The sequence below is a fragment of the Deltaproteobacteria bacterium genome, assembly GCA_040223695.1.
Lineage (GTDB): Bacteria > Desulfobacterota_D > UBA1144 > Nemesobacterales > UBA2774 > JAVKFU01.
Genome location: JAVKFU010000019.1, coordinates 173,015 through 214,414 on the forward strand (window position 1 = coordinate 173,015; position 41,400 = coordinate 214,414).

Annotated in this window: 40 protein-coding genes and 1 tRNA gene (1 of these 41 running past the window's edge); 20 read left to right on the forward strand and 21 right to left on the reverse strand. The window is 46.0% G+C overall.

The window, feature by feature from the left end; all coding sequences use genetic code 11:
* From RIG61_12815 to pyk, 4 genes are all read right to left on the reverse strand, one after another.
* Positions 1-190: the 5' portion of a hypothetical protein gene (locus tag RIG61_12815; GenBank protein ID MEQ9620040.1), read on the reverse strand. Its footprint begins 791 nt before the window's first position; 190 of the gene's 981 nt are visible here — the first part of the coding sequence; the start codon lies at positions 188-190; its stop codon lies beyond the left edge, outside the window.
* Positions 187-681, reverse strand: a complete 495-nt coding sequence (locus RIG61_12820; GenBank protein MEQ9620041.1) for a hypothetical protein — start codon at positions 679-681, stop codon at positions 187-189. Before RIG61_12820 ends, RIG61_12815 begins: the two co-directional genes overlap by 4 nt.
* Entirely contained in the window at positions 678-1,559 is an 882-nt protein-coding gene (locus tag RIG61_12825) for a DMT family transporter (GenBank protein MEQ9620042.1), read from the reverse strand. Before RIG61_12825 ends, RIG61_12820 begins: the two co-directional genes overlap by 4 nt.
* 316 nt (positions 1,560-1,875) lie before the next feature.
* Positions 1,876-3,285, reverse strand: coding sequence for a pyruvate kinase (gene pyk / locus RIG61_12830; protein MEQ9620043.1), 1,410 nt, complete (start codon positions 3,283-3,285; stop codon positions 1,876-1,878).
* Positions 3,286-3,620: 335 nt separating this feature from the next.
* Here pyk and RIG61_12835 point away from each other — a divergent pair, with 335 nt between their 5' ends.
* Both RIG61_12835 and RIG61_12840 read left to right on the forward strand, forming a co-directional pair.
* Positions 3,621-5,405: a glycoside hydrolase family 15 protein gene (locus tag RIG61_12835; GenBank protein MEQ9620044.1), complete on the forward strand. Its 1,785-nt coding sequence runs from the start codon at positions 3,621-3,623 to the stop codon at positions 5,403-5,405.
* A gap of 455 nt (positions 5,406-5,860) precedes the next feature.
* A complete protein-coding gene (locus RIG61_12840; protein MEQ9620045.1) occupies positions 5,861-6,829 on the forward strand; it encodes a hypothetical protein in 969 nt (322 codons plus the stop codon).
* A gap of 205 nt (positions 6,830-7,034) precedes the next feature.
* Here the strand turns inward: RIG61_12840 and RIG61_12845 are convergent, their stop codons facing one another.
* Both RIG61_12845 and RIG61_12850 read right to left on the reverse strand, forming a co-directional pair.
* Positions 7,035-7,706 carry a cysteine hydrolase gene (locus tag RIG61_12845; protein ID MEQ9620046.1) on the reverse strand — a complete coding sequence of 224 codons (672 nt, stop codon included), beginning with the start codon at positions 7,704-7,706 and terminating at the stop codon, positions 7,035-7,037.
* Between the two features lie 189 nt (positions 7,707-7,895).
* Positions 7,896-8,789 carry a YifB family Mg chelatase-like AAA ATPase gene (locus RIG61_12850; GenBank protein ID MEQ9620047.1) on the reverse strand — a complete coding sequence of 298 codons (894 nt, stop codon included), beginning with the start codon at positions 8,787-8,789 and terminating at the stop codon, positions 7,896-7,898.
* Positions 8,790-9,183: 394 nt separating this feature from the next.
* Here RIG61_12850 and RIG61_12855 point away from each other — a divergent pair, with 394 nt between their 5' ends.
* On the forward strand, positions 9,184-10,551 hold the full coding sequence (locus RIG61_12855) for an FAD-binding oxidoreductase (protein MEQ9620048.1): 1,368 nt from the start codon (positions 9,184-9,186) through the stop codon (positions 10,549-10,551).
* A gap of 106 nt (positions 10,552-10,657) precedes the next feature.
* Entirely contained in the window at positions 10,658-11,599 is a 942-nt protein-coding gene (locus RIG61_12860) for a GNAT family N-acetyltransferase (GenBank protein ID MEQ9620049.1), read from the forward strand.
* Positions 11,600-11,642: 43 nt separating this feature from the next.
* Here the strand turns inward: RIG61_12860 and RIG61_12865 are convergent, their stop codons facing one another.
* Complete coding sequence (locus RIG61_12865; protein ID MEQ9620050.1) at positions 11,643-12,314, reverse strand: hypothetical protein; 672 nt, start codon at positions 12,312-12,314, stop codon at positions 11,643-11,645.
* Complete coding sequence (locus tag RIG61_12870) at positions 12,280-13,674, reverse strand: selenium-binding family protein (GenBank protein MEQ9620051.1); 1,395 nt, start codon at positions 13,672-13,674, stop codon at positions 12,280-12,282. The genes RIG61_12865 and RIG61_12870 overlap by 35 nt, the downstream gene beginning before the upstream one ends.
* A 690-nt stretch (positions 13,675-14,364) precedes the next feature.
* On the opposite strand from RIG61_12870, the gene RIG61_12875 reads away from it, so the two are divergent.
* Positions 14,365-14,694 (forward strand): FAD-dependent oxidoreductase, encoded by a 330-nt coding sequence (locus RIG61_12875; protein MEQ9620052.1) that lies wholly within the window; start codon positions 14,365-14,367, stop codon positions 14,692-14,694.
* Here RIG61_12875 and RIG61_12880 read toward each other — a convergent pair.
* From RIG61_12880 to RIG61_12890, 3 genes are all read right to left on the reverse strand, one after another.
* Positions 14,660-15,073 (reverse strand): hypothetical protein, encoded by a 414-nt coding sequence (locus RIG61_12880; protein MEQ9620053.1) that lies wholly within the window; start codon positions 15,071-15,073, stop codon positions 14,660-14,662. The two genes, RIG61_12875 and RIG61_12880, sit on opposite strands and share 35 nt — an antisense overlap.
* A gap of 72 nt (positions 15,074-15,145) precedes the next feature.
* The gene (locus RIG61_12885; GenBank protein ID MEQ9620054.1) at positions 15,146-16,267 is read right to left on the reverse strand and encodes an acyl-CoA desaturase; all 1,122 of its coding nucleotides are present in this window, start codon (positions 16,265-16,267) and stop codon (positions 15,146-15,148) included.
* Positions 16,268-16,946: 679 nt separating this feature from the next.
* On the reverse strand, positions 16,947-17,303 hold the full coding sequence (locus tag RIG61_12890; GenBank protein MEQ9620055.1) for an ArsC/Spx/MgsR family protein: 357 nt from the start codon (positions 17,301-17,303) through the stop codon (positions 16,947-16,949).
* Positions 17,304-17,566: 263 nt separating this feature from the next.
* Here RIG61_12890 and thiL point away from each other — a divergent pair, with 263 nt between their 5' ends.
* Genes thiL through RIG61_12905 form a run of 3 tightly spaced genes read left to right on the forward strand, consistent with a single transcriptional unit; the run spans position 17,567 to position 21,116 of the window.
* On the forward strand, positions 17,567-18,550 hold the full coding sequence (gene thiL, locus RIG61_12895; GenBank protein MEQ9620056.1) for a thiamine-phosphate kinase: 984 nt from the start codon (positions 17,567-17,569) through the stop codon (positions 18,548-18,550).
* Positions 18,551-19,894, forward strand: coding sequence for a hemolysin family protein (locus RIG61_12900; protein ID MEQ9620057.1), 1,344 nt, complete (start codon positions 18,551-18,553; stop codon positions 19,892-19,894).
* Complete coding sequence (locus RIG61_12905) at positions 19,884-21,116, forward strand: hemolysin family protein (protein ID MEQ9620058.1); 1,233 nt, start codon at positions 19,884-19,886, stop codon at positions 21,114-21,116. The genes RIG61_12900 and RIG61_12905 overlap by 11 nt, the downstream gene beginning before the upstream one ends.
* A gap of 13 nt (positions 21,117-21,129) precedes the next feature.
* On the opposite strand, the gene ybeY is transcribed toward RIG61_12905, so the two are convergent.
* Positions 21,130-21,561: an rRNA maturation RNase YbeY gene (gene ybeY / locus RIG61_12910; GenBank protein MEQ9620059.1), complete on the reverse strand. Its 432-nt coding sequence runs from the start codon at positions 21,559-21,561 to the stop codon at positions 21,130-21,132.
* Between the two features lie 111 nt (positions 21,562-21,672).
* Between ybeY and hisB the strand changes: the two genes are divergently transcribed.
* Positions 21,673-22,263, forward strand: coding sequence for an imidazoleglycerol-phosphate dehydratase HisB (gene hisB / locus RIG61_12915; protein MEQ9620060.1), 591 nt, complete (start codon positions 21,673-21,675; stop codon positions 22,261-22,263).
* A gap of 3 nt (positions 22,264-22,266) precedes the next feature.
* The gene (hisH, locus tag RIG61_12920; GenBank protein MEQ9620061.1) at positions 22,267-22,908 is read left to right on the forward strand and encodes an imidazole glycerol phosphate synthase subunit HisH; all 642 of its coding nucleotides are present in this window, start codon (positions 22,267-22,269) and stop codon (positions 22,906-22,908) included.
* On the opposite strand, the gene RIG61_12925 is transcribed toward hisH, so the two are convergent.
* The 4 genes from RIG61_12925 to RIG61_12940 all read right to left on the reverse strand — a co-directional run bounded on the left by RIG61_12925 (position 22,905) and on the right by RIG61_12940 (position 26,516).
* Positions 22,905-25,007 (reverse strand): transglycosylase SLT domain-containing protein, encoded by a 2,103-nt coding sequence (locus RIG61_12925; GenBank protein ID MEQ9620062.1) that lies wholly within the window; start codon positions 25,005-25,007, stop codon positions 22,905-22,907. The two genes, hisH and RIG61_12925, sit on opposite strands and share 4 nt — an antisense overlap.
* A 3-nt stretch (positions 25,008-25,010) precedes the next feature.
* Positions 25,011-25,823, reverse strand: coding sequence for an ABC transporter permease (locus tag RIG61_12930; protein MEQ9620063.1), 813 nt, complete (start codon positions 25,821-25,823; stop codon positions 25,011-25,013).
* 120 nt (positions 25,824-25,943) lie between these two features.
* Complete coding sequence (gene queF, locus RIG61_12935; protein ID MEQ9620064.1) at positions 25,944-26,327, reverse strand: preQ(1) synthase; 384 nt, start codon at positions 26,325-26,327, stop codon at positions 25,944-25,946.
* A 9-nt stretch (positions 26,328-26,336) separates the two neighbouring features.
* Positions 26,337-26,516 carry a hypothetical protein gene (locus tag RIG61_12940; protein MEQ9620065.1) on the reverse strand — a complete coding sequence of 60 codons (180 nt, stop codon included), beginning with the start codon at positions 26,514-26,516 and terminating at the stop codon, positions 26,337-26,339.
* Positions 26,517-26,630: 114 nt separating this feature from the next.
* On the opposite strand from RIG61_12940, the gene RIG61_12945 reads away from it, so the two are divergent.
* From RIG61_12945 to RIG61_12960, 4 genes are all read left to right on the forward strand, one after another.
* Positions 26,631-26,704, forward strand: a tRNA-Gln gene (locus RIG61_12945).
* Positions 26,705-26,991: 287 nt separating this feature from the next.
* Entirely contained in the window at positions 26,992-27,408 is a 417-nt protein-coding gene (locus RIG61_12950; protein ID MEQ9620066.1) for an ester cyclase, read from the forward strand.
* 304 nt (positions 27,409-27,712) lie between these two features.
* Positions 27,713-28,006, forward strand: a complete 294-nt coding sequence (locus RIG61_12955) for an antibiotic biosynthesis monooxygenase family protein (GenBank protein MEQ9620067.1) — start codon at positions 27,713-27,715, stop codon at positions 28,004-28,006.
* A 1,201-nt stretch (positions 28,007-29,207) separates the two neighbouring features.
* Positions 29,208-29,627, forward strand: a complete 420-nt coding sequence (locus RIG61_12960; protein MEQ9620068.1) for a cytidine deaminase — start codon at positions 29,208-29,210, stop codon at positions 29,625-29,627.
* Positions 29,628-29,696: 69 nt separating this feature from the next.
* On the opposite strand, the gene RIG61_12965 is transcribed toward RIG61_12960, so the two are convergent.
* On the reverse strand, positions 29,697-29,921 hold the full coding sequence (locus RIG61_12965; protein ID MEQ9620069.1) for a dodecin family protein: 225 nt from the start codon (positions 29,919-29,921) through the stop codon (positions 29,697-29,699).
* 309 nt (positions 29,922-30,230) lie between these two features.
* Here RIG61_12965 and RIG61_12970 point away from each other — a divergent pair, with 309 nt between their 5' ends.
* Positions 30,231-30,470, forward strand: coding sequence for a hypothetical protein (locus RIG61_12970; GenBank protein MEQ9620070.1), 240 nt, complete (start codon positions 30,231-30,233; stop codon positions 30,468-30,470).
* 92 nt (positions 30,471-30,562) lie between these two features.
* Here the strand turns inward: RIG61_12970 and RIG61_12975 are convergent, their stop codons facing one another.
* On the reverse strand, positions 30,563-30,970 hold the full coding sequence (locus RIG61_12975; GenBank protein MEQ9620071.1) for a hypothetical protein: 408 nt from the start codon (positions 30,968-30,970) through the stop codon (positions 30,563-30,565).
* Positions 30,971-31,305: 335 nt separating this feature from the next.
* Between RIG61_12975 and trkA the strand changes: the two genes are divergently transcribed.
* The 3 genes from trkA (at position 31,306) to RIG61_12990 (ending at position 35,796) form a co-directional block, all read left to right on the forward strand.
* Entirely contained in the window at positions 31,306-32,625 is a 1,320-nt protein-coding gene (trkA, locus tag RIG61_12980) for a Trk system potassium transporter TrkA (GenBank protein MEQ9620072.1), read from the forward strand.
* A 452-nt stretch (positions 32,626-33,077) separates the two neighbouring features.
* The gene (locus RIG61_12985; protein MEQ9620073.1) at positions 33,078-34,502 is read left to right on the forward strand and encodes an FAD-binding oxidoreductase; all 1,425 of its coding nucleotides are present in this window, start codon (positions 33,078-33,080) and stop codon (positions 34,500-34,502) included.
* Between the two features lie 109 nt (positions 34,503-34,611).
* Positions 34,612-35,796, forward strand: coding sequence for an MFS transporter (locus tag RIG61_12990; protein ID MEQ9620074.1), 1,185 nt, complete (start codon positions 34,612-34,614; stop codon positions 35,794-35,796).
* A 186-nt stretch (positions 35,797-35,982) separates the two neighbouring features.
* Here RIG61_12990 and RIG61_12995 read toward each other — a convergent pair whose 3' ends face one another.
* The 3 genes from RIG61_12995 to RIG61_13005 all read right to left on the reverse strand — a co-directional run bounded on the left by RIG61_12995 (position 35,983) and on the right by RIG61_13005 (position 38,149).
* A complete protein-coding gene (locus RIG61_12995) occupies positions 35,983-36,531 on the reverse strand; it encodes an OmpA family protein (protein MEQ9620075.1) in 549 nt (182 codons plus the stop codon).
* Positions 36,532-36,728: 197 nt separating this feature from the next.
* The gene (locus tag RIG61_13000) at positions 36,729-37,271 is read right to left on the reverse strand and encodes a tetratricopeptide repeat protein (GenBank protein MEQ9620076.1); all 543 of its coding nucleotides are present in this window, start codon (positions 37,269-37,271) and stop codon (positions 36,729-36,731) included.
* A 263-nt stretch (positions 37,272-37,534) separates the two neighbouring features.
* Positions 37,535-38,149 carry a LysM domain-containing protein gene (locus tag RIG61_13005; GenBank protein ID MEQ9620077.1) on the reverse strand — a complete coding sequence of 205 codons (615 nt, stop codon included), beginning with the start codon at positions 38,147-38,149 and terminating at the stop codon, positions 37,535-37,537.
* Positions 38,150-38,446: 297 nt separating this feature from the next.
* Here RIG61_13005 and RIG61_13010 point away from each other — a divergent pair, with 297 nt between their 5' ends.
* Positions 38,447-39,715 (forward strand): ATP-binding protein, encoded by a 1,269-nt coding sequence (locus RIG61_13010; protein MEQ9620078.1) that lies wholly within the window; start codon positions 38,447-38,449, stop codon positions 39,713-39,715.
* Positions 39,716-39,756: 41 nt separating this feature from the next.
* Positions 39,757-41,133: a sigma-54 dependent transcriptional regulator gene (locus RIG61_13015; protein ID MEQ9620079.1), complete on the forward strand. Its 1,377-nt coding sequence runs from the start codon at positions 39,757-39,759 to the stop codon at positions 41,131-41,133.
* Positions 41,134-41,400 lie beyond the last annotated feature (267 nt).

The window sequence follows — 41,400 nt, forward strand, 5'->3', positions numbered from 1 at the left end:
TATACTTGGCGTTTGACCATTGGCTCCATACATCAAGGCGACTGACCGGTAAATATAAAGCTATGGCGTAGAATACACGAACCAGGTTATACGATGAATAAAAGGCTTTGCGTTGAAATTGAAACAGGTTTATCGGAGTGCGTACATTACTGCCCCTGAGCCATTTAGACGCTAAACTTTTTGCTTTCACTTTGCTTCGCCTTCGTTATGAATGTAACTCACTACCCGGATATCTTTATACTCTTTAAATTTCAGCCTCTCCAATGGATTGTATTTTCTTGCTACTATCTCGAAATTCATATCTCCCATCAGTCCCGGATATAAAGTATTTAAAAGCAAAATCATATCCGCTGCTTTTTTCTTGTCTCCTTTTACAACTGCTTTTCCCAAAACCTGAACGATGCGATAAGCATTCCCGGCCCCTGTTTGAGGAAGTCGGCCGCCCGACTCTTCAAGAAAAAACGGCTCTTCCAGTTTTTGGCCTCTAAGTGAAATAACCCTTATGGAATAATCGTTTACTTCTGAAGGGGTTTTTGCAAAAAGAGACCAGGAATATATAGGAAATATTTCTTTTGAATAGGTTGATGAATACTTATAACCAAACTCCAGAGCCACACCGATGACGAAGTACGTGAGAGCTGCAATTAAGACGAAGCGTTTAGTGCGGTAATAGCTTTTCACAAATCAGCTCCCCTTTTCGTTTGGTTGATCAGGTAAACCCCGGCTAAGACGATTAATATCCCGAGGACCTGGGTCGGATTGATCTTTTCATTGAGGATAAGAAAACCGCCCACCGTGCCTACAACCGGAATGAGATAGAAGGTCAGTGATGAAAAAAACGGCCCCGCTCTATTGAGGAGCCAGTAATAAACTACGAATCCGCTCGCAAAGCTGAAGACCCCCATTATTACCTCAGCCAAGACATTGGATTCAGTTAAATGAGTCTTTAAAGGACTTTCAAATATAAAGGCAAAGACCCACAGGATTACAGACGCCATTCCCGTGTAATACGTGCTGGATGCAATAGGGTCGGTGCCGCTTGCAAGCCTTGGGGCCAGTATTCCGTTAACGGCGAACACAGAAAACCCCGATACTATCAACAGAACCCCGATCAATGTGGAATTAGGACCTGTAATATTATGGATTCCGGTCACCAGAACCAGACCCGAAACGCCGATTAGAAGCCCTAATAAACCTGCCAGGCTAAACTGCTCTGTCCTCAGTATAAAAACCGTAATGATAAAAGTAACGAGCGGCGCGACTGTAACCAGCACGGATGTAAGCCCGGCGGTAATGTACTCCTCACCGAGCGCGGTTACGATCCAGAGGAACGCTATACCTAAAATAGCGAATACAAGGAAGGCAAACCAGTGCCTGGCGTGTCCGATCAAATCCCTCCTCAGTACGAGTGACAATATGAGCAGGGCTATAAATCCTATAACGCACCGCCCGGCCTGTACCGTCAGCGGAGCGATTGTCTCCTCCGCAAGCTTTATCAATACGAAAGCGGAACCCCATGCCACGGAGACATAAATAAGAGCAAGAATATTAACGATCACTTTCTGTCTTCCTCTCAGACCCGGCTCTATTTACAAAGAGAGCGAATTGACCCACAACAATACACTATTACATTAAAAGTGAACAAGGGACCGGCTCCCTTTTCATATTTCATCGGGCCGGATGCCTTTCCGAGACGATTGAGACCTGTTTTTGAATCTCTCTTACACTGTTGACGCAGCTCTTGATGGGCGAGGAGTAATAGAGTTATTGCCCTTGGCTTGTATAAGTCTTCAGTATGCTGGAACGGAAGGGATGAAAAATTGCGTATTCGTGTCCAAGTTATTTTAGCTATATAGCGACGATAAAATGCGATGTCTAATCTATTGCCCTGATCTGTATCGCATCGATTCCTGAACCGGCAATTATGTCCGATATTACAACTACTCGGTCGCCCGATTGAAATCCCTCTCTTTTTTTTAAATTAACAAAAGCATTCTGAATTGTTTTTTCCGGGTCCTTGCTGAATTCTATGCGGTGGGCGACAACACCGCGGTTTAAAAAGAGTTGTCTTCGGGTTCTGGGATCGTTGGTGAACGCATAGATGTTTGTTTTAAAAGGTCTGCAATTGGTTAAAAATTGTGCCATTATGCCGCGACGTGTTATTACAACTATGCCTTTGGCACCAATAGCCTCGGCATGTCCTACCGCGGTGGCGGCCACGTGCTGCTTATCATCATTTTTTATTAAATTTTTGCTGAAATTCAATCCGGGCAGCTTTTCAGATGCCCTGGCGATTCTATCTATATGCTCGATACAGCGGATCGGATATTTACCGACCGCTGTTTCGCCGGACAGCATTACGGCATCGACTTCCTCGTATATGGCATTTGCAACATCCGTTACTTCGGCCCGGGTCGGAATTGGTTTCTCAATCATAGATTCGAGAAAGTGAGTAGCTACAATGACTCGTTTGCCTTTCTCGTGGCATTTTCGAACAATAGTGCGCTGCACATTGGGAAGTTCTTCGAGATTGATTTCAACACCTAAATCTCCGCGGGCGACCATCACTGCGTCCGAAACATCTATAATCTCGTCAAGATTATTGACCCCTTGCCGGTCTTCGATTTTAGAGACAATTTTTATTTTGTTTACCTTATTGCCGAGTAACTCTTTTAACTGCAGCACGTCGCTGGCTTCCCGAACGAATGACGGCGCTATAAAATCCACCTCTTGTTCTATCCCGAAAAATACATCCTTTTTATCCTTTTCAGTAATTGAGGGCAGGTTAACACGGATACCCGGCAGATTAACATGACGCTGACTTTTCAGCATTCCACCATGAATAACCCTGCACTTCATTGTGCCCTGGGATTTCTGGAGGATTTCAAGATTAATCAGACCGTTATCTACCGTTATCATATCACCTTCGTTTACGGTGTTAATAAGGTCTTCATAGTTGATGCTGAATGATGATCTTTCTACGTCTTCAGTACGAACCGACACGGTGATAATATCGCCTTCCTGTAATTGCAGATCGTTTTGCAAAGTACCCGTACGTATCTCGGGACCTTGAAGATCCAGGAGTATCGGAACCGCGTCTTTGATTTTTTGATTAATCGATTTAACAGCTTTGATGACTTTTTCGTGAGTATCGTGATTACCGTGCGACATATTCAAGCGCACGACATTCATCCCGGCCTTATACATGCCCATAAGCATTTCATGTGAACCGGTTGAGGGGCCGATGGTACAGATAATTTTAGTCTTTCTTAAGCTATTGTTCATTACGAGATATTTAAGTTAAATTATGACGGGTATTTGATTAATGTAAAATTTGCTTAACATAAGAGTAAAATTCCCTTGTCGGTCTGCTGAAAATCGAATCCCATTTGAGTTGGAATTTCTTTAGTATGTATATAGCTTCTCCATTGGTTGGGTGTATCTTGTATAAACGGGCCCCGGTGCCGTTTTCGTTAAAGTTCCCGGCTGAATTTTTTCTTTTTGAGCCCTTGCTGTAAATAAAAAGAGAAACTCTTGGCTATAAACATAAGGCACAGGAACGATATATTCACTATGACACAATGTTCTACCCCGGTTTCATGAAAGGAGGATAACAATAAATGGCTTACGAACCCATCGAGGATTACGGTATTATCGGCGATCTGAATACGGTTGCTCATGTGAGCCTGAGCGGCTCTATCGATTTTTTCTGCTATCCGGATTTTGACAGCCCGTCGATATTCGTCCGTATACTGGACGATGAAAAAGGCGGTCATTTCAGCATCGCACCGGAATTTGATGTGGGCCGCCGCAGCCAGCTTTATCTCCCCGATACAAATATCCTGCTTACCCGGTTCCTCTCCCGGGACGGTATTCTGGAGATTACAGATTTCATGCCGGTCGTCGCGAAGGACGACGCGTGCCGAATCATTCGCATTGTCCACGCCGTGAAGGGTGAAATCCCCGTGAAAATGGAGTGCAGACCCGCCTTCGATTATGCGCGGGGAAGTTCTGAAATAAAGCTTGAAAATGATGGCCGGGACGCATTGTTCATGGGACGTGACCTGAGGTTGCGCCTGCAAAGCAGGGAAAGAATGCGGCAGAGCGGTGGCGGAAAGACCGAGGCCCATTTCACCATGGCCGAAGGCGACTGCACGGCGTTCATGCTGACCTGCGGCGATTGTGAGGATATCCCGTTTACTGAAGAGTCCCTCACGAGTGTTCAGGAAGATACCGCCCGCTTCTGGAGGGACTGGATTTCGCAGGCCGATTATAGCGGGAGCTGGCTGGAGATGGTCCGCCGCTCGGCTCTGGTACTTAAGCTTCTGACTTCAAGGGAGCACGGCTCTATCGTCGCCGCGCCGACCTTCGGTCTGCCTGAAGCGATAGGCGGCTCCCGGAACTGGGATTATCGCTACTGCTGGATCAGGGATTCGGCGTTTACGGTTTACGCCTTCTTGAGGCTGGGTTTCACGGAAGAAGCCGCGGCCTATATGGAATGGATCGAGGAACGGTTCCGCGATTGCGGAAAGGACGGCGCGCTGCAGCTGATGTATGCGGTGGACGGCAGTACGGATCTGGAGGAAAAGGAGCTGGATCATCTGGAAGGCTATGAGCACAGCCGCCCGGTGCGCATCGGAAACGCCGCGAAGAATCAGTTCCAGCTCGATATTTACGGGGAGCTACTGGACTCCGTTTATCTTGCCGACAAGTACGTGCACAAGATTTCCTACGATGCCTGGATGAATGTGACCCGCACGGTCGAATATGTGTGCGAGAACTGGCGAAAGCCCGATGAGGGGATATGGGAGTTTCGCGGAGGACAGAAAGAATTTTTACATACGCGCCTTATGTGCTGGGTGGCTGTCGACCGCGCCGTGCGCATGGCGCAGAAGGAATCATTGCCAGCGCCGTTTTCACGCTGGTTCGATGTGCGCGGGGAAATATATAACGATATTTTTGACAATTTCTGGGACGAAGAACTGAGGGCTTTTGTACAATACAAAGGGGCGAAAACGCTCGACGCTTCCGCGTTACTCATGCCGTTGATGAAGTTCATCTCACCCACGGACCCGCGGTGGCTCTCTACGCTCGACGCGATAGGCGAGCGGCTTGTAAGCGATACTCTGGTCCATCGGTACGAGGAAAAGGAATTGGAGGCGCTCGATTCGAGCCAGGAAGGCAGCTTTACAATGTGCTCTTTCTGGTACATCGAATGCCTGGTCCGCGCCGGACGGACGAAGGAGGCGCGCCTGCTGTTCGACAAGATGATAGGTTACGCTAACCATCTCGGGCTATACGCCGAGGAGCTGGGCTATGATGGTCGCCATCTCGGGAACTTTCCGCAGGCTTATACCCATTTGGCCCTGATCAGCGCCGCGAGCGCGCTTGATAGGTTCGGGTAAAGAATACATTGCCTGAGAGAGGGTATAAATTTTCAGGCTGCCTCCATTAATCCCGCTTTTGGTCGGAAGAGGGAAGGCTTCATCATCAGCTTTTTCTTCTGCCGGCGAGGTATGGGAATTCCCGCAGTTTTTAGTCCCGGCCGGTGCATGATCTTTTCAGCTGAATATCAGCCGGGAGCATAAACTTACTGTTAAACCTGACCCAGGACTAATAGCAAACAGGGTATCAGAAAGACCGGAGCCGAAGCCTGACAGACCCAGGCAGTGGTGGGGAAGAGATATGACGAAGTGACTAAACAGAGAAGCCGGTTCAGGTGGAAGAGGAGTATCACAAGAATTGTACTTCACATAAAAACCCTGTTTGGTCGTTAGGAGGCAGCGTACAAATTAGTTGACTTTCCCAACGGAAAGCCCTAAGTTTTGTTAACTAAATTTTGTCTTAAGGGAAGGATAAAATGAAAAAAAGAATGATACTGTTGGCATTTGCCCTCACATGGTTTGCAATATTGCTAAATGGCAGCATATTAAGGGCTGCTGACTCCGAAACATGCGAGCCAAAGTCCGGTTTTTTGATTCTCAATGACCAGAGTTACGCTCTCTGTGCCACAGCGACTTGTTTCGGCTTTAATCAGCTCGCTTATTGCAAATGTAATCTCCTGAACGGCAATAGCATTAGCCTCCCTTTTGAATACGGCGATAATCAAAATATCTGTACTTTGAATGAGCAGGGCAAGACTAATGGCTTTAGGGCAAGTACTTTTAGTTTTCCCGAGGGCGCGGAGTACCCGGATGGCAAGCTGGCTCTTTACACCTGCCCCGGAGAGGTCAATAAAGGTGAAGGCGGATTTGCCGCACGTGGCTCGTACGCGCAATGTGATGGAGGTCTTTGCTTTACGAGTACTGAGGGCAACATGTTTCCGGGCTTTGCTGACGCGTTGCTCCAGAATGAAATTATTTGCTCCTGCCCGTTTGCGACCAGTTGCGAAATTTTATCAGAAAATCCGGCAGGTTATCAAATTTCCGGTCCATACGAGGGAGAATGCAATCCGGACGCCTGTGAAAGGTGTAATGCGGCTACTTTAACCGAAGACGAATGTAAACTTCCCAACCCTGTATCCCAAATAGGTGTTCAAGAAAATATACCTGTCGGAGCTCAAACCGGAGTCCCCGAAGCTTTAGCGTGTTTACTGCTGGATGGCAATGTTCCAGATGCGAATAGTTGTCTCTGTCAATGTGCCTCGGTTGACAGTGATGGGATTTGTACGGAATGGACTGTAGAGGACAAATCCCCATTGGAAGTTTCCTGCACGATGACCGGGAATGGCGATAGTTGTTCAATTGCTCCAATGGGCGCTTCACCGCCAATTCCACTTTATTTGTTTATTCCTCTATTCATTCTGATAAGGAAATTTTGGAGGGCGTAGCAACTATTTTCCAAACGGTATTTCTGACTGGCGTGGACATCATATCCAATCTTATAAGGGTCCATAGTATAAGTTAGATTTTGGAAAGTGAATCCTATAGAGTAGGTAATCAGAATCTCTACCGGGATTAACCTATTATAATTTCCAACTTAAATCGAGCTTGACGAAAGAGGGAGCAGTACAAAATAAACAATCTCGTATCGAATCAGCTGTTTTTTATATTTTCTATGGCTTCATCCGTGGTCCAAACGGTATTCGCCAGAAAACGAAAATTGATAAGAGCTGTTTGATATCCGTCTCCTTCCGGTACTTTAGCGGCGGCTGTGGCGTCTTTGACAACTGCGACTTCAAACCCTTGCTCCAGCAGTTCCCTCATATGAGATTCTACACACAGGTTAGCCGACATTCCCCCGAGAATTACTTTGTCAATACCGCGCTTTCTGAGCTGCAATACCAGGTCGTTGGATTCTGGTCCGTACACTTTGTGCGGGCTGACAACAACAGTTTTCCTGTCATTTATATATGGCTTGTACCGTTCAAGCCAGTCGGCGCCCGAACCTTCAAAATCATCTAAGTTGAGTGGGTCCTTCCGGTCAAACATATTAATTTCGTGCATTAATTTCTCTAAAGCACCTTCAAATTTCCAGCCGTGATCCGTCGGGTAATAATAATGAGGCGATATAAAGACGGGTAAATCACTGTCTTTGGCGGTTTTTAACAGCGACTCGATATTGTTAACAGTGTTATTCTCTTTTACGCTCTCTCCTACAACCTCCCATGTGGCGCCTTTGGGGCTCAAGAAATCATTTTGGGGATCAGTTAAGACCAAAGCGGTACGCTCTTTGTCGATGTCCATGCCCGGATTTGGTAATGCCATATCGATTCACCTCCTAACAGAATAATATAAGTAATTACGAACGGGATATAATAGGTGAGATGTTATAATGGAGAATTGGATTCAGTACGGTTGGTGTTAGCAAGCCTGAAAATGTACGCGACCCGGAATAATTCTCCCACTAATTTCCACCGTAACATAGGTACTCTCTTAAGGTTCGCAATTGACTAACTAAACGATGCTTCTATCTAAAGATCTGTACTGAATAGCCTCTGAAATATGGTGCGAAAGGACGGTTTCGGACTCGTCTAGGTCGGCTATGGTGCGGGCGACCTTCAATATTCTGTCATAGGCCCTTGCGCTGAGTCCCAGTTTATCAATCGCCGTCTCAAGCAGCCTGACCCCTTTTTCATCGGGGCGGGACGCCTTTCTGACCATAGAAGGGGACATCTGTGAATTCGAATGAATCTTCGATCTCTTGAATCTGGCTTTCTGTATTTCCCTCGCACTGTTGACGCGGCTCTTTATGGGTGAGGAGCTTTCCCCCCCGGCCTCATCGGCCAGTTCCTTGTATCTCACGGGCGGGACCTCGATGTGTATGTCTATCCTGTCGAGTAGAGGGCCCGACACCCTCGCCCTGTATTTCTGAATCTGCATGGGGGAGCATGTGCATTCCTTCTGCGGGTCGCCGTGATAGCCGCAGGGGCAGGGGTTCATCGCTGCCACCAACATGAAGTTCGCCGGATAGGTGATCGAGGTCGTGGCCCTCGAAATAGTCACCATGCCATCCTCAAGGGGCTGCCGCATCACCTCAAGCACGTTCTTGCGGAATTCGGGAAGCTCGTCGAGAAACAATACGCCGTTATGAGCGAGGCTTACCTCGCCCGGCTTGGGTATGGCGCCGCCCCCGATAAGCCCCGCGTCGCTTATGGTATGGTGAGGGGAGCGGAATGGCCTTGTCGCAAAGAGGGATGAGTGGTCGGGAAGGAGACCGGTTACGGAATAGATTTTAGTCGTCTCGAGCGCCTCATCGAAGCTCATATCGGGAAGAATTGAGGGGAGCCTTCTCACAAGCATTGCTTTTCCAGTTCCCTGACAGCCGGTTATTAAGTGTGATTGGATCATTTTTAACCTGCCGATATTATTATAAATTTATGGATTATTCTGTTTGAGTTGAGCTATTTTTGAGCTAGATTCTGTGTCTTACACTCTGCAACTATTATCTTTAGCGATACCGAAATGAATATTAAAATATGTATTGAATCTGTGGCAACCTGAGCTATAATTTGATTCGTAATTTAGATGAAATAATGAAAAAAATAGACTAACTTGTTGAAACATTGCGAATTTATACAGCCTGTATTTTGCCCATTCACAATAAATTCTGATAACTTTATCAATTCGACAAGCATCGGAAAATACCGCAGCACATCAATTCTTAGTATCTACCGTATTTATGACATAAAGTCCCAACTTCGTTAGAAAGGAGATCAGTACATTTACCTGAGTAGCAGGATGAATGGATACTAATATGACATTAAAGCAACAAATCTCAGGCCGTGTGGTGCATAGAAGCGATAAAGATTATGAGAGCATAAGAAGTGCTATGGTATGGAATGGTTTAAAGCCCGACCGGAAGCCTAAATTAATCGTACAGGCTGCCTCAGAGCAGGATGTGATCGAGAGTGTAAACTATGCTCGAGAGAATAAGATGAAGATCGCTGTCCGCGGCGGCGGTCACAGTTGGTGCGGGTCTTCTCTTCGCGATGGCGGTATTTTACTCGACTTGTCTCAACTTAAAGCGATAGAAGTCGATCCCGAAAAAAGAGTGGCTACCGTCCAACCGGTCGTAACGAATCGTGAGTTTGCACGGAAGCTGGCTGCATACGATTTGGCTTTTCCATTTGGTCATTGCCCAAGCGTCCCAATCAGCGGTTACATCCTAAGTGGTGGTTTAGGATGGAATAGCGGCTTCTGGGGAGTTGCCTGCTTCAGTCTCTTTGCTTTAGATGTTGTCACCGCTGACGGCAAGTTGGTCACAGCCACAGAGGATGAGAATTCGGACCTACTCTGGGCAGCCAGAGGCTCCGGGCCGGGGTTCTTTGGTGTGGCAACTAAATATTATTTACGAGTCTATACGCTGCCTAAAGCAATTATAACCAGCACGCTGATGTTTCCGCTAGATAGCTTTCCTGAGATAATAAAGTGGGCGGAGAACATAGCCGGTATACTGCCTCCTTATGTAGAGCTAACCTTGCTATTCACTAGCCCGCCACCTCCAATAGCCGATCGATGCGAGAGAGTAATTACGATTGTGGCGACCGCGTTTGCAGATACAACAGAGATTGCATCTGAAGCATTAGCGGTTTTGGCAAACTGTCCAATCGAAAATATATTGATTAAGGACCTGAACGCGAACACGCCTTTTGATGTCTTATTTGATCAGATGGAAAGTCTCTGGCCGAAAGGCAAACGTTATGCTGTTGATAATATTTGGACGAACGCTAAAACCCTTACAGTGCTATCAACTCTACGAGACCAGGTTGTTAAGGCCCCATCCCCCAAGTCCTTTGCATTCTCACTTATTCTTACGGCTTCTCGAAACTCGCCACCTATGCCTGACGCTGCATTTTCGATGATTGCCCCGATTTTTATTCATTGCAGTGCTATTTGGGACGATACCGACAAGGATGAATCCAACATAGATTGGCTTCGCTCGACTATGCGGGCTTTTGAACCTATGGGGGTCGGACATTATATCGGCGAAGCGGATCTGACTGCACACACTTCGCGCTCATCCAGATCATTCAAACAAAGAAACTGGGAACGCATAGAGGAATTACGTAAGAAATACGACCCGAGCGGGGTTTTCCACACTTACTTGTAATCCATTCGAATGAGAATATGAGCATAATGAATTGGTTAAACACAGAAGAAATACTCAGTTGAGTGAACACAACAATAAAAGTTGTTAAGGAGGTAAAGAAATGACTATGAAAATAAAGGAAGAAAATATAAAAACGCCCGAAATAAAAGTTAATTACCCGGAGCAGCCGTTAAAAATCGACCAAGGCGATGAGTTGCAGCTGGTTCCAGCTACGGAGGAATTTGTAGAGGAACTAGGAAGAATATGCTTTGAAGCTTTCAAAAGTATCCACGATAAGCACTCATTCCAGAGAGATTTTCCCGGCCCTGAGGTTGCTGTAGACGTAATTAGAATGTTTGTTGAACGCGACGATTTTTACGGTGTAGTAGCATTGATAAACGGTAAACCGGCCGGATCTAATTTTCTTTCGCTAAGCGACCCTACAGCCGGAGTGGGTCCCATTACGGTTGACCCTGAGTGTCATTCAAAGGGAATAGGCAGAGCGTTGATGAAAGATGTGCTTATTTACGCGGAGAAAAACCACATAGGGCAGATAAGATTACTCCAGGATTCGTTTAATGTGTCATCATTATCTCTCTATGCCTCCCTGGGTTTCGATGTAAAGGAGGCCGTAGCTCTAATGCAAGCCGTACCAACCGGTCATACTTCAAAAAGAGTACGTCCTGCCGTTGAGGATTATATTAATGATATGGATGAGTTATGTCGAAAGAATTACAAGATCAGCCGCCGTAATGAAATAGCCGCTGCTATTAAGTTCGGATTCTCACCGCTTATAATTGAACGAGATGATAGAATTACGGGATACCTGATCCCAGGATTTCTCGGGCACGGTGTTGCTGAAACTGAAGAGGATGCTTTGGAGCTTATAAGTGAAGCAGCTCGACTTCTTCCTCCTGAATACGCAAAATTTTTCTGTCCGCTCAGAGAACACAATCTATACCGCAAGTTACTTAAGAGTCGGCATCGGGCAATAAAAGTAATGAACCTCATGTCGTTCGGAACTTACGATGCTCCTGATGAAGTGTGGATGCCTTCAGTGCTATTGTAAAATAAAATTCCGTACTAATCGTGGATCTGTTTGAAGGATAGTATTAAAGTTCATTACGAATTGCCATAAAGAGCGCGATGGCGCCGACTAAAAGGAGAGCCGCGGCCCAAATCAAATCGAAGTTGATCCATTTCTGCCTTAGAACGGCGAGGGACAGCTTCTTGTAGACGATCCAGGCTACAGCGCCCATTACCGCGAACATGGCTATCGTGTGCAAACCCACTGCCAGTAATAATCCGGTTCCGGGGTGGGCGTCCACACCGGGCGCGCAGTATTCCTCGGCTATACCTAGCAATGACGGCGCGACCATCAACCCGGCCCCGTGCGCAGTTGCCATAAGGAACGACCATACAAAGAGGTCGCGAATACCCACCTTCATGCCCACCCACCTGGGGTGGCGGTAGTAGTTGAATAACTTATATATACCGAAGGTCAGCAGAACAACAGCCGTAAGAATTTGCAACGCGGTCGAGGAAACGAAACGAATCCCCGCGAGTACAATCAGAGCTACCAAAACCACTGAAGCGGCATGCCCCGCCGCGATCGGAAATAGGGAAATCCATACAACTCTGCCGTTCTGTTGCTGAAGGCCCAATGAAAGGGCGAATAACCATCCCATTGCCGGGTTGAGACCATGATAAGCGCCGAAACCGATCATCACCAGAAAGTTGCCGAGTGAATCAGGAAGGATAGCAGAATGAATCTGTGGAAGCATCGCCTCCCTCAAGTCGAATTTGATGCGAGCGAGTCTCTCCGAAGTCGATGAAGAAATCTTTGTCTAAAGATATACCGCCGTTGGGATCCGTATTGAGTTTGACCATCCATCCGCCGAGCTTGTCCGGATAAAATTGGTCGTCAATCGTGCTATAGAGCGAGTTTGTAAAATAGACCCGGCGCCCGTCCCTGCTGATTTCGACCATCTGGGGGCCGCCCAGTAAGGGCCCATTGCTCTTGGGGTGTTCCGTACGGCGGACAATACCTCCGACTTGAACCTTGCCGGTTAGCTTCGGGTTAAAGTGATCGGTGACGTCGTACTGATGCATTTCGCCGGTACCCCAGCAGGACACATACAAAAATTTGTCGTCCAGAGAAAGGTCTATGTCGGTTACCAGAGGGGGCACGGCCTTGAAATCTTTTAGCGCCGGGGGCAAGTCCTCCGGGTCAGCAGCCTCTGCCGGAATTTCAATAACTTTTTTAGCAGCCCATTTATCCCCGTCCTTGTACCAGACCCAGATTGAGCTCGAGAGGTCTTTAAGGCTGAGCACCACTCCGACGAAACCATGGGTTTTAGTGGGATCGTGCGCGGGTCGTAGCTCGAACACAAGCTGGTGTTCTTTACCGAGGTCTATCGTCTGTATTTTCTTACGTTTGCGCAAGTCCCAGAAATGCAGGTTGCGGCCGTACTTACTGTTGATGATATCTTCGGGCACCAGGCCGTTCTCGAACTGCGACGGTTTTCCCCACTCGCTGGTAATCATGGTGTCCTGACTTATGTGCCACCAGAAATCGTATGCGAGATCCTGCGAGCCACGATCGATTTCCCAAGGGCCCAGCACATTAAAGTTAAAATGATCGAGCATGAAGATACCGCCCGGGCCTTCATTGCCGTTAGCGGATGTAAGGGCATTTACATAGATAGCATCGGGACCACAGTGGACTGTATGCAATCGACTATAGCCGGACCTTGCGAAAACTTCCTCTGGCTCAATAATTTTTGAGATTTGAGGACGAATCGGATCCGGCTTAGTGTCGATTATGTATATACGTGAACTTCGAAGTCCCGGCGCGATTAAATACCTACGTTCCAAATGAGGGTGAGGAGCGTAAGGGCAAAGCGCCGAACTGCATGCGTTCCAGCCGAAATGATGGAGCTCATCACCTGCGTATGGCATCTCAAGAGTGTTTATAATCTGGCTATACGTGGAGGAATCTGGATTAAGATCCACTGTACAAAGTACATCCGGTTTATCATTTCGTCCATAGTTGAGAGCAACCACATAGCCGTGATGCTCTGGCGGGGCTTGCATCGCCATTTTGGGCGAAGGATAAAAGGAAGGATCGGGTTTCCACGTCATTGTATTTTACCTCCTTACTGGAATTTACTTATTTTTGAGTACATATAATTTTTCAATGTGAAGGAATGAATACAGAAAGGCGGTAGTTCTATAGAATAAAAATCGAACCGGGAAGAAAGCTGAATTTAGAAATTTATGACTGGTTACCCCATTACTGTTCCAACCCATTGTACTTGATAATGACTACGTCTAATCACAAAGGTAATAACGGACCGAATATCCGCAACACCGGCAGGTAGCCATACTTAATTTCTTACCTATTTTAATAATCCCCCCCGCGTTCACATTCTCTCAAAAAAATAACTCTATGTCAACAAGAACTCCCTTTTCGACGAGCCATTTCCCTATTGCCGGGAGCGCGAATTCAGGGCGGTTTCTAATAAACTTGCAGTATGAGTAACTGTGGCAGCTTCCGTTTTACCCGATTGAGCTTATATGATTTTTGACATAACTTTTGCTTCCCAGCCGGTTGCGAGTGCTGAGAGCGCTTTAGCGGGCTTCCGGTCAGCGATTATAAGAGCGAAAAAAATAAGCGGTATAGAAACAGAATTCGTTTATAGTTTCATATATTTTAGGGAGCATCAATTCAACATAGTGAATAGAACATAGTCGGTTTACATCTAAAGGAAAGTGAGCTCGGATTAACAGGAACAACATGACTTTACTATCTAATACTGATAGAGCGGTGAAATGAAAAATTACGGCGTTATTGTTATCGGCGGCGGCTCTGCGGGGCTTAATGTATCGGCGGTCTCGGCGAAATTCGGGCTTGATGTAGCTCTGATTGAAAAAGATAAACTCGGAGGCGATTGCCTTTACTACGGATGTTTGCCGGGTAAAACGCTTATCCGCTCAGCTAAAGTCACCTCGCTGATCAAACGGGCCCGGGATTCGAATATCACGCAATTACCGTCCACGGCCACGAAAATACACCTGAACTTAAAGAGCGAATTAAAGCAATGCTCGAGGACGAGGATTAACCAATCTATTTTTTTATACTACCCTCGTAGCTATATATAATCGGCTCCTGACCTTCCTTTGACCATATAAATGTCCCGGTAATTTCATCACCTTTAACTGCTCCTTCCCATTCTGCTTTTCCTTCTTTATCGCTCACGAGTGTGGATTCGAACAAAGTAGTGTCACCTTTTGACTTGGTTTCATACGAAGCGGGACTAAAGCCGTACTGTTCGCAATCAGCAGAGAAGAATGTTCCACCCTTAAAAATTAACTCATCGTCTGTAGCTTCTTCATCTTTACCGTGCTCATGCAGTTTGACTAAAAAAGATTTACCATCCAACGAATCATCTGCGAATGCAACATTCAGGTTAGCGCTAATTATTGATAGACACACAGCAAGAACTAAAAGCGATAATGTTGAAATTAAAATAAATCTCATATTTCTCCTCCTATTAATCAATATTTGGACTATTAAATAATTCTGTACGGCGTCCCTAATGTCAAGCCGGGCCTAAGGTGCGTGAGCCAGTTCACGGAGCCAGTTATAGTGCGAGCGGACGCCGTCCAGGAATCCGCCGTGAGAGGAATAAGGAACACCGTACTCTTTGCAGGTTTCCTCAACTATGCGTGACATTTCCCGGTAGTTTATGTGGCAAATCCTGGGGTACAGGTGATGCTCCACCTGATAGTTAAGCCCGCCGAGGTACCATGTGAGTAGCTTGTTGCCTCTGGCAAAATCCACCGTCGTGTATATCTGATGAACAATCCACGTCCTGTCCATTATCCCCGCTTCTTCGTCCTGCATCGGGAATTCGGCTTCCTCAACACAGTGCGCGAGCTGGAACACGAGGGACATTATCGCACCCTGTATCATCGCTATTAACACATAAAATCCAATCACGTAGGGAACGGGATAATATAATGACGGAACCACAAAAGCCATGAAGAAGAAGAATATTTTACCTCCAAAGAATATAACGGCATCCATTCCTTTGGGGCGTTTTATATCGTAACCGTTTAACTTTCCGGTGAAGTAAACGTGGAAATCATCTAACAAGTGCCATTTAATAGCGAGGAATCCATAGAGGAACCAAATATAGATGTGCTGGAATCGATGGAAAAAGTATTTCTTCTGATGCGGGGTGAACCGCGCGAATACGCCAACCTCGACATCATTGTCATGCCCTGTAATATTAGGATAGGAATGATGATAGTAGTTATGTTTACTGTGCCATAAGTATGAGCTCCCGCCGATCAGATCGAGCCAGTGACCCATAAGCTTATTGACAATTTTATGTTTTGAATACGCGCCGTGAATAGCGTCGTGCATCACATTAAACGAAAGGGCGTTAAGGGCTAAACTGAGTGATACCGAAGCCATGATAATGCCCCAAACGGGAAGACCCGCAAAAACTATAAGACTATAGGAAATAATAACCCACGAAATGGCCAGAAAGGACTTTACGTACATATTGAAGCAGTCCCTCTTTGTGCTGGATGTGTTCTTAAAATAGGCGTTTACCCTCTTATTGAGCTCTCTTTCGAACTCGGTGTTCGGAGCAAAACGTATTTTTACATTTGATTTCGGTTCAGCGATAGAACCCGCGGCTGTAGCAGCAGTTGTATTTGGCATGATTTTTTTGTTCAGATTATATAAAGTCCGTCGCCCGAAACCTGGGAGGGTTTTCCTCAAAAGCCTAAATAATTACTGATTTGCGTATATATTTTGAAACCGCGTAATTTGATTAGGGCCGGGAATATTCCTTTAACTATTTGTAAATATTTATATATTGCGTCCAGGAAGATGAGCCGGGTTTATATGCTGTCCTCTTTTGTGCGTCTTATCACCGCCCCGGAAACCTGAGACCGAGCTAACAACAGCACTGTGAATTTGGATAATATTATATCATTTCAGCCAATAAATACAATATAAATCTGCTATTACGGGTCGATTGCAACAGTGGGTACGCATTGCAGTCTGCCTAAGGGGTAATCCGTTTTAAGTAACAACTGCTGCAGTGGAGCTTAGCGCCACAAACTCGGGCCTTTAAGGCTCATATATACTGAGAGTGATTCGCGGCCTTCTAGCATACTGTCCCGGTCGGGCTTAACTGAGTTACACTCTATTCGGATTCTTGACGTGCCGTGCAAAGCCGGTCCTGAGCTTCCGGCGTTTAAAATTGTATCGCCTCCCTCCGGTTCAGAAGTAGAGCCGGTATGAAGAGGCGCAGGGGAATTGATGTCGCCGGGCTTGCTGCCGGGACACGCTCTTTGCGGCGGGTATCTCGATAGTCTGATAGAACGTGGCCGCATTAAATTAATTTCTCAATTTTCTCGGCTGGCCTCGCGAGTATTACCCTACCGCCCTTGCGCACTATGGGGCGCTGGAGTAAATCGGGATACCTGACGAGCAAATCTATGATTTCCTTCTCCGAGAGCTCCTTTTTCGACAGACCGAGCTCCTTATATATCTTTTCGTTTTTTCTCAAAAGCTCCCTTGCCGGGACGCCCAGTTTTTCGATGAGGCCGGTCAGCTCTTTTCTGGTAAGGGGTTCTTCGAAATAGTTTACGGCGCTGAACTCTGCTCCCTCCTCACGGAGGATTTTCAGCGCCTTTCTGCATGTGGTGCAGGTGGGTTTTATATAAATTTTCAGTTTTTCGTCGCTCATGGGAAAGAAATATACATAATGACATGCGTAACTACGAAACATAAAAGCGCGCGATCAGTGTTTTTGTTGACATATAAGGCCGAATACCCTAAACTTGAAGTAAAATATAAGTATTAAAAGACCGAACTAATCAAGCATATGAAAGAATCCGACCCTCATTTGCGATGCTGTAATTCAGGTTTCACAAAAATTCCCGCCATAAAAATATCTTTTTATATCAAAAAGATTCAACTAAACAAGATGGCAGCCGGGATTTAGCCAATATGATAAATGAATTGAGCGCTCTTCGTCTCATAGAGGAGCAGTTTCAGAACGCATCTAAGTGCGTTGAGGTCGGAATCGGTGACGACTCGGCGGGGGTCAGGATCGGCGCCGGTAAAATTTTGCTTGCCACGACTGATTGTCAGGTGGAAAATGTTCATTTTGTTAAATCCCTAATTTCCCCGGCTATGCTGGCAAGGAAGTCTGTCGCTGTGTCGGTGAGCGATATAGGAGCCATGGGCGGCGTGCCCAAATTTATCCTCGCGTCCCTCGGGTTTCCTAAAGATGAAAACGAGAGCCTGATCGATGAGCTGATAAGCGGTTTCAGGTCTTCCGAGGAAGAATTCGGCGTCAGGCTAATCGGAGGAAATCTGAGCTCGTCGGAGAAGCTCTTTTTGGACGTGACCGCGCTCGGAGAAGTCGATCCGGATAATCTGGTGAGGAGGAGCGGGGCGTCTGCCGGGGATTCTATATACGTAAGCGGGACACTCGGTGATTCTGCGCTCGGCATGAAGTTTCTCGGTAATGCTAAAGAGGTGAAAGAGGCCTCGTATTTAATCGCCAGGCATTTATCTCCCGAGCCCCGGCTTGCTCTCGGTAAAGAGCTGGCCGAGAGGGGTCTTGCGACTTCGATGATAGATGTGAGCGACGGCCTTCTCCTCGACCTCGAACGTATTACCGTCAATCAGGGACTCGGGGCCGAAGTAAGATTGACGGACGTGCCGGTTTCAGCGGATTATGATGAATTCGTATCCCGGTACTCCGGTGACCGCTACGAGCTTGCGCTAAGCGGCGGCGAAGACTATGAGCTCCTTTTTACTTCTCCGTCCGAAAACAGTGAGCAAATCGACAAGCTATCTCATAGCCTTGATCTGAGTATTACTGAAATAGGACGCGTGACGTCTGAAGATCTTGTCAGGGTAATAGATGCGAACGGAGACGAAATAAGTTTAAATCGGAGGGGTTTTGTTCACTCCAGTAATTAAATGGACGACGCACCTTTAACCTATAACCTTATATTAATAGTGCTCCTACTTTTTCTGTCGGGCTTCTTCTGCCTGTCCGAGGGCTCACTTTTTTCGTTAGGCAGACACCAGCGCGAAAGGCTCAAGAAAGAGGGAACAAAAAGCGCTGGCCTCATTGAGAAGCTTCTAAAAGAGCCGTACAAGCTTATAGTTACCATTCTATTCGCCGATGAAGTGGTGAATGTCGCGTACTCAAGCGTTGTCGGCTTGACGGTGAAAAGGCTTTTGGGGGGGGTTTCCGAGGGATATGTAACCATCATTTCGATAGCGATCGCTTCTCCGAGCCTCCTTCTTCTGGGTGAAATCGGACCCAAGACCCTGGGAGTAAAGTATCCGAGATTAATCGCCAAGGCTATTTCATATCCGCTTCATGTTTTCCACGTTTTGATTACTCCCGTCAGATGGATTCTTGTAGTACTTTCAATCGGATTCACCAGGATTCTGGGCGGGAAGATAGAGTACGAGCACACCAAAGGGTTCACCCCCGAAGAGGTAAAAACCCTCGTAGGCATGGGCAGCGAAGAGGGTGTGATAACCGAGATAGAGAAGAAGCTCGTCGGTAGCCTGTTCAAACTGGAAGACGTGCCGGCGTATAAAATTATGACGCCGAGCATAGACTGCGTTTTGCTCCCGGTTAACCTTTCACGAAAAGACGCTGTATATGAAATTAAAAAACGCGGGTTCTCAAGAACCCCGGTTTACAAAGGCGACAAGAACAATGTAGTCGGCGTACTGTACGCTAAAGATCTCCTCTCCTTTGAGCTGTCAGATGAGACGACTATAGAAAATTATTTAAAGCCCCCCTATTTTATACCGCGCACCAAAATGGCTTTTGACCTTCTTAAGGAGTTTCAGCAGGAGCGCAAACATATCGCTATTGTAGTTGATGAGTACGGGCGGCTGGACGGAATTGTAACTATGGAGGATATACTCGAGGAGCTGTTCGGCGAGATCGAGGATGAAAGAAGAGTGGTGAAGAAGGCGGAAGTCAGGTGGGACGGGGAGTCGCTGATAATACCGGGGAGCATGAAGATCGACGAGTTCAACGACACTTTTCTGTTTACTGTGCTCAGGTTCGGCGGGCTTGAAAATCTGGGGAATGACATCGAGCAGTCTGTCGTTCCCGTCGAAGAGGACCACGAAACGATTGCCGGATTCATTTTCGATATATTCGGCAAATTCCCGGAGGAAGGGGACAGTGTATCGCACGGGAGCCTTGTTTTTCTGGTCAACAGAGTCTCGGGGAAAAGGATAACCGAGATCAAGGTTCAAAGAATGCAGGAAGAGGTAGCCGATGTCGCTTGAGATCGTTATTGGAATAATTGTTTTTTCGTTGTTTCTTCAGGGTTTTTTTGCGGGCTCTGAAATAGCGCTCATATCCTGTGACAAGATAAAAATAAAGGCTCTTGCGGATCAGGGCTCAAAGAGCGCCCAGCTCGTTATGAGCGCGTTTTCCGAAGTTGAGCTGTTTTTGAGCACTACGCTCGTGGGAATAAATCTGTCTCTGATCACGAGCACGGTAATACTGACGTTCTACATACAAAACAAATACGGAAGCGGAGGAGAACTGTACGCGGTCCTCATCCTTTCCCCGCTCATAGTGATATTCGGGCAGGTTGTCCCCAAGGCGGTCTTTCAGAAGAAGAGAAACACGACGATACTCTGGGCGATATACCCTCTTTGGGCGGCGTCGAAGGTCTTTTATCCGATTCTCATTTTTGTAAATATATTTACCAAGAAGTTATTGAACCTGATCGGCAGCACTGAAAACACATTCATTACAAGGGAAGAACTGATCAATGTAATAGAAGGGGACGGATCAAGGCCTACAAAGGATTATAAGGAAAGGATAATAAAGAGAATATTCAGATTCTCGGAGACTACGGTGGATGAAATTATGATTCCCCTCATACAGGTGAGCGCTTTGAACGAGGAGGCAAAAGTCCTGGACGCGATAAAGATGATAAAGGAAACCGGCCACTCCAGGATACCGATATTCAGCGAGCGCGTGGATAATATAACAGGCATGCTGCACTCGTTTTATCTCCTGGGCGCGGACCCGAATGAAAAGATAAAAGGATTTGCGCGGCCGCCTTTTTATGTCCCCGAATCAAAGCTTGTCGATGAGCTTCTCGACGAGATGAAGGAGGGCAGAGCCGGTATGGCCGTCGTTGTGGACGAGTACGGCGGGGCCGTCGGAGTGATTGCGCTTGAGGACATACTCGAGGAAGTGGTGGGGGAGATTGAGGACGAGTACGATAAGGGCATAAAGCTCTGGAGAAAGATCCGCGAGGGGGAATATCTCATAAATCCAAAGATAGAGATAGACGTCATAAATGATGATCTGGGACTCGGTATTCCGGAAAGCGTCGATTATGAAACGCTGAGCGGATTCCTGCTTGCGGAGGTCGGATCAATTCCTAAGACGGGCGACAAGATCAAGCTTGAAAACTACGTTTTTACAATAGCCAAATCCACATCCCGCTCGATAGACGAAGTAAAGCTGGTAATTAAAAAGAAGAAGTGATTTTGCTCTCCCTTTACAGTTCTTTAAGGACTGCGAGGAGTTCATCCTCCTTCTGCCTCATAGTCTCTTTTTCTTTCTTCTTTTTGTGATCGTGGCCAAGCAGGTGAAGAATTCCGTGAACGATGAGCTTCTTTATCTCTTCCTCGGGCGTGTTACCGTAGGAAACGCTGTGCCTCCTTGCGGTGTCGAGAGAAATTACTATATCCCCTAAAAGTGTATGGCCGGGGCCTTCTCCCTGCGGGAAGGTAAGCACATCGGTGGTCCTGTCCATACTTCTGTAGGTGCGGTTAAGCTCTCTCATCCTTTTATCTGCTATGAAAGATACGCAGAGCTCGGCATCGTCGGGAACATCCATATTTTTTAATACGGTCCCGGCAATTTTCCTGAGACGCGATTTATATTTGCCGTCAAGCTCGCCCGTTTCGTCCACTACCGCGATATTCATGCCCGTTATTTTACTCAGGCTTACATCTTTATTAAAGATAATGGAATCCTGGTGAGAAGCCGGATTAATCTTGGACAGAGTCGTAATTTCTGATATGATTCTTAACCATCTATGAAACAGAGAAAAGCCAGGGTCGAAAGAACAACGTCTGAAGTAAAGGTTAAGGTCGAAATAAACCTCGACGGCGAGGGGAATTACGAAATAGATACCGGTATACCGTTTTTCAACCACATGCTGGCCCAGTTCGCAAGGCACGGCTATTTTGACCTGAAAGTATCCGCTATAGGGGATCTCGAAGTGGATTTTCACCACACGGTCGAGGACGTGGGGCTTGCGCTCGGAGATGCGTTCCTCAAGGCCCTGGGCGATAAAAAATCGATAAAGAGGTTCGGAGAGGCGTTCGTGCCTTTTGACGAAACCCTGGCGTTCGCGTCAGTGGACCTGAGCGGAAGGCCGTATCTCGTTTACAGGGTAAAGGTTCCCAAGAGCAAAGTCGGGGAATTCGATCTTGAGCTGGGGGATGAGTTTTTCAAGTCCTTCTCGAACACGCTCATGTGTAATCTTCATATCGAGCTTAAGTACGGCGATAACCTGCATCATAATATAGAAGCTATCTTTAAGGCCGTCGGGCGGGCGCTCGACAGCGCATCCGGAATAGACCCGAGATCAACCGACGTGCCGTCAACAAAGGGGAAGCTGTAAGACATGATTGCCGTAGTCGATTACGGAATGGGTAACTTAAGGAGCGTAAGCAAGGCTTTTGAGAGTCAGGGGTTCCCTGTAATTGTCACAAGGGATTCAAAGGATATAGAGGGTGCAAGCGGGCTCGTTCTTCCGGGTGTTGGGGCCTTCGGGGATTGCGTAAAACACCTTGATGAGTTCGGGCTTACAGGGCCGATAAAAGATTTCATCGATTCGGGGAAACCGTTTTTGGGTATCTGTCTCGGGCTTCAGGTCCTGTTCGAAGGGAGTGAGGAATCGCCCGGCGCCGGGGGCCTCGGAATTCTCAAGGGTAAAGTCGTCAGGTTTCCCGCTTTTAAAAAAGAGCGCCTGAAAGTCCCTCACATGGGATGGAACCAGATAGAGATAAAAAAGAACGCGCCTGTCCTTGACGGTATTCCGGAGGGGAGCTGGTTCTATTTCGTCCACTCCTATTACCCCGAGCCCGGGGATGAAAGCGCAGTCGCGATCAAGTCGAGCTACGGAATAGATTTTACCGCCGCAGTTCAAGTCGGGAATATGTTCGCCTGCCAGTTCCACCCTGAAAAGAGCAGCTCGTACGGGCTCAGGATTCTGAGCAACTTCGCCGCTATCTGCGGTGAAGAGAAAAGGGCGCGCTCGGCTTAATTAACCGGATATTTTGTCTCGCTTATCCCGGGCCCGGGAGTGGCCGCCGGAGCGGCGGAAGCGGTGTTGCCGTAGATCGCCTTATAAGCCCCGTAGCTTCTCAGTATCCTTCTTATATAATTCCTCGTCTCCCTAAACGGGATCTCTTCAATGAATTCGTCCTTTTCAAGACCGTAGAACCTTGTCTTCCAGTCAGCCGCCCTGTGGGGTCCCGCGTTGTAGCTCGCAAGCGCAAGCTCGACGTCCCCGTTGAATTCGTCCATCACCTGTTTTAAGTAAAATATTCCCATCTCGATATTGACTCGCGGGATTGTAAGCATTTCGATTGTGAATCCGTTAATGCCGATCTGTCTGGCCACTGTTCTTGCCGTGGGCGGAATAAGCTGCATAAGCCCGACTGCGTCAGCAGGCGAGACGACGGCCTTTTGGAATCTGCTTTCCTCCCTTATTACAGAGTAGACAAGCAGCTCGTCCACGCCGTATTTTTTAGCGTAAGGGCCGACGATGTCTTTGTATCCTCTGGGGAATGATAGGCTGTTTGCCTGAGGCAGTCCTATATCCTGGGCAACTTTTATCGAGTTATGATAGTCGTCGACTTTAGAGTATAGAAGGCTTACCGCAACATATTCTTCCTGTGTACCGGCTACGTCCTCCATCTTTTCAATCTCGAGTCTCGCGTCCTCGGGTACCCCGAGCTCGATCAACAGTTCGGCCTTTTGTTTTCTCTTGCTTGCCTCGGGATTGAGTACGGTTGTTTCCGGGTTTATATTCGCGAAAACAGGGGAGACGCCCGTTTTCTTCTGGGCCAGGTATGTGTGGTACGTAGGCGGGGTGGTATTCGCCAGTTCCCTGTACTGCGAATGCGCCTCGTCTTTTCTGCCCTGCTTCTCGAGCGTCCTCGCTTTCCAGTACTTGGCGTTTGAAGCGTTGAAGGAGGATGAAGAATTGGTGAAAGCGGAAAATGTCGCAAGCGCCTCTCTGTACATACCCTTCCTGTAGTAAATCCATCCGAGATACCAGGCGCCGTCTTCCGCGTATTTATTCCTGGGGTAGGTTCTTATGAGGATGTCGTAAGTCTTTATCGCCCTCTGATTGTCGTTATTTATCTGATAAAGCCTCGCCGCGTTATACAGGCCCTCGGGGGCGAGGTCGCTCGAAGGAAACGATTCATGTATCCGGGAGTATAGAGAGGAAGCCTCCGAGTCGAGGCCCTGCTTCGATTTAATTTTTGCCCTCCAGAAAAGAGACTCAGGTGAATTTATTCCTCCGAGCATGTTTTCCGCTTCGTTCAATCTCCCCGAGTTCACCATCGCTATTGCCATGTTGGTTCTTGTTCCGGTGCTTTTTGAGGATACCTTTTCGTAGTTGTTTATAGCGGAGGACCATCTCGAATATTTAAACAGAGTGTCTCCTCTCTCTAGGTAATCCGATTCCGTTACGGCAAAGGGGATACCGTAATCGGCGCTCAGCCGCTTTGCCGACGAATGCGCGCTCCCGGCGGACTTGGTCTCGGGGTACTGGACCCATACCTGTTTATAAGTGTTTACGGCGTCCCGGTATTTACCCTGATTTTCAAGCGCCTGCCCCAGGCTCTCCAGGTGCGAGGCCTTCAAATCCCGGCTGCTTTCCTCATTGTACAAAGACCTGAATATTCTTTCCGCGTTTGTGGAATCCCCGGTTTGAATATAAATATTCCCGAGGCGGGAAAGGGTCTTTTTCTTGAGTCCGCTCCCGGAATATTCCGTCAAAACCCTGTTGAAAAGAACTGAGGCGTTTGCCATGTCGCCCAAATTTTCATAGCCTGCGGCCTGGTAATATATTACGTAGTCTCCCACGAGAGGAAGCTCGTTTTCAACACCTTTTAATCTCGATACCCCTTCCTGAAACTGGCCCATCTGGATAAAACAGTAACCCTTTTTGAATCTGTCTTTAGCGTCCTGTTTGGCGGGCAGGTATATCTCGGACTGGCAGTTTATCTGTGCCGAGGCCCCGGGGGAGAAAGTGATTAAAGGGATGAAAACAATCAGGATTAAAATAGGAATGTATGCCAAGCTCGCCTGTCCGCTATATGAGTTCAAAGTCCTGTATTCAAATTCCATCGTTTACCTCCCTGTTTTTTGCGGATCGAGATAGTCCCTTAATCCCTCTCCGAATAGATTAAATGAAAAAGCCGTAATGAAAATAGCCAAACTCGGAAACACTATAAGATGGGGAAAGGTTCTCATACCCTGCCATCCCGTGCTGGCGAGGGTACCCCAGCTTGACTCGGGCGGGGCTATGCCCAGGCCCAGAAAACTGAGGGTTGACTCGGCGAGTATCGCGTAGGGTACGGAGAATGTCAGCGTTATGATAAGGGGGCTCAGTATATTGGGAATTATATGTTTTCCCAGAATCCGCGAAGGAGACGCGCCCAGACTTTTTGCCGATTGCACGTAATCAACTCCCTTTAGCTGAAGCACACTGCCCCTTACTATCCTCGCAACACGCATCCACGCGGTAAGGCCGAGCGCAAGAACGATTCCGAGGACGCCCCTACCTATAACCAGCGTGATAAGAACGATGAGCAGAAGGTCGGGAAGGGAATAGAAAATGTCGACCAGCCTCATCATAAGCTCGTCTGTTTTACCCCCTATGTACCCCGAGACGGCTCCGTATACGGTTCCTATTATGAGCGCTATAAGTGCGGTTCCGAGCGCCACGGATATCGAGACCCTGGCACCGTAAATAACCCTGCTAAGCAAGTCTCTTCCTTCCTGGTCGGTGCCCATCAGGTGAGCGTTGCCGGGCTTTGCGAGGGCGTTTTTAAAATCGGTCTGATCATATTCATAGGGCGCGACATAGGGCGCCGCTACGGCTATGCCTATGATGGCTGCGATTATCAGAGCGGTGATAACAATCTGAGCCTTTATATGCAAGATTCACGCACCTTGGTTGAGGGCATATAGAAAATATTAACAACAAATTATAGATAACTGAAGGGGTTAATTCGGCTAAACGCGCTTTGAGGCCGGGAATATGACGGAATTTTGCGTGTCTTATCTGCCGAAACCGGCTTTCCCCTCTTCGTTTTTATAGTAAGAGGCTTTAATTACCGTTTTGATTCCGCCCCTCACGTTGAAATCCCCGGTCACTTCCGCCCTGAGAGGCTTACATGCTTCCACTACGTCATCGAGTATTTTATTAGTTACATGCTCGTGAAAAGTCCCCACGTCGCGGTAAGAGAACATATAGAGCTTGAGTGACTTGAGTTCTATACAGAGCTCATCGGGCACGTATTTTATATTTATGGTCGCGAAGTCGGGCTGACCCGTCTTCGGGCACACGCATGTGAATTCCGGGCAGGTAATGTCGATTTCATATTCCCTGCCGGGGTATTGATTGTTAAAAGTTTCAAGCTTTTGAGAAGGCGAGCTTTCCATGTTTTCAGTTTAAGAGTGTACCTGTATTTCTATTTCGTACTGGCCTTTTGATTTTTTGACTCTCGAGTCCCTGTATCCCTGCTTGATAAAGATCAAGCCTTTCTTAGAAGCGTCTTTAATTACTCTGTCCACCTTTTTTTTGAGGTCGGTTTTATTTTTAGCCTTAACTGTGAGTGTTTTAGCAGGCATTTTTTTATGGCTCCTTTGCGTTAAATTTACAAACAGTTTTATTTTATCAAATAGACGCAGGCTATCAAGATACTTGACTGAAATGGTATTATTATAAATACTAAATCCTTCCGTTGGGGCATAGTATAACGGCAGTACGACGGACTCTGGATCCGTAAGTCAAGGTTCGAATCCTTGTGCCCCAGCCAACCGCAACAAGTCACGCAATTTAAAGAGGATTGCACCTTCTAATTCCAAGTTTGAAAGCACATAGTTTATGAGTTTCCTTTTTTGCTCTATTTTCGAACTTTCAAAAAGCACGTAAGCCTTGGATGCTATGGAAAGCACAGTGTTTACAGCCTTTTCCAGTTTTAACTACAAGCCTAAATCAGGAATTTAAAAACCGTATTGCAATATAGTGATTTATTGTTGGCATGAGACATATGTCTCATTATAATACCCTGATCTAATATTCTACAAGCAAAGGAGAGCTAAATTGAAACTTACAAGAGAGAAAATGGATCAGAAAATAGACGAACATTTTGGATTTGAAGCTAGTGATGATGTAGAAGGAGTCCTATCAACTCTTGCCCCCGATGTAATTCATGACATTGTCGGCTCGCCAACCGGACCGACCTATGGACCGGAAAATGCCCGGTCCTTCTATGAGACATTATTCGCTGATCTCGCGGATGGTAAAGTTACTGGTATAAAAAGACTTTATGGTGAAAATTTCCTCATTGACGAGTCACTCTGGGAAGGTTCGGCTCCGGGCAAACCTTTTGGTATTGAAGGCGATGGCCGTCCCCTCAGATTTCGTCTTTTACATGTGATTGAATTCACCGAGCAAGGACTCATTCAGAGGGAAAACGTCTGGGTTGATTTAGCTGCTATAATTCAACAACTACAATAATGCCGAGCAAATAAAAATGGACGAAATAGGTCGTATTAACAAGCGAAGAAGGACTCGCAATGATTTACTATCGCACCTATGCGTATGCTTAAAAAGGGAAAAAAAGCCTACAACGGAGGATATACCGCATGGGGGTACTAAATAAGTTAGGTGATTCGCTCTCTCGCTTAGTTTGAGAGTATGTTGCCAATGCTTGACATTATTGTCGGGTTTTGAATAAGAATTTTGAAATATTCAGGGGTTCGAAGTGTATTCAAGAACCCCGGCCAACCATTGCAATTATTATGCATGAGGAGAAAATCATATGAGCGTAATGATTATAATTGATGCAAAATTAAAAGCGGAGAATGTTTCCAAGGCCAAGGCGTTTTTTGCAGAGATACTCCCCGATACCCGAAGCTTTGACGGTTGTGAAGGTGTAAACATATGTATCAATTCCGAGGACCCGGGCAATTTGGTATTGGTTGAAAAGTGGGCTTCGAAAGAGCACTACGAAAAATACCATCACTGGCGCGATGAAACGGGTGTTTTGCAGCAAATCCGGCAATTTCTTGACGGACCCGTAAGCAGAAGTTTTTTAGAAATAGTCGATGCCTAATCGTTATTGAATGAACCTGATTGTCACAGCCATTCGGAATCGATGGTACAGACTATCACTAAATCCAGCGGTTTTTCAAAAAATACCCGGGGTTGCGTCTTCAAGTTACAAGTTCGAAAACAGATAATTTATAAGTTTCCTTTTCTGGTCTATTTTCAAAATTTCGAATAAGTTATATGCCCGTGATGCAATGCAAAGCACTGTATTGACGGTAACTTTAAAAGTTTCGTCTGCTTTTAGAAAGTTCTTTATTTCTTCATAATATCATACCGCCTGTTCTTAAGTTCGTGACACTTGCTGTTATATACGTCAGTAGTCATGTCCTTCTATTAAAAAGTTTGGTGACAGAACCATGCAATCGACGAGCCCGGTTCGCTATAAGGTGTATTTAATGTTATAGTAACGCAATCAGGGTTAAATTAATCTTTGGAAAATATTTGACAATATTTCACAAAACGCATAGCGGCTATTGTGCTAAATCTCCTGATATTCCGGGTCTTCGGGTAACCGCTCAAACTCTAGAGAAAACCGAAAGCTTAATTGAGAAAACTATCAGCGGATATACTCAGATGAGCTTCAGACTAGTATCGGATTCGGATGAATCTATTAAAGTAAATGAGCAGTGGAATGAGGTTGTTGAGCCGGCTTTAAAACGCCTCGAACGCAATGCTGCAAAAAAGGGTTGGCTAATCGACACCTTTATCAATAAGAGGATTTTTAATCAAATAAACAGGTTTAACCGATCCAGCTCAATACGTACAACCCATCCGGATGAAACCGTCAGGAAATTAACTATAGGCTGGCGGCAAGGATCACATGCTTTCTCCTATGGGAATACGTTTGCGACTACCAGATGGAAAAATATTAAACTCTCCGAATTAAATTTTGATTCTTTGTTCGAAGATTTGACAGATAGATTGTTAAGCTAAAACAAATGTGAAGGATTGGTTTGATCCCCCTAATATCCCCTCTGAGTTTTTAAGAAGAAATATCAGAAAGAAACTAAGAAAGCTTATGGAAAGATAGTGGAGTATGAGTTATATCTGAAGCTCCGTGAAGTCAACTAAAACGGTCAAAAATTCCATAAAGAATTATAGAACAAAACTATCAATACTATTTGCTCATATTCGATATTAAAACATTGGCCGGACATTATTGCCTTGAAAGTCCACTGATTTATAGTACTTTTACTATATCCGTAATGAATGAATTTGTTGTAAATGAGCGATTAATAGATGAGGCGGTTTCTGTAGCCGGGAAAGCAATGTCCCGCGCTTATGCCCCATATTCGGGTTTCCATATGGGAGCTGCCGTGGTTACAGAGAAAGGTGTTATTATTCCCGGCTCTCTTGTGGAAAATGTATCGCTCGGCCTTGCTATGTGCGCGGAAAGGATAGCGCTCTTTTCTTCTGTATCCCAAGACGCCGGGAAGCCGAAGCTGCTCGTGCTTATGTCGAGGAGAACCGACGGCAAGCTTACATTTCCGTGTGGCGCGTGCTTGCAGGTGGCCATGGAACTTGGGGGACCGGAATTAGAGATAGTTGCCTGCGATACCGATGGGAACAAAGATAAAGATGTTTTAGCTAATCTGGCTTCCAGACTGCCCCGCAAAACTTCATAAATTTCAAAGCCCTGATAAGTAAGTAAGGCTACACAATTCCGGTTTAACCACCGATAAGCTTACAGGCCTTTATTTTTTAATATTGAAAGCAACGTTCAATCTTATCTGAAATTCTGATATCTTGCCGTCAGACAATCTGCCTCTCTGATCTAAAACCTGAAACCACTCTACCCCCTCTAAGGTTTGGTGTGAATTCTCCAGATAGGATTTAGCATCATCAATCGCGGTTTTTATTGCGTCTTCGTAACTTTTATCCGATACTCCCACCACCTCAATCATTCTGTAAGTTGTCATTTGGCGTTTCTCCTATATATGTAGTTGAGTATCAGTGAGGATAGCTGAAAAAATAAGTTGGACAAAGCTTGTAAGAAAGCTCAATTGAATTTACACGAGAACATTCAGTTTTATAAAATAAAAACTTGATTTCGAAATTTTGGTAAAATGAATAGCCCCTGAGTCTCTTATTAATTCGAAAATTCATCTTTTGAAAATAAAACCCCCATCAGGAAATAAAATTTATTGAACGGCAATAAATAAATGTGATATGCTAAATGATGAGATCAGACTCTAATATATGTAGTTTATAAAAAATGAGTGAAAGCAATGGAGAGAGAAACAAAGACTGATAAACTGGTGTTAAGAGTCACGCCGACCGAAAAGGCGGAAATCGAAAAGATTGCCGAAGAGGAAGGACTGAGTGTTTCAGACTACCTGCGTTTAAGCATGATGTTGAATATGACTTTATTTGGCCCTGACGGAACTTGGAGAAAAATCACACAAAGCAACTCTCATGAATTGGGATCAAAATTACAGCATAAGCTGCTTACTATAAAAGGAGATTAATGGCGGAAAATCAATTATTCCTTATATACAAAGCAGTGCTCCGGTTAAACCGTTCCTCATTGAGGAGCGTGGCATAAAATCTTAATCTGAGACTATTTAGGCTCCGACTTCCCCTGCCATTTGTTCCATTTCCAGGCGCGAAACGCAAGGGACGCTAGGAGCAAATATCCGACCAGTGTCCCCGCTATAATAATAAAATCCATGGTAATAAACCAGGGATGATACTTTTCAGTGTTATCTCCGACAAATATGGAGGGTATGATCCGAAAGGCGAGGGTCAGGATTGCCATACCGGCCAGCATCCACCAGGCCAGTAAAAGTATATGCCAGTTCGTTTTGTACCTATGTATGTTTCCCGTTTTTTTCTTAGTCTCTATTTCGGTAATTCTCTTCGCCGTCAGGCTCTCAAGATTCATTATGTATGTAGATTGAGATATCGTTATTAACATGTTTATTGAGGCAATGATATATTGAGCAGCGCCTGATAATATTGATTCCATGCCATTGGCACCTTTGGGTTAGAAAATCATAGAGACAAAAATTATCATATCACAGATAGGTAAGCGGATTGAAGGCTAAAGTTTTCACTTTTACCGCTGGCGGTTGTTATAGAGGGTTATTGAAGATTTCATTTCTCTTTTCCTGCCATTTCCATGACGGTTCTCAGTAGCCATTCATCCTTAAATTGTTACCAGAAATTTATTGATATAACGGATTATATTGACTAGAATTCGTTATATTACCGATCTGACAGCTCCAGCGACGATTACTGTAGCTAGTGCCCTGTCCGCAATATATGAATTAATCTAATCGTTCAGGAAAAAGGGGTTTCTCGATGAAAATTATTATTATAGGGGGAGGTGAAGTCGGCGCATTTCTGGCAAGAGGATTATCCAAAGAGAATGACGTAATTGTTATTGAAAAGGACAAAGATTTGGCGAAAAGAATAGGCGACACATACGACGTTCTCTCAATAGATGGTGACGGCAAAGACCCGGAAATCCTGAAAAAATATTCTGTCGATGCCGATGTCAGCGTTTCGGTAACAGGCAACGATGAGACTAATATCTTGTCGTGCCTTCTATTTTCCTCTTTTGGTATTCCGACTGTTATCGCCCGAGTCGGTAATCCCGAGTTCCTGGATTATCCCGAACATCTCAATAAAGAAAACATATTTATCGTTAACCCCGGGACAATTATTTCTAAAAGGATTTTTAGTATTATCGGTTCTCCTTTCGCGTGGAGGGTGGAAAAATTCGCCCAGGGAAAAATAAGGATGTTCAAGCTCAAAATTGAAGAAGATACTCCGATCGCGGGTAGAAAACTTTCACAATTAGGGGGCGCTGAAAATTGGCAGTTCGTGGCTTTATCAAGAAACGGGACAATACATATACCCAAAGGGGAAACCGAGCTTCAAGTCGGGGACTATATTTATGCGCTCGGTAATCCGGAGAAACAGGGCCGGCTCAAGGAGCTTTTAGGTCTGGAAGAGGAAGAATTAGAGACTGTAATAATAATGGGAGGCGGCAAAATTGGTACAAAAGCGGCATCGAATTTAGCCGAACAGGGTCTCTCCGTGAGACTGCTTGAGAGTGATTCCGACCGGGCCAGATCAGTAGCCGAAGACTTCCCCGATATTCTGGTGCTTAACGGGGACGGAACGGAAAGTGACGCGCTAAAGGAAGCAGGCATTACCTCGGCTGATTATTTTTTATCTCTGACGGGGGATGATGAAAAAAATGCGCTAAGCGCTCTGCTTGCAAAGAGCATGGGGGCTAAAAGGGTGCTGATACTATACAATAAATCTGATTATATGAATCTTATCGAGAAAATTGGTATCGACAGAGCGCTCAGTGAGAAAGTTGAGACCGCGAATGAAATTTTAAAGATCCTTCGTATCGGAACGGTCGAAAAAATTTCGCTTGTTGCCGAAGGAAACGCTCAGGTGTTGGAATTTGAAATTACGGATAAAGCCAAGATACTGGATACTCCGCTTAAAGATGCCAAACTTCCAGAGGAGTCTATTGTAGGCGTCGTCATCAGGGGAGATGATCTGATTTTGCCGCGGGGGGATTTCAGAGCAAGCGCCGGGGATACGATAGTTATTTTTGCCCTTCCCGAGGCGGTCGAGCAATTGGAAAACATGCTTGTCTGATGAGTACCTGAATCAATCGTATGGTTGCAAATGATATTAAAAATGTAAGAAAGCCTGACTAAATTTATATCCCTTCCCGATAAAGTACGGATATTTTCAATAATATCAGCGCGATATCCCCTCGTTTGGCAGAAGTAACAGAACGAACATTAATTTCGCTATTGCCGGTATGTGCGAGTTCTTTTTATTGTTGAGCTCGAAGTGTACATATGAGCGCTTGTTGACTCGTTCCGTGTCTCCATTAACAAATGGTTTTATCTCGGGGAACTGACCGGATATCCCTTAAAAAAATTCTATAGAAAGCTCCACATATATCCCAATATTGCCTTAACACTTTGTATGTAAGATCAACCATAGAGACGGGATTTGCAAAAGTTCTCATAATCGTTCTATAATGTGAGTCTGGATTCTAAGTTATGAGAAATTAAAAATAAGTATTGAGGAGAAGGATAATGTCTGAAATTACGGTAAGGTCGTTAAGCGGTGGAGAGTCAAAAATAGACGCCCAGGCTATAGATGACTTGAGGGCCAAGCTCAGGGGTGAAGTACTGCTTCCGGGTGAGGGCGGTTATGACGAAGCCCGCAGTATCTGGAACGCCATGATAGACCGGAAGCCCGGAATTATAGTAAGGTGTATGGGCAATCGCGATGTGATGGACGCAGTGAATTTCGCCCGTGAGAATAATATACTCATAGCTGTCAAAGGAGCGGGCCATAACATAGCGGGCAACGCTGTTTGCGATGGGGGGTTGATGATTGACCTGTCAGCTATGAACTTTGTGAGTGTTAATCCTAAAACCAGAAGGGCTTATGTAGGCCCGGGCGCCACTCTCGGGGATTTTGACCACGAAACACAGGCATTCGGACTCGCCACCCCCGTCGGCATAAACTCTACAACCGGCATCGCGGGGCTTACGCTCGGAGGAGGCTTCGGGTGGTTAACCCGAAAGCACGGTATGACCGTTGACAACCTTCTTTCCGCGGATGTAGTAACCGCGGAAGGCAAATTCCTCCATGCAAGTGAAGAGGAAAATCCGGATCTTTTCTGGGCTATCCGCGGAGGAGGCGGGAACTTCGGCATAGTGACCATGTTCGAGTTTGAGCTCCACCCTGTAGGTCCTGAGGTGCTCACCGGGTTGATTGTTTTTCCGTTTAATGAAGCCAAGAGTGTTATCTCGAAATACCTCGAATATGTTGAGGGGCTTCCTGAAGACCTGGCCATCTGGGTGGTTCTGCGTCAGGCGCCGCCCCTTCCGTTTTTACCGGAAGAAGTGCATGGGAAGGAGGTAGTAGTGTTAGCGTTTATGTACGCCGGCAAGCCTGAAGCGGGAGAGAAGTTAATCGAGCCGATTCGGGGTTTCGGCAATCCTCACGGCGAGTTCGTGGGAGTGGGCCCGTACGAGGGTTGGCAGAAAGCGTTTGACCCGCTGCTTACACCGGGGGCGAGAAATTACTGGAAATCGCATGATTTTTCAGACATCGGCGAGGGCGCTGTCGACACGCTTATAGATTACGCCGGTAAACTCCCTTCATCTCAATGTGAGATATTTATCGCTCATTTAGCAGGCGAGGCGAACAAAATTCCACATGACGCAACAGCCTACGCAAATCGTGACACAAAATTCGTTCTTAACGTTCACGGCAGGTGGGATGACAATAGCGGGGATGACAAATGTATCTCCTGGGCACGCGAATTCTTCGATAAATCAGCCGAGTTCGCTACGGGAAGCGTCTATGTGAACTTTATGACTGAAGAGGAAACCGGCCGTGTAACTAACGCTTACGGTCCTAACTACGACAGAATGGTTCAGATGAAAAAGAAGTTCGATCCGAAGAACCTATTCAGAATGAATCAGAATATCAAGCCGTCTGCTTAGATCGATATATGATTTAAACTCGAGCATATCTAAGCTCCTGCATCAGGAATAATCGACTCCTGATGCAGGGTTTTTTATAAATCCGTTTTATTACTAATGAGTTTATGTAGTGGAAGAAAGGCCCTCACGGATCCTGCCGGTTATTATGTTCTCGCAGTTCGCGGGCACGTCGCTGTGGTTTGCCGGCAATGCTGTTCTGGGCAACCTGCAGGCTGAGTTAAATATCGGGCCCGGCTCTTTGGGCTACGTTACCTCTTCCGTGCAACTGGGATTTATCATAGGCACGCTCGTATTCGCCTTCTTTGTTATCTCCGACCGGTACTCTCCCAGAAAAGTATTTTTTGTATGTTCCGTACTCGGGGCCCTTTCCAATCTGGGTATCCTGATACCTGCGGAAGGGCTTCCGCTGTTATTAACATTCCGCTTTATGACCGGATTCTTCTTAGCCGGTATATATCCCGTAGGTATGAAAATCGCTGCGGGCTGGTTCAAAAAGGACATTGGGGAGGCACTTGGATACCTTGTCGGCGCGCTCGTGCTCGGTACGGCTTTCCCGTTTCTGTTAAAGGCCACGGGTGGAGCATTCGACTGGCAGAGTGTGGTTCTCTCGGTATCAGCCGTATCGGTATCAGGAGGGGTGCTAATGCTCGTTCTGGTTCCGGACGGCCCGTATCTGAGCACAGGAACTAAATTCAATCCTAAAGCCATACCCGTCATTTTCGGCTCGAAGGGTTTACGGTCAGCAGCATTCGGCTACTTCGGCCATATGTGGGAGCTCTACACACTCTGGGCGTTTGTTCCGGTTTTACTGTCCGCATACGGTGTCAATAACGGTGAAGCCGTTAACGTCCCGTTATGGTCTTTTGCCGTCATCGGGGCCGGAGGTATAGGGTGCATTCTGGGGGGATTCATATCGAAGGGCCGGGGAAGCGCGCCGATGGCTTTTTATCAACTGCTCGCCTCGGGGCTGTGCTGCGTTCTTTCTCCGCTGGTTTTTTTTGCGCCGGCTGAAATATTCCTCGGTTTTTTTGTATTCTGGGGAATTGTAGTGGCCGGGGATTCGCCCCAGTTCTCGGCCTTGGTAGCCGTGAAAGCGCCCCGGGAGTACGTGGGGTCGGCATTGACCATAGTAACGAGCATAGGTTTTTTTATAACTATAATCAGCATTCAATCAGTCGGTTATCTTGCGGAGTTCGTTAGCGCGGAGTATCTGATGCTCTTTCTCGTGCCCGGTCCGGTTTTGGGATTGGCGGCGCTGTGGGGCTCAGTGCGGCATGAGAAAAACTGGCAATAATCCGGAAGACTAATGTTTCATACAGACCTTTTCGAGTCCGGGAAAACCGCGCTGCAATATATGAAAAAGCCGCCTGACGGATTATCCGCCCGACGGCTTGTTTGTTTCCTGAGGTATGGAGGATGAGCTTTATTTTAAACGGTTGATTTATAAATTTTATCTGCTGTTACTCACACGGAAACAGGATTATTTGTTAAGAGCTAAATTCCTGTCTTCGGCCAGCTCATCTAAAGCTACGAAGTGCACTCTGCTGTCGAGTCCTATGGAATCTTCAGTGTTTGAAAGCTTCATGTCGTAAGCGTTGCATTTGTTCGCCGTTATGATTCTGTCGGGATCGATGCCCTGCTGAACGACATAATTTTTTACGGATTCGGCCCTCAGTACACCGAGATTTTCGGGAATTTGCTCACCGGCGTTGCAGTACGCTTCGATCACCACATAGGTATCCGTCTCAGTTTTGAGGACTTCGGAGTTTTCTTTCAGCACCTCTTTGGCGTCCTCCCTTATTCTGTAACTGTTTTCGTTAAAGAATATGTCCTTCAGCTCAGGACTGTACGGGCTCAATTCAGTGGACGCCGCCAGCACCTCGTAGCCGGGCATCCCGCTTTCCATTTCGGCTCCCTCCGATTGTGGGGCCATATGGGTCGATGCCACTCCGTAGACCATAAAGATTCCGAGTGCGCCCGGAACCAGATACCGATTTATTTTATTCCAAATTTTAGTTGCCATATTCATTGTCGATTGCCTCCTGTATATTAATTTTGTCTATACGCTATATATAAGGTGCAATCCGCATGCCAATTAGCAGATGAATAAATTATATTGTATTTAGAATAGGTTATAAGTCCGAGAGTGCTGGCAGGAGATTAGAAGCGGTTTTATTGTACGAATAGAAACAATCGGAATTGTAGCGGAGCAGACAAAAGGTTTTTTCAGCTGGAATTTATTTTCTTGAGCTCCTGCTTGGCGATTTCCGCTTCTCTTGAGCCGGGGAACCTTTCAATAAGTGTTTTAAAAAAGAATTTTGCTCCGTTCTTCCGGCCTATTTTGACGAGCGACAGTCCCTGTTTCAGGTAGGCGTCGGCTACTCTTTTGTCGTTGGGATATGTGTCGATAAGTATCTGGTAGGTGAGAATTGCGTTCGTGTACTCTCCCTTCTTATAAGATTTGTCCGCACTGTTGTATAGATCGTCGGCCGACTTTTGCTTTGCGGACTTTACGGATTGTTTCTTTCGAAGGTCATCCATCTTCATATATATATCGGAATAATTTTTTTCCAGGCTTCTAATCCTCGCCTCCTGTATTTCGACTTTCCTTTGAATATCCGTTATCTCGCTTGAATTTGCCGCCAGCCTGCTTTCCAGACTGTTCTGACGTTCGGTAAGCTCCTCTATGGAGCCGGGAGGGACGACGCATCCCGTAAGAAGGGTTATAAGAACAAGGTAAAAAATTAAGTGAGGTTTAATTATTATCATGAACTTCCGTTTTTTTGAAATAATATTGATAAAGTTATCGTCCTTCCGGAGATTAAAAATTATTTGCTATTATGAAGGGTATGTCAAAGGTTGTCACCAAATTTTTTCCATAACCATTCTTTCGGGGAGAAAAAACAGGAAAAACTATGGGTGTTTCCTAAAAAAACGGCGGAGATATTTTGGATATCCCCGCCGTATGTTTTACCTTAAAGCGCGATAATCTCCATCCGCTTTAAGGTACAGATATGGGTATAGTCAATCGACTAGGCTTTTTTCTCTACTTTCTCAACGGAAATCACCGTACCGTCGCCCTCGATCTCGACCTTTACGAAGTCTCCGACGGCAATGCCTTCCAGTAATTCTTCATCATTAAACTTTAATGAGTGAATATCACCGTTTTCATCAGTGAGTGTCAGGCTTTCATTCTCGGCGCTTATTTCCGTGATTTCGCCCTTCATTTCACGGTCCTCTTCGCTCATCGCGTTATCTTGAGCATCTTGAGCGGTATATGCATCTTCGTCCTGATCGGCCACGTCGTTTGAAGCGGCGTCGGCAGTGTCAGCGTTTGCCGGTATTACGAGTGTCTGGCCTGCCTCAAGCTGGTCGGGAGTTTCAATCCCGTTCGCCCTGGCTATTACTTCCCACTTGTCTGAGGAGCCTAGGTGCTCTTCGGCAATACTTGCAAGGGTATCTCCGGGTTTAACCGTGTATTCCAGCCCTTCACCAGTAAAGTTTTCGGAATGGATGTTCTCTTGTGTTTGCTCCATTTCATGAACCCCCGACTGAGAATCTCCTGGTTGCTCCGCCGAAACTATTCCGGCTGCCCCTGTCATAGCCAGTCCTGTTACTAAAATCGATGATACTAATAAACGTTTCATATTTTAATACCTCCCAGGTATTAGGATTTTGATGTCAATAAGTGCAAGGGCCGTGCCAAACATCGATTAAATTGAATAATTTCAATAATGCTGGTTGATTGCGATTTGAACGGGCTTATGTGTCCGATCAGACGGGCGGGGATTTGTATCAAACGAAACATATTTAGTTGTATGAATCCGTACAATTTCCCCTTTATAAAATGGTTAAATTATCATTTTGAAAGAGTTTTAATGGCAGGTTTGAAAAAACGGGTAGAATTATTCACTATTCCGTGATGGGTCGGAGGTTCCAACGCATTGAATCTTAGCAGGCAAATAAGACTGGGTTTTGCGCTTATGCTTCTGCTTATGCTGATGGTGGGCGGGCTCTCTATATACAACGTGTACAAATTAAACGAGACGGCTTCGAATCTGGAGGGCCGTTATGACACATTGTATAAACTTTTTTCCGGTCCGGACAGTAATGTTGAATCCGACCCCGGGTTCGGCAAGGAGATGGTAGAACAGGCGATTGGATTAATCGATGAGCAGCTTACATATAATTATACTTATGTGCTGATCGTAGTCGCGGTGGCCCTTGTATTCGGCGGCATCATTACAATCCTTTTTCCTACAAAAATCACAAGACCTATACTGAATCTCGTAAACGCCACGAAAACCGTCAAGAGGGGAGACTACTCTTACAGGATTAAGGCCGAAGGGGAAACCGATGAAATTTCCACACTTGCGGGCTCGTTTAATGAAATGCTTCAAAACATAGAGGTTACTCACAAAAGCAACGTAGAGCTGATCGAGCAGACAAAGAAATTTAACGAAACGCTCACGGAAAAGGTGGAAGAGGCGACGCGCGAAATCAGGGACCAGCAAAACGAGCTTATAAGAGCCGAAAGGCTGGCGACAATCGGGGAATTCGCGGCAAGGATCGCCCATGAAATTAAGAACCCTCTTTCAGGGATAAGCGTTGCCCTGGAGTTGCTGAAAAGTAAATCGAAAGACGGTGATCAGGAGCAGTCCATATCGGAAGTGTTGAACGAGGTCAAAAGGCTCGACAATATCTTAAAGGACCTGCTTCAGCTTTCGATTCCCAAAGAGATGGATTACAGAAAGGTAGACCCTAACGATATAGTTGAGAGATCGGTTCTATTGGTAAAATCGAGAGCCGACCAAAAGGGAGTCGAAATTAACCTGGAATTGAAATGTGAGGAAGAGTGCAACCTCGACTATGAGAAATGTCAGCAGGTCGTGATGAATTTATTGATTAACGGTATAGATGCCGTTGACTCATGTGGCGGTAAAATTACCGTCGAAACGAATATAGTTGACGAGTCTCTCCATGTAAGGGTTTCCGATACCGGTCAAGGCATTCCCGGAGCGGTGATGAATAAAATATTTGATCCCTTTTATTCGGGCAAGAAGAACGGGACAGGTCTCGGTCTTCCGATTTCAAAGAAGATTGTCGAGTCGCATAACGGGCGGATTGAGGTTTTTAGCGAGGAAGGGAAAGGAACCACCTTTACGGTAATCATTCCTAAAAAATTTAAAGATAATTCTGAAATAACGGCTTAGAAATGTTAATATGGCATATTTATAATTTAAAGGAATAAAGAGTGAGCGAAAGTATTTTAATAATAGACGATGAGGAGTTCCTTTGCGATAAACTGAAGGAATGTCTTGTGGATGAAGGGTATGACGTAGACGTCTCTCATATGGGGAAGGAAGGGATTCTTTTAGCCAAAAGAGATAATCCCGATCTTGTTCTTCTTGATTTGATGCTGCCGGATATAAACGGGATCGAGGCTCTGGACGAAATAAATGGTATCGATCCCGCGCCCGTTACTATACTGATGAGCGGGCAGAGCAATGTGGATACGGCCGTTTCCGCAATCAAGAAAGGGGCGTACGATTTCATAGAAAAGCCGTTTTCACTCGATAAATTAAAGGTAATAGTAAAAAACGCACTCGATAACGCGGGTTTAAAGAAAAGTCTTAGTTCCAGACTGAAGAGCGAGCAAAAGCAATACGGGTTTCACTCTCTGATCGGCAGGAGCAACGCTATAAAGAATGTAATCGATTTATTCGAAAAGCTTGTTAATACGGATCCCAAGACAATTCTTATTGGCGGTGAGAGCGGGACGGGGAAAGGGCTTGCCGCGAAGATGCTTCATCACAACGGTGCGAGAGCGGAGAAGCCGATTATCGAACTTAACTGCGCGGCAATTCCCGAAACGCTTCTTGAAAGTGAGCTGTTCGGGCACGAAGCGGGCTCGTTTACGGATGCTAAAAAGATGAAAACCGGTATATTCGAAGACGCAAACGGCGGGACCATTTTTCTGGATGAGATAGCGGACATGAGTCTCGCGCTTCAGGCCAAGCTTGTAAAAGCAGTGGAGGAAAGGACGTTCCGGAGGATCGGCGGCAAGAGGGACATCAAGGTTGATGTCAGGATCGTCGCGGCGACCAATAAGGATCTGAAAGAGCAGGTGGATAAAAAACTGTTCAGGGAGGATCTCTACCACAGGCTGAATGTTATTAATTTCGACATGCCGAGTCTCAGAGAGCGAAAGGAGGATATACCGCTCCTTACCGAATATTTTATAAATTTTTTCAACGTGGATCTCAACAAGAATATACAGCATGTTCCCGAAGAGGTCGAAACCGCGTTTATGAACTACAACTGGCCCGGGAATGTCAGGGAGCTGAAGAGCTCAATCGAAAGGGCCGTTTTACTGAGTGAGGGGGAGACTTTAAATCCCAAGTACATTCAGATTGACGAGCAGGGTAAGGGTGTAAAGGTTCAGAACGAGCAGAATAAGATGTTTTTTGAGCTGGACATGGATAAGTTGACTCTTGAGGGCGTAGAGGAAATCGTAATAAAAAAGGCGCTCGAACTAAACGACTGGAATCAGACAAAAACGGCTCAAATGCTCGGTGTAACCAGACAGGTCCTCAGGAACAGGATGATAAAAATGGATTTGTTGAATTGATGAAACATTATTCCGTATAGATCCCGAGCGGTTTTATTCATGGGATTTCAACTGGCGTATAAATAATTTTTGCTTCATATATCTCTGCTACTAAAGAACAGTTCTTCAAGTTTTTTTCATGAATATTATCGAGATTTCACCGGACAGACTAGCGACAAGTCGCTACTAGCGGGATACCGCTACCATTCAGTCTTTACTTCTTTGTATATAACACACTGTTGCTATTGATATTTTATAAATTCAAGGGAGATGGCACGCCCCTTGCGC

Excerpts from the sequence above, each read along its gene's own strand:
- pyk (MEQ9620043.1), bottom strand. The coding sequence starts at position 3,285 with ATGAACAATAGCTTAAGAAAGACTAAAATTATCTGTACCATCGGCCCC.
- RIG61_12835 (MEQ9620044.1), top strand. The coding sequence starts at position 3,621 with ATGGCTTACGAACCCATCGAGGATTACGGTATTATCGGCGATCTGAAT.
- RIG61_12840 (MEQ9620045.1), top strand. The coding sequence starts at position 5,861 with ATGAAAAAAAGAATGATACTGTTGGCATTTGCCCTCACATGGTTTGCA.
- RIG61_12845 (MEQ9620046.1), bottom strand. The coding sequence starts at position 7,706 with ATGGCATTACCAAATCCGGGCATGGACATCGACAAAGAGCGTACCGCT.
- RIG61_12850 (MEQ9620047.1), bottom strand. The coding sequence starts at position 8,789 with ATGATCCAATCACACTTAATAACCGGCTGTCAGGGAACTGGAAAAGCA.
- RIG61_12855 (MEQ9620048.1), top strand. The coding sequence starts at position 9,184 with ATGGATACTAATATGACATTAAAGCAACAAATCTCAGGCCGTGTGGTG.
- RIG61_12860 (MEQ9620049.1), top strand. The coding sequence starts at position 10,658 with ATGAAAATAAAGGAAGAAAATATAAAAACGCCCGAAATAAAAGTTAAT.
- RIG61_12865 (MEQ9620050.1), bottom strand. The coding sequence starts at position 12,314 with ATGCTTCCACAGATTCATTCTGCTATCCTTCCTGATTCACTCGGCAAC.
- RIG61_12870 (MEQ9620051.1), bottom strand. The coding sequence starts at position 13,674 with ATGACGTGGAAACCCGATCCTTCCTTTTATCCTTCGCCCAAAATGGCG.
- RIG61_12875 (MEQ9620052.1), top strand. The coding sequence starts at position 14,365 with ATGAAAAATTACGGCGTTATTGTTATCGGCGGCGGCTCTGCGGGGCTT.
- RIG61_12880 (MEQ9620053.1), bottom strand. The coding sequence starts at position 15,073 with ATGAGATTTATTTTAATTTCAACATTATCGCTTTTAGTTCTTGCTGTG.
- RIG61_12885 (MEQ9620054.1), bottom strand. The coding sequence starts at position 16,267 with ATGCCAAATACAACTGCTGCTACAGCCGCGGGTTCTATCGCTGAACCG.
- RIG61_12890 (MEQ9620055.1), bottom strand. The coding sequence starts at position 17,303 with ATGAGCGACGAAAAACTGAAAATTTATATAAAACCCACCTGCACCACA.
- thiL (MEQ9620056.1), top strand. The coding sequence starts at position 17,567 with ATGATAAATGAATTGAGCGCTCTTCGTCTCATAGAGGAGCAGTTTCAG.
- RIG61_12900 (MEQ9620057.1), top strand. The coding sequence starts at position 18,551 with ATGGACGACGCACCTTTAACCTATAACCTTATATTAATAGTGCTCCTA.
- RIG61_12905 (MEQ9620058.1), top strand. The coding sequence starts at position 19,884 with ATGTCGCTTGAGATCGTTATTGGAATAATTGTTTTTTCGTTGTTTCTT.
- ybeY (MEQ9620059.1), bottom strand. The coding sequence starts at position 21,561 with ATGAATATCGCGGTAGTGGACGAAACGGGCGAGCTTGACGGCAAATAT.
- hisB (MEQ9620060.1), top strand. The coding sequence starts at position 21,673 with ATGAAACAGAGAAAAGCCAGGGTCGAAAGAACAACGTCTGAAGTAAAG.
- hisH (MEQ9620061.1), top strand. The coding sequence starts at position 22,267 with ATGATTGCCGTAGTCGATTACGGAATGGGTAACTTAAGGAGCGTAAGC.
- RIG61_12925 (MEQ9620062.1), bottom strand. The coding sequence starts at position 25,007 with ATGGAATTTGAATACAGGACTTTGAACTCATATAGCGGACAGGCGAGC.
- queF (MEQ9620064.1), bottom strand. The coding sequence starts at position 26,327 with ATGGAAAGCTCGCCTTCTCAAAAGCTTGAAACTTTTAACAATCAATAC.
- RIG61_12940 (MEQ9620065.1), bottom strand. The coding sequence starts at position 26,516 with ATGCCTGCTAAAACACTCACAGTTAAGGCTAAAAATAAAACCGACCTC.
- RIG61_12955 (MEQ9620067.1), top strand. The coding sequence starts at position 27,713 with ATGAGCGTAATGATTATAATTGATGCAAAATTAAAAGCGGAGAATGTT.
- RIG61_12960 (MEQ9620068.1), top strand. The coding sequence starts at position 29,208 with ATGAATGAATTTGTTGTAAATGAGCGATTAATAGATGAGGCGGTTTCT.
- RIG61_12965 (MEQ9620069.1), bottom strand. The coding sequence starts at position 29,921 with ATGACAACTTACAGAATGATTGAGGTGGTGGGAGTATCGGATAAAAGT.
- RIG61_12970 (MEQ9620070.1), top strand. The coding sequence starts at position 30,231 with ATGGAGAGAGAAACAAAGACTGATAAACTGGTGTTAAGAGTCACGCCG.
- RIG61_12975 (MEQ9620071.1), bottom strand. The coding sequence starts at position 30,970 with ATGGAATCAATATTATCAGGCGCTGCTCAATATATCATTGCCTCAATA.
- trkA (MEQ9620072.1), top strand. The coding sequence starts at position 31,306 with ATGAAAATTATTATTATAGGGGGAGGTGAAGTCGGCGCATTTCTGGCA.
- RIG61_12985 (MEQ9620073.1), top strand. The coding sequence starts at position 33,078 with ATGTCTGAAATTACGGTAAGGTCGTTAAGCGGTGGAGAGTCAAAAATA.
- RIG61_12995 (MEQ9620075.1), bottom strand. The coding sequence starts at position 36,531 with ATGAATATGGCAACTAAAATTTGGAATAAAATAAATCGGTATCTGGTT.
- RIG61_13000 (MEQ9620076.1), bottom strand. The coding sequence starts at position 37,271 with ATGATAATAATTAAACCTCACTTAATTTTTTACCTTGTTCTTATAACC.
- RIG61_13005 (MEQ9620077.1), bottom strand. The coding sequence starts at position 38,149 with ATGAAACGTTTATTAGTATCATCGATTTTAGTAACAGGACTGGCTATG.